Genomic DNA, 56,926 nt, shown 5'->3' with positions numbered 1-56,926 from the left:
TCGAAGGTATGGGCCGGCCCGGCACCGACGATCTCCGTAAAGGTGGATACGCCGATGCCCATCAGCTCGCCGCGCTTCCGCTTCTCTTCCTGCTCCTTGCGGAGATCCCAGTACCCGATGATGTCCATCGCCTTCTTGAGCGTCTCGGCGTAGTTGCCGCTGTCATAGGTCCACCCCAGCGGCGACGGGTATGGGAACTTCTCCGGCGGGATGAAGTTCTTCAGGCGCAGCTCCACCGGGTCCATCCCCAGCTCGTCGGCCAGGACATCCATGGTCCGCTCGATCAGGTACGAAGCCTCGGTCACCCGGAAGGAGCAGCGGTAGGCGACACCGCCGGGCGCCGTGTTGGTGTAGACCGCGTCCACCTCGACGAAGGCAGTCGGGAAGTCGTAGGACCCGGTCACGATGCTGAAGAGACCGGCTGGGAACTTGGACGGGTTGGCCGCGGCGTCGAAGGCGCCGTGGTCGGCGATGGTCTTGACCCGCAGCGCCTTCACCCTGCCGTCGCGGTCGGCGGCGATCTCGCACGTCATGTGGAAGTCGCGGGCGAAGTGGGTGCTCTGGAGGTTCTCCGTCCGCGTCTCCACCCACTTGACCGGCCGGCCCAGCTGCAACGAGGCCACCACCGCGCAGACGTATCCGGAGTACACCGGCACCTTGTTCCCAAAGCCGCCGCCCACGTCCGGCGAGATCACCCGGATCTTGTGCTCGGGCAACCCGGAGACCAGCGCCAGCAGCGTGCGATGGGCATGGGGCGCCTGGGAGGTGACGTAGAAGGTCAGCCGCTCCGTGGCCTTGTTGTAGTCGGCGATGCAGCCGCAAGGCTCCAGCGGCGCGGGGTGCACACGCGGGTAGTAGACCTCCTGCCGCACCACCACCTCCGCCTCGGCGAAGGCGCGTTCCGTGCGGTCGCGGTCGCCGACCTCCCAGTGCCAGATATGGTTGGTCTTCTGCTCCCGGTCCTCCCGCAGGATGGGCGCGTCGGGCTCCAGGGCCTTGAACGGGTCGACCACCACCGGCAGCGGCTCGTATTCCACCACCTGCGCCAGGGCGTGGGCGCCGTCGAAGGCCGCCTCGCGGGTCTCGGCGACCACGGCCGCCACCTCCTGGCCCTGGAAGAGCACCTTGCCCACTGCCAGGACCATCTGCTTGTCGCCGGCCAGCGTGGGCATCCAGGCCAGGCCGGCCTTCTCCAGGTCCTCCCCGGTGATCACGGCGACGACCCCGGGAACGGACAGCGCCGCTTCCTTGGGGACCGCCTTGACCCGCGCGTGGGCGTAGGGGCTGCGCACGATCGCCATGTAGAGCATGCGCGGGAGCACGATGTCGTCCAGATAGCGGCCGGCGCCCTGGATGAAGCGCGGGTCCTCCTTCCGCTTTACGGGCTGGCCAAGAACGCGCTCGGCAACCGCCATCGGTCAGTTCCCCCCTCGCGCCTGCGGCTCCGCGGCGACAGCCACGTCCTCGCCAGCTGCAGCGGCCGGGGTCTCCCCCCGGAGCTCCGCCGCGGCCTGCTGGACGGCCTTGACGATGTTCTGGTACCCGGTGCACCGGCACAGGTTGCCGGAGATGGCGAACCGGATCTCTTCCTCCGTCGGGTTCGGATTGCGCTGCAGCAGGGCGTAGGCGGTCATCAGCATGCCCGGCGTGCAGTAGCCGCACTGGAGCCCGTGCTGATCCCAGAAGCCCTTCTGCAGCGGGTGGAGCTGGCCGTCCTGGGCCAGGCCCTCCACCGTCATGATCTCGCTGCCGTCCACCTGCACGGCGAACACCGTGCACGACTTGACGGGCCGCCCGTCCAGGATCACGGTACACGCGCCGCAACTGGTCGTGTCACAACCGATGTGCGTCCCCGTCAGGCCCAGTTCTTCACGGAGGAAGTATGCCAGCAGGCGGCGCGGCTCCACTTCGCGCTCGTACGTCACCCCGTTGACGGTCGCCTTGATGCGCTTCCGGATCGTCTCCAACGGCGACACCTCCTCACGCGGCCCGGGCCCGCTCGGCGGCCTCCTGCAGGGCCCGCTGGGTCAGCACCCGCACCATGTCACGCTTGTATTCCTCCGGCCCGCGCTGGTCGGAAGTGGGCTCGGCCTGCTCCGCGGCCAGCCGGGCGGCCTCGGCGATGGTGTCCGCCGTCAGGGGCTTGCCCACCAGGTATTCCTCCGCCCTGCTGGCCCGCAGGGAGATGGGCCCCACCGCGCACAGGCCGATGCCGGCACGCGTGCATTCGCCCGCCGCGTTGAGGGTGACCTGCACGCCCACCGCGGCGATGGCGAAGTCCCCCAGCTTGCGCTCCAGCTTCAGGTAGGCGCCACCCGACCGCTCCGGCGGGATGGGCACCCGCACCTCGGTGAGCAGCTCGTCCTCGCCCATCGCCGTCGTGAAGGTGTCCACCAGGAACTCGTCGATGGACAGGGTGCGGGAACCGTCCGGCCCCGTCACCACCACCTGCGCCCCGGCGGCCAGCATGGCCGCACCCCAGTCGCCGGCAGGGTCCGCGTGGACCAGGGAGCCGGCCACGGTCCCGCGGTTTCGCACCAGGGGATCGGCGACGACCCGCGCCGTGGCGACCAGCAGCGGGTAGCGCTTTTCGAGGCCGGGCGCGTTTTCTACGTCGGCGTGCCGGGTCAGGGCGCCGATGCGGAGGAACCCGTCCTCCTCGCGGAGGTACGCCAGGTCCTCGATGCGGTTGATGTCCACCAGCAGGGCGGGCTCCAGCAGCCGGAAGCGCAGCATGGGGATGAGGCTCTGGCCGCCCGCCAGCACCTTGGCCTCGTAACCGTGCTTGCGCAACAGTTGCACCGCCTCGGCCACCGTACGCGGTGCGACGTAGTCGAAAGGCGGTGTAATCATGACACTCCCCCTATCGCGATTCTTCCGGGCATGCGGGGAGCGGCGCCTTGCACGCCCAAACGGGGCACTGGGGACGGGACAAGGTTGGACCCTCCAGAGATGTAGCGACGACCTGGGAACTGCAGTGACTGTGCGGCGATACGGAGAGCAACGTCGGCCGCTCCCCGCCCCGTGTCTTCTCCCCCAGCCACGGTGCCGTGGTTCGGTTTCGTTGTCTTCGCGACTTAACAACAAATTCCTTCCTGGGCCCACGGCCGACGAATTTTCTTAAGGCGTACGCGCCCGCGTAGCTCCCCGTAGACGCCGGCGTCGATCTCCCCGGCCACGGGAGCCGCCACGACAGCGCCCGTGGCCGCCGCCGCATGAGACAATCGTTCCGGCCAGGACCACCCTCGCAGGCTCGCGTCCACGAGGGCGGCCACCACGGCATCGCCGGCGCCCACGGGATTTGCGACGCAACGCCGGGTCTCGCCGTCGATCCATACCCAGCGCGTCTCGTAGCCGGACGCCGTCAGCGCGGCATCGATCCGGCGGCCCGTCGTGCCCCCGACGAATCCTGCAACCGTCGTACGCACCCCCAGCTGGCCGAGGACCCTGGCTACGTTCACCGCCTTGCCGCCGGGGCGCTCGTACACGCGCCGTACGCGGGTCCATCGCTCAGGCCCGCCCCCTCGCTCCGCAGAGCCGGATCTTTCCCGCCGCGGCGGCCTTGAGGGCCTCAAGCCCCGCCCGTGACACGTGCCTGGGGTCCGATGCCGCTGCGCCGGCGAGGGCGGAGCGCACGGTATGACTCCAAGCGTGTTTCAACTCCGTTGCGAAGTTGATCTTGGTAATGCCCCGGGCGATGGCCTCCCGGAGCAAGTCCCCCGGTACTCCCGACCCACCGTGCAGGACCAGCGGTACCGGAACCCGGCACCGGATCGCTTCCAATCGCTCCAGGTCCAATTGGGGTTCACCGCGGTATGCCCCGTGTACCGTCCCGATCGATACCGCAAGGCTGTCCACGCCTGTACGGGCGACGACGGCCTCGGCCCTCATCGGGGCGGGTGAAGGAGTCCCGGGTATCCCCCCCGGCTGTGCCGTCCCCTGTCGAGGCTGGCGGTGCCTACTCGCCGGTGGGGGGGACGTAGCCGAGCTCCCCCTCCACGGCCGCGCCGGCCGCGTGGGCAGCCTCCACGACCTTGCGAGTGAGCTCGACGTTTTGGGCGAAGGGCCGGGAAGAATAGTCGGCCACCACCGAGGTGAAACCGTGCCGCAGTGCACCGATCACCAGAGCCTGTTTCACTGATCCTGACGAGATCAGATGGACTTGCCCCGGTTTCGTGGACACCCCGATACTTGGGGCATAAGCCCCGGAAAGGGTGATCCCCATGCCGGCTACCAAGCCGCCGTACCCTTCCGAGTTTCGGGCCGAAGCCGTCCGCCTCGTCCGGGAGAGCGGGAAGAAGCTCCAGCAGATTGCCGCCGACCTCGGCGTCTCGGAAGCCAGCCTGCGGAAGTGGGTCCGCCAAGCCGAGATCGATGCGGGGCAGCGCCCCGGGTTGACCACGGCCGAACGGGAGGAACTGAACCGGCTGCGGCGGGAGAACCGGATCCTGCGGGAGGAGCGTGAAATCCTAAAAAAAGTCCTCCATGCCGCCTACGGCGGCACCACGAAGGACGAAAATGGCGTCCAGCCAAAGTTGTATGTGCCACCGGTTGCATGAGATCGAGCTTGCTTGGTGCCGGCAAGCCCGCAAAAAAGTCTGATCCTGGCGATCGCGCGGCACCACGAACTGTTGCCCTCCGCACGGGGGAGCACGCGAGGGAGAATCTTGACCGAGGCGATCGCCACGCCGGTGAGTTCCCTGGGACGGGGGGCGGTGGCGGTGGACGTGGTGCACGAGCGGTGCGCGGGGCTGGACGTGCATAAGCAGACGGTGACCGGTTGTGTGATCACCCCGGAGGTCCGTGAGACGCGGACCTTCGGCACGATGACGGCGCCGTTGTTGGAGTTGGTCGCTTGGCTGCAACACCACGGCGTGACGCACGTGGCCATGGAGAGCACGGGGGTGTACTGGAAGCCGGTCTACAACCTGCTCGAGGGCTCCGGGATCGAGGTCCTGGTGGTCAATGCGCAACACATCAAGCAGGTACCGGGTCGCAAGACGGATGTCAAGGATGCCGCGTGGATCGCGGAGTTGCTCCGGCATGGGCTGCTGCGGGGCAGCTTCATCCCGGATCGCAACCAGCGGGAGCTGCGGGAACTGGTGCGCTACCGCCGGAGCTTGATCCAGGAGCAAGCCCGGGAAGCGAACCGGATCCAAAAGGTGCTGGAAGGTGCCAACATCAAACTCGGGGATGTGACCAGCGTGGTCCTGGGTGTCTCCGGCCGGCAGATGTTAAAGGCCATCATTGCCGGAGAGACGGATCCGGAGAAGCTGGCGGATTTGGCCCGGGGTCGTTTGCGGAGCAAGCGGGAGAGCTTGGTCCAAGCGCTGACGGGTTTGATCGGCCCGCACCAACGGCGGTTGCTGGCTGCACAGCTGGCCCACGTCGAGTTCCTGGATGAGCAGATTGCCGCTTTGGATCGCGAGATCGCCGAGCGCATGCGCCCTTATGAAGCCATCCTGGAGCGGATGGACGAGCTGGATGGCCTGGCCCGGCGCACAAGCGAGGAGATCCTGGCGGAGATCGGCGTCGACATGAGCCGCTTCCCGACGCATCGTCACCTGGCCTCGTGGGCCAAGATCTGTCCGGGCAACAACCAGAGTGCCGGAAAGCGCCGGAGTGGGAACACGGGGCAAGGGAACGCCTATCTACGGGCGGCCCTGGTCCGCGCGGCTCAGGCTGCGGCGCGGACACGCGACACCTACTTGGCGGCCCAATTCCGCCGCCTCGCTGCGCGGCGGGGCAAGAACCGTGCCAAAGTGGCCGTCGCCCATAGCATCTTGGTGATCATCTACCACATGATCAAGCACGGCACACGCTATAACGATCTTGGGGCGGCGCATTTCGAACGGCTCAACGAGCAGGCCACCGTCCGGCGGACCGTGGCACGTCTTGAGGCGCTGGGTTACAAGGTCACACTTGAGAAGCCCATGTCCGCCGCCTAAGCCCACGCCGCATTTTCGAGGGAGCCGCGGCCTTTTTTGCCCAGGAGAACCACCGGAGCCGGTAACGGTGTTCCGGTTCGTCGAGCAGGAGAAGGCGCATCACCCTGTGGCGACCTTGTGCCGTGTGCTGGGCGTCTCGACAAGCGGCTACTACGCATGGCGGCGGCGTGGGATCTCGCAGCGGTCCCGCGAAGACGCAGAACTGAGCCGGCGCGTCCACGCCATCCACACCGCGAGCCGGGGCACCTACGGGGCCCCGCGGGTGCACGCCGAACTTCGGCTGGTTCATGGCATCCGTTGCGGACGCAAGCGCATCGCCCGGCTGATGCGGGCCATGGGGCTCACCGGGGTGCACCGGCGCCGGAACCGAGGGGTGACCCGCCGGGATCCGCGACGACCCGTCTATCCGGATCGGCTGCATCGCCAGTTTGTACCCGATGCGCCCAACCGGGTGTGGGTGGCGGACCTCACGGAGCACCGCACGGAGGAAGGCTGGCTGTACCTGGCCACGGTGGTGGATGCCTTTTCCCGCGCCGTAGTGGGCTGGGCCATGGGCGACCGGCCCGTGGCGGAGTTGGGGGTGGACGCCGTCACCATGGCGGTGCGGCGGCGCCGACCGGGGCCCGGCTTGATCCACCACTCCGACCATGGGGCCCAGTACACCTCGCTGGCGTTGACCCGTCGCTTGGAGGCCCTGGGCATCGCCGGATCGATGGGCTCCGTGGGCGATGCACTGGACAACGCCGTGGCGGAGAGTTTCTACGCGACGCTGCAGACGGAACTCCTCGACCGGCAAACCTGGGCCACTCGGGATCAACTGCGCATGGCGATCTTCGAGTACGTCGAAGGGTTCTACAACCGGCGGCGGCGTCACTCGGCACTGGGTTACCTCTCGCCTTACGAGTACGAGGAGCGTTGGATCCAGGAGTGAAAGGCTCAGCCACAGGAAGGGGTCGTCGCGTAAGCCTCAACCTGTCCACGAAACCGGGCCAACTCCATTGCAACTCATTCCCGTAATGCACGTCTTAACTCCCGGACCGGAAACAGCAACGCCACAGCAGTGCCACCTATAGCCCAGATAGCATGGTGTAACGTGGATACTCCTAGCTCGCCGAAAAAGACATCCCTACTCATTTCCACTATGTGGTACATTGGTAGAACTTGAATTATCATCTGCGCGATTCCCGGCAGTTTATCAACAGGGAAAAATACACCCGAGAACAGCAATAACGGAGTCACCACCAGCGTAAAGTAGTAGAACAACTGCTCTACATGCCGGATTTTTGCCACTACAGTCCACGTGATAGACCCGAAAAACATACCATTGATGGCCAGAATGGCTGGCAACATAATCACGGACCACGCCGGCATTAATCCAAACAAGACGGTGACCAACAAAAACATACCTCCATACATAATGCTGCGCACAATTTCCCATATCAATTCGCCCGCTATAATCTCCTCTTCTCTTATTGAAGTATTCATCATTGCTTGATAGACGCCCTGTTCGCGCAGCCGCATATACCCTCCCGACGTTATGTCATACACCACGCTAGTCGCAGCAGTCATGACAAGAAGTCCTGGAGCGATATACTCTAGCAAAGACGTACCATTGAGGTTCACAAACCCTCCAAGACCCCACCCGATGGCACCTAAGTACATTACAGGATCACCAAGAAACAGTATAATGTTAGTGTGAAATTGCTTCCGCCATGCAAGCCAATTTCTTAGTGTAACCGCAAGTGCTTTCCTGCTGACGGTTGGCAATAACAGTCGTCTCATGCCCTTAGTCCCTTCCCTGCGACGATTAAGAAGACATCTTCCAAGTTTGCGGGACGAATCAAATACTGATTTGGATTGCGAAGCTCCGCCGGCAGCATGCCCATCAGTACATCAGGACTGTCTGCGTAGACATAAACGCTCCTCCCGAGCTGTTCGACACGGCGGACATCGGCTTGAACCCTGGCCATATCCAAGTTCGGCTCCACAGTGTCATGAATCTCCATAACCCACTTACCCACGTACTGAGTGACGAGGGAGCTGGGCTCACCCTCCGCGATGATGCTGCCTTCATGTAATATTGCTACCCGATCACAAAGCCGCCATGCCTCCTCCATATAATGGCTTGTCAATATCAACGTGCGCCCACCCGACTTCAATTCTCGTATCTTCTCCCAAACAGTCAGACGTGCCTGTGGGTCCAACCCTGTTGTCGGCTCGTCCAGTACGACCAGCTCAGGGTCATTAATTAAGGACCTCGCTATAATTAGGCGCCTCTTCATACCCCCAGATAACTCATCGATCTTGGCGTCCCCCTTATTGTCTAGGTCAACGAATCGTAGGAGTTCCTGCGCCCGTTGCCGGGCTACATGAGAACTCATGCCAAAGTATCGCGCGTATAGTTCCAGGTTTTCAATCACGCTCAGCTCAGGGTCTAGGTTGTTTTCTTGCGGAACACAGCCTACCCTTTCCTTAATCACAGATGGTGCGTCTGCAATATCTTTCCCCAACACCCAAAGCGTACCTGAAGTCGGCTCGGTCCGCCCGGATATTATGTTGAGTAGAGTTGTCTTACCAGCACCATTCGGACCGAGTATCCCGACACACTCTCCAGAACTAACCCTTAAGTCCACGCCCCGTAATGCATCAATGTTACCGTATCTCTTGGTTAATCCACGCGCCATGATCACGACATTGTCGGACACCCACGGAGTCCTCCCCATTGCAGTGCCTGGTTCTGGTCAATTATCCCGGGGGACCGCCACTACGAAAAACTGCAGTGAATTACGATACCGCCACTCGCCGCATTCAACGGCTATTAGAGGAGACCCACCACGCCTGTTGGTGTGAGTGATCATACCTGAGCCTTCCTCATGCTGATTGCTACTTCGCGAAATCTTTCGAGGTTCCTTCGCACGCCTGCAATAGTCAACTCTTCACTTTCGTACCCAGGTCGCCTTACTCCTTCGTTAGTCATGCGCCAATAATCACTGAGGCCGCTAAAATACCGATGAATGTTGTATGTATCAGGGTTAAGCCACATAGGCGACATCGGATCAATTGTGATAAAGCCCGCATACAATGTTAGGCGGTCGCACCCATATACACTTACGATGTCACGAGTTAATCGCAATGTCTCTTGCCAGGTGGTCTCCGTTTCCCACGGCAGATTCGCGGCAAAGAAGACTTGTAGTTCAAATGTGGCTTTGGACAAAGTCCGCAATAGTTCAAGTAGCTCCTCATTCTTAAAGAATTTGCTGGGGAAATTGCGCTTTCGCACGACTTCGCATCCCGATTCCGGAGAAATGGCAATATCTGACCTCTCTGCGTCGAAAACCGTGTGCAATTGGCTAATGACGAACGTCGCCGTTAACCGCCAGAACTCATGGTACAAGCCCACTTTGAGACCGCGAGCCAGCAGACCACGCAAAAGATCCTCTCGGCCGGGGAACGGCAGTGTAAAAATGTCGTGTGAGAAAGCAACTTGTTCTACGCCCAGTTCATAAAGGCGCTCTATGTCTGACAAGATCCGGCCAACATCCCTAAACAACGGGCGACGAAGTCCGCACAGGTTTTCATGCACAGATTGTCCACCGCCACACATAATGCAGTTATAGAAGCACCCTCGCGCTGTTTCCAACCAGTACCTGGACTTTTGCATTGGGGAGTATCCACTAATCCCAGTTTTGTAGTATGCTTGCCAATTGTGTAGCCAGTCAATGGTTACAAAGTCCAATTCGTTGAATAGTGTGGGTGACGTTGCTGCCAAACGAGGTGAGCGGCATATAGTATTGTCGTTCCAATACACTGCATTTGGTATTCTAGCAAAGTCTCGGTCGCCGTGACACGCTAGTTCTGCAAGCTGGAGCACTGCGTCTTCCGCGTCGCCACGAATAACAACGTCAATTGACGGGCATAGCCGAAGCACGTCCTCCGCAAAAATACTCGCTGTCATGCCACCCACGACGACTATGCTGTCTTCCCAAAGAGTACGTGCGAGGGATGCGGCCTCAAACGCGCCAGCGGTATGCATATACCAATGCAAATCAATGAGCACTAAATCCTGCCTCGGAAGGGAAGCCAAGAAGCGTGCCAGATCAAAACTAGAGGATAAGGACCGTTCCATTGCGGCATTGACTCCGCATACACTCCATCCCCGTTCACGCAGCAGGTTGACTAAAGCGACAGCCCCCATCGGCATAATGGCGTACATAGACGATCGCCCATTCATCCCAGGGTGGATGTATAAAGCCCTCATATCCCAAATGCCCCCGTGTGGGTTAAGGTCCAAAAAGGATCCCTTGCCGGCGTTTGCAAAGTATCGTCACGATCGGAGGTCGTTGGATCCGTCCCTCCCGTACGACGGGGTGAGAGCTATTCTCCGGCAGTGGTAGGGGTCACTCCCGAACGGTCGCGGGGTACTCCGGCATCACTTCCGTCCGGGGTGGTGCCCCGCCAAACAAGCCGCCTCGCTTCTTCTCCCGCAGCCGGTAGCCGCCCGGAGGTTGATAACATGGCTGCCGTGGAGCGCCGGTCGAGGATCGCCGTGCTAATCCCTCAGGCACCCAGCGCGTCGTCCGCTCCGCAAAGCCCTTGCTGCTCGTCAGGATGATGCTGCCCCGTTTCCTGCGACAGCTGCGGCTAGGCCTCCGCCACAAAAAGGCGATGATGGAACGCACAACTGGCCCGCCGCGTGCCGGCACGCCGATGATACGCGGGACGACATAGCTCAGGTCTACGTGCAGCGGATCGCTTCCATCGCGCGTGCAACACGCAGGCGCAGCATGGGGTCCAATGGGTACCACGGCTACTCGTAATGTACAACGGCTCGGCCCGATCATCTAACAAAATCCAGTACAATCGAGGCGGCTCAATCACGATGCCTGGGGCATTCATCGTACTATGGAGAAACCGTAGGACTTACCGTGCCCTAGTACGCGGGGCCGGACCCCGCCAGCGACCATTCCTTACAGCCAGCTAAAACACCCTGACTACCGCGACTGAGCCTCGAGCGTTTCCACGGCATCCCACACCTTCGAACACCGCGGATCACCATTGAGGTAGCCACCGTTTGCCCAGCGTGCGGTAATAAGGCATCCCCCTCTGCAAATGTCAAACATCTCGCAAGTCCGGCATGCAACAGACGCATAATCCTCCCTTCTAGTCTTTCGAAATGGACCGAACGCAGCAGAGTCATGCCACAGAACTAATAGTTTATTGGCCAAGAGATTGCCAACAACATGCTCCGAGTGACCAACTGTAAACGGGCACGGACTTAAGTCACCCGTGGGCGACACTTGGATTGCCGTTTTACCTGCGGAACACATACTGTACAGCCTAAAACGAATGCCTTGCAGCGGTCCCGTATAATAGTCGTTTGGTCGCTCGTGCGGAAAGGCCTCGTATTCAATTCGAATTTTCGCCGTTCTTTCTAGCAATTTGGCCCTTTCAACAATAGTCCGATATTCCGCCGGGGTCATTGCAAGGTCGAAAAACCGTACATGGCTGCACCATGGACCCGCAAAGATGTTTTGAATCGACAGCGACTTTACCCCCAATTCCTCAAGCCATTCAACAAACTGTTCCAAGTAGGCCATATTGGATCGCAAAGCTACAGTTTGAATACCAACCGGCACGCCGTGCTGGATCATCTTTTCGATATTGGCCACACATTGCTGAAACGCTCCGCGCGCATTCACTAAGTCATTGTGAACGGTTGGAACGTGCGCTTCCAACGAGACCCCTACGTAACATTGCATCGCAGCGAGTCGTTCCATTTGTTCGCTGGATAATGAGATGCTGCCATTCGTGATGACGCCAACGATGCATCCGTTTTCATAAGCTTTTTCCAAAATAGAAATGGTCAACTCAATATCTAGAAATGGCTCCATACCCCCGATATTAATCACGTTGACACCCGCGTGTATCAATTCGTCCGTTATAGCGAGCCACTCTTCACACGACAATTTCCTCTTTTCTTGTTGGGCCATCAATCCGAAATCAAGAAAGCAGAATGAGCACCGCTGATTACATCTCCCGTTGATAAATAGGTTTGCAGCTAACGGAGCGTAGAAATAAGGCCTATCGCGATGATGGCGTACATGCGTCACTGCGTCCGTATCACCAGGCAAGGCCGGTGTACGGCGGTATACGTCTTCAAGTACCACTATATTTTCCTCCGCCAGTCTTGTCAGCGCATCCTCAAATTGTTCTCTGCTGATGCGACCTGGATGAGTAACCGCATTTAGTCGATTGTAAAGCAGATCCCTCGTAGCACTTTCCACAAAGATTAAATGGATCAAATCTGCTACCAAGCCTCGAAAAACGGTGTACTTGCGCTCTCGACGGTGAAAGAGGTATGCCTCGTCCTTGAACCGGTTAAAGGTATATTCCTTGTAGTTGAACGCTACGTGCTGCCCGACGCGCATCATGGTTGTCCCTCCCCTCATGGTTTATAGTTCAAGCAGGTGTTAACTCCAGCTGTTACGAAGTGTCGTTACGGCCGGCAGAGCGCCAATTCCGCCTCCGCGTGCAACAGCCTGTGTGAGACGGACTTGTCCGGTAGGGCCTGGAGGTTGGCTTCACTGGAATAACCGGCGCCGGCGGCAAGTTCCCAGGGGTAGCGCCCCGTGTTCGGCTCGACTTGCTCCAGCTGGCGCACCAAATGGGGTGCGTCGCCGCCCTGGTTCGTCAGGTCCGCCGTTACGATCACGCGCGTCTCCGCTTCGACGGTCAGTTGAGCGTTGCACCCCTGGATGAAGGCCTTGTCGGCGCTGCGTATGATTCGCGACTCGCGGTCTGCAAAGTTGATCGGGTCCTTGTCCGCCGGGCGTGGTTCAGTAGCGGCCTGCTTGCGGCGGGAGCGACGCCCCTTCCTGGCTGCCTCCGCTTCCCGCGCCGCTTCCTTGGCTTCGGCCGCGGCCCGGGCCCGCTGCTCCAGCCGGGCCTTGCCCGCCTGAATCGCCTTCAGCCGCTCTTCCACCGTCGCCACCTCGGGCGGCAACCGCCACCCGCTGTCCAGTCCAGGCCGAGTTCCGCACCCTCCGCCCGATCATTGGCCTCGAGCTCTTCCAAGTAGCCTCGGAGCGCTTCGGCCACCTTTTTCTAATTTGCCTGGACCAACAATCGCCACACCCGCGGGCAGCGCACGTCACCTGCCGTCTCTCGTCCAGCAATGACTCGCGAAATAGAGCCGCTGCCACCGCCACAGACTGATACATGCACGCACTCTCGGCATGGAGAGTAAGAAATAGTTGGCCTCTTCCTACGCTGTTGCATTTCTGTAGAGTGCCAAACATCATACAACGTCTTCTCACGCAAATTTCCAACCGGCTCGCTTATACCGTTTAGCAGTACGGGACCCGGAAATACCTGCCCATCAGACATCACTTCTAAACTAGTTAGACCGTCCACAACTGGCCACAAATACTTGTCAAGTCCACTCTCGTTGGGTATAGGCTCGTCATTGTATGCGAACAGATATGTTCCTTTGGGGAAGATATAGAACGAATCGCTATAGTGCCGCCGCAACTCGTTCAATTCCTCGGCAATTGGCCGAACGTCCTCAGGCGGCATAGCGATTGCCACATACTCCTCTAGAGACATATGCGAGCCAGGAAACATGTTATTTACATAGAAACCATTGGCTCCCAACTCGCGTGCCATGCGCACGAGCCCAATTACATCGTCTTTCGTCGTGAACCGAGTCAGGACCATTTGCACTGCTGTTCTGACTCCAGCCCGTGTTAGCCTCTTAAGTGTATGCACTGCCCTATGCCAAGCACCGGTCGCTTGCGTTACAAAATCATGTACCTCTGGCTTAGAAGAATGAATCGAGACGATTACATCGACTCCCGGTCGTGATAAAAGCGAGAGTGTATAATCATCCGGGGCGATGGTACCGTTAGTCGTTATGCTGATTAAGAACCGATTGTAGTAATGTTCTATAGCGTAACGGATCGCCTGTTGGTCAAGAAAGGGTTCCCCGCCCAAGAAGTTTACGCACATTACACCTGCTTCTGCGCAGTCGCTAAGCGCTTTGGCGAGTAAGGTTCGTTCCATCACGTTGGGGCCATATTGCTGCCGCGTATCGGCCGAGAGATAGCAGAATTTGCAATTTAGGTTGCACCTGGTTGTTGTATAGAGATTGACTTCGAACGGTGCAGTCAGATAATCAGGGTTCAACATATCAAATGTAGAAACGACGTCGTGTATTTCCGATGATTCTATTATACGATACGTATCAACCAAGTCCGCTTCGAGAAGCTGCCGGTGAACGAGAGACTGAATTGTTGTTCTACTATCATTGCCGAACCAGGTTACAAGATCGTCGAGTTGTCTCGGCGCTCTAATGCAAAGTTCCACTATTGTGGCAGCAGGTCGATTAAGGTAGAGCACACGATCTTCACCGGTCTTGTCTACGGCCAGCGCTCCAAAGTATTCACGCCGAATCAACCAGCGGTCCCCGAAGGACAAGATCACGCTTTCACCTCCTTAAGCGCGGTGGAGATGATCGTTTCTATGGCGATGAAAGGCCTACCCCTTCACGCCATGGGGCGTACGAAGACCACCGCGCAATGATTAGGATCTAGGTGTTGAGTCGCTGGGCGTGGCGCCCGCAAAGTCCTAGCACCCGCGGACGTAATTTGGTCGCTTCTGGGACGGCCACTCCTGGTGATGGTCCCAGGTTACCGTCGCCAGGGGCGGGACGGAAACAAGTCCAAGGCCGCGGCTAAGACGTGAAGCGAGGAATCCAACGTATTTATTGGCGAAACAGCGATCAATCACGATGTCGGACCCAAACATACAGGTGGACCTGTTAACGGCCGAAGGCAGTATCAACGGGCAATGATTGCCATGGATGCAGCCGTGGTACCGCCTTCTGCTTGGACCCAGTAAACGCAGATATCTTTTGGCGTGAATAATGGCCGTGCGGGCCCCCATCCTCGGTAGATTTGCGCCCCTGTAATGAGCCTGTTGCACGGAACAACTCGGACGTCGCTCGCGCACGATATCTAGGGCATATGCATTGAGACCGACACCACATCTGGTATATAATTTCCGGATTCTGGGTTCGTGAAACAGGCTCTAATGTGTCCATTAATCCTCAGAGAGGTAGGGCGGGGGGGCACTCAAAATGCCCCCCTCACTACCGTCATTTCCAGCTACATCCCGCACCTCGTGGCATCACTGCGTCCTTGGTAACATCCATACGGATCTCCACAACCTCAGGCACCTCGTCTAGGAAGTGGTCCCGGGGTGACTGAGGTGCGGTAGGCTGGCGTTCCTCCTGTGGGCTAGTAGAAACGTTGGCCACCTTCCTCACCTCCCCGCGGGTGACATAGTGTTGCGCCCTTCCGAGCGCGAATTCCCTATTCGCCGACCAATGAAAAAGTCCTTCCGAGGAGTAGCGGCGTGTTGTCGATATAATTCGACATAATTCGCGCCGTCAAGTGCATGGTAAGGCATGCAGGCAAGGTCCTTTAACTTATCGACATGCCTCGACATTGCGTTCATATTTGGAGGCAGGTCGCAGCTCGCATTCGCACTGCACCGGCGAGCGCAACAACGAGCGCGATACGCGCGAAATCCTGCACCCGACGTCCGTCCGCTCACTTCTTTCACCGCCCCCCCTGCAAGACTTCATCCTAGTGAGCGGGGACCGAAAATGCCGGCTGCTTCCGAGGGGGTGTCGTCCCCGTCGAGTACCGGCACACCTAAAGCCAGGAGCAGCCCACCAATCAGCAGCCCGGACACCCACTTGCCCCGCACCATCCCACCTCCCCTGCCCCCGTTCCGTCAGGGTTCAACGCGGTACGTATTCGGCACGCCGATGAAATGCCGCTGATTCACGGTGCACACCGGCAGGCCGGTCTGCTCGGCCAGCGCCCGAAGCCTTGCGTCGCCGTAGGTGTCGGACGCACCTGTGGCCCATAGCTCAAGCGCCTTCAGGACGACGTGTTTGCCTTCCACGTGGACGGTCTCCAGGGCGATGATGGCGCTCAAGTAGTCCGCCACGGCCTTCCGGTCCTGCCGGAACACATGGCGGTAGAGTGCATAGGTTAGCTCGTGGATGGTCACCGGGTGCAGGTACCCTTCCGCCGTCCCTTCCTGCCTGCAGTGCCGCAAGCAGCGCCCGGCATCGGTCGGCATGGGCGTCTCGGAAGAAGGGATGGATGAAGAGGTTTGCATCGAGCCAACCCAGCTGCACCCGCTCAGTGTCCACGGGCAGCTGCCGCCTCCCGCTCGGCTGTGCCGAGGAGCCCCCTCTCCATGACGTCCCGCGACACGTCCTCGGCCACCGCATCCCAGAGGTTTGCTGGTACGGGCCCGTCGACCTGGTACTTGTCGAAGAATGCATCCAGCGAGCGCGACGTCCGGATCACCCGGAACCGCCCCTCGTCCGGGCCCTGCACCTCAAACAACAACACGTCCCCAGGCCGGATCCCCAACGCTTCCCGGACCTCCACCGGGATCGTTACTTGACCTCGCGTCTGCACGCGTCCAAGACCCATCGCCGCTCCTCCTCCCTTCCTGCCTGAACCTATCCCAGCATACACCTCCCGCCTCCGGAGCCTGTTTCACTGATCCTGACGAGATCAGAACTGGGGGAACGTACCGGGTCGATTCGGCCATGTCCCGTGGGCTGACGGTCAGGACGGGGTAGGCCGGCGGCCCGGTCGTTACCCTTCTACGCCAACGCGGCCGCCATCCAACCAAAGGGTGAGGATGCGGACCCCTTCGTTACCTTCCGCCAGAGCTTCAGCAAGTTATGGGTCAAGCAGAGCAGCTTCCACTCGCTGTTACACGCCGCCAGACCGCGACGCAGGAACCGGTCGGCGCCTCGCACGGTCTTGATCTGCCCGAACACCGGCTCCACGGTCTGGCTGCGCTTGGCGTAGATCGCCTGCCCTCGCCGGGTCCGCAGCTTGCGTTCCATCCGCTCCCGCAGGCTCAGCCCCTTGGGGATGCGGCCTCGCGGAGGGGGTGTGTCCTTCCAGGCTTGGCGCTGCTTCCACTCTTTACTCGTCGCCAGGAACAGTTCCGGCCCATCCGCCGGTGCCTGCTTCACGTTCGCCTCGCTCCAGTACCCCGCGTCGGCGACGACGGCCCGGATGGGCTTGTCCACGCCCGCTGCCCGCAGGTTGGCTTGCGCCTGCTGGAGCATCGGGTGGAGTTGGCCCACGTCGTTGGCGTCCTGCGTCACCGCCGCGGCCACGATGAGCTGGTCTTCGGTCACCACCGCCTGGGCGTTGTACCCTTGCACAAAGCCCTGCCGGGTCTTCATGATCCGGCTGTCCGGATCCGTGATGTTGGCCTTCGCCGCCGGATCCACCGAGGGATCCGGCGCCTTCGGCTTGCGCCCCCGCCGCTTCTTGCCGGTCGCCTGCTCCTGGGCTTTCCGCTCCTCGATGCGGGCCTGCTGCCGGGCGGCTTCCCGGGCCGCCTCGTCCTCCAGCCGCCGCTTGCATGCCTTCAGCCGCTCCAGCCGGCTCGCACGGTGGCGCAGCTCCTCCGGCAACTCGTCCCCACGACGCCCGGAGCCGTACCGCTCATCTTCTTCCCGGTCCGTGGCCGCCGCCTCCCGGAGCATCTTCTCCACTTCCTGGCGAATCGCATCGTAGGTTCGGTTGGCCGCCAGCGAGGCGTTGGCCTTGACTTTCGTCCCGTCCAGTGCCACCACGCCGACCTTCACGAGCCCCGCCTCCCGGCACAGCCGCAGCACCTGGGTGAACAGCGCGGCCAGCTCCCGCTCGTGGCGCTGGCGGAAGCGGGCAATGGTCACGTGATCCGGCTTCTGGTTGGCGGTGATCACCCGGAAGGCCACGTCCTCGAGGCACAGTCGCTCGATCCGCCGGCTGGACCGCTCGCCGACGCAGTAGGCGTACAGCAGGAGCGTCACCATCATGGCGGGGTCGTAGCTCTCCCCGCCCCATCCGTCGGCGCGGTACTTGCTCCGAAACGCCCGCAGGTCCATCTGCTCGACGGCGTCGATCAGAAACCAGGCCAGGTGATCCTCAGGCAGCCAGTCGCGAAGGCTCGGTGGGAGCAGGTACAGTTGGTCACGGTTCACCGGGCGAAAGTTGTAGGCCATAGGGACACCTCGGGCGATGGCGAATGCGAACCAATGGCCTCACTTAAACCCACGTGGGTGCAATCCTGTGGAAATACCTGGGTTCGTGAAACAGGCTCTTCACCGAAGGACGTAGGTCGCCAGGAGCCGCTGCACGTAGTAGATGTCCAGGTCGCGGTGGAAGGTCTTGACCAGCGGCTCCCGGCTACCCGCCAGCCAGATCTTGAGCTCGGCCTCCAGATCCAGGTGGCCCGCCGTCTCCACGGCAAACCGGTTGATGCTTCGGTACGGGATGGACAGGTACTCCACCTTCTTGCCGGTGAGCCCCTGCTTGTCGACCAGGATGAGGCGCTTGTTCGTGAAGATGAAGAGATCACGGATCACCTGGTAGGCGGCCTCGATCCGCTCCCCTTCCGCCAGGAGGACGCGGTATTCCTGTTGAACCCGCTCCAGGTCGGCTTCCCCGGCGTGGCCCATCATGCGGCCGATCCAGCTCACGGGCGGCTCCCTCCCCGCGGCGTGCCCCGGGCCGCGCCCCGTCAGCCCCGCCGCCGGCACCGGCTGCGGACTCGGTCCCGCACAGCCGGGTTCGTTTCTTATACACTAAACGTATACGGCAAGGGGCCGGGGCTTGACCGGCAAGATGCCCGCATCACCGGACGGGTCTGCCCTCGCCACCGGCCATGCCCCGCCCCGGGAAGGAGTGCCCATGCGAATCCGGCCCGGTCAGGTCGTTTGCCACCCCGAGCTGCCTCTCCGCGGTCTGGTGCTGGCGGTCCGCACCAACCCCGCCTGCCTGATGCCCGTGGTGGTCGTCCGCTGGGAGAACGGCGTGGTGGAAGAGCTCGATGCCCTGCGCTGGGGTCCCCTGGAGGACGCCCCGGACGAGGAGGACCCGCACGGCGGCTGACCGCCCGGCGCGCCGCCCGCGCCGCCGCCATACCCCGCAGCCAAGGCCCACCGGACCTCGCCCCGGCAGGGCTCGGAATGGCCCGGTCGAGGCACCCTTCGGCAGCATGTCCTCGTGTGACGGCCATCACGGCACCGGCCCCGGGCGATCTCCTAGTCTAAAAGCGACATCCGAACCGGGACGGACCTGGCGCCGCCGGGCCGCCACGGCCGCACCCGGCGCACCAGGCAGGAAAGGGAGGCAATTCCCATGGGCGTGCGCGTCTCCCGCTGGACCCTCCCCTATTTCACCGCCGCCCTGGCCTGCTTCGCCGTCGCCCAGGGGGTCCTGGCCCTTGGCTGGGCCTACCCGGAGGCAGGCCTCGGGGCTCCGTCCACCCTGGCCGTGGTCCACCTCCTGACCATCGGCTGGCTGAGCCTTTTGATCCTGGGCGCCCTGCAGCAGTTCGTGCCCGTCATCACCGAGCGCTCCCTGGCCAGCGACACCGCGGCGGCCTGGGCTTTGGGCCTCATCCTGACCGGCCTGGCGGGCATGGTGCTGGGCTTTATGGCGTTGCCGGGCGGCCCGCTGGCCGGCAGCCCGGCTTCGGACCCGGGCCCGGCCGGCGGGTCACTGGCCGTGGCGGCGCCTGCGCCGGCCCTGCGCGGCGGGCTCCTGGTGGCGGCGTTGCCCGCGGGGGGCACCCTGGTGCTGGCCGGCTTCACCGTCGCCGCCGTCAACCTGGCCATCGGCCTCTGGCGGGCCCGGCCCCTGGTCCTGCCGGCGCGCTTCGTGGCGGTGGGCCTCGCCTTTCTCCTCCTGACGGGCGGGCTGGGGGTCAGCCTGGCTCTGGTCCTGGCCCTTCCGGACGTCGCCGGCCGCCACTTGTCGCCCGCTCTTGCGGCCCAGCTGCTGGCCCGCGGGCTCCCCCTGCACATGGCGGCGGGCCTTGGCGGCTGGTTCACCCTGACGGCCATGGGCGTCGCCTACAAGCTGCTCAGCATGTTCACCCTGGCGCCGGAAGAACGCGGCCCCGTGGGGCGCTGGGTCCTGCGCCTGGCCGGCGCGGGCCTGGCCGTCGCCTGGCTGGGCGGCCTGGCATCGTTGCTGCGGGCCGGAGCCGGCGCCACCGGCCCGGCGGGGGCCGGGACGCCGGATCCGGCGGGCGCCGGCATCCCGGCGCCCGGCGCCCCAGGTCTCCCAGGGACGGATGCGCTGGCAACCGGACTGGCAGGCCTGGCCACCACCGGCTGGGTCGCCGCCGGCGCGGGGGTGCTGCTCTACCTGTGGGACATGCGGCGCCTGTACCGGCAGCGCCGGCGGCAGGCGCTGGAACTCAACGCCCGGTACGCCCCCATCGCCTTCGGGGCGCTGGCTGCGGGTGTGGTGTTGATGGCCGCCGGCGCCGTGCTGGGCCGGCTGGCCGGCCTGGCCCCGGCACTGGTGTACCTGTTGCTCTTCGGCTGGCTCTCCGGCCTGGGGCTCACCCAGCTCTACAAGATCGTTCCGTTCCTCACCTGGCTGGAGAGGTTCGGGCCCCGCCTCGGGCGCGGCCCGGCCGTCCGGGTGCAGGACCTGGTCAACGAGGACCGCGCCCGGCCCTGGTTCTGGCTTTACTTTGCGGCGGTGGCCGCGGCCACCGCGGCGGCCCTGGCCGGCTGGGCCGGTCTCTGGCGGGCCATGACCGGCCTGACCCTGGTGAGCACGCTGGTCATCGCCCTGGAGCTCTGGCGGGCGCGCCGGGCCGACCCCAAGCCGCAGGCCGCGCCGGTGCCACCCCCCTGGCTCGGGCAGCGCGGGCGGGCCGGCGCCGCGGGCCGGGTTCCACCAGGGGGAAGCGGCAGCCTGTCGCCGGTTCGTCCCGGTGAGGGCGCCGTGCAAGGGAGGTGAAGGGTGTGGCGGAGCCCATGGTGACGGAGGACGACATCCGCGAAGCCTTGATGGACGTCATCGACCCCGAACTGGGGTTCAACATCGTCGACCTGGGTCTGATCTACGGCATTACCGTGGAAGACGGCAAGGTCCACATCGTGATGACCATGACCACCCCGGGCTGCCCGGCCACCAACTACCTGCAGGAAGGCACGCGGGAACGGGCGCTGGCGGTCCCCGGGGTCAAGGAGGTTGACGTCCAGGTGGTCTGGTCGCCGCCGTGGACGCCCGACCTGATGAGCGACCGGGCCAAGCGGTTCTTCGGCTTGATCGAAGGCTAGCCGCTGCCGGTGGCGGCCGGTGACCGGGACGGGATCCCGGATTCGGCACCCGGGCACCGTGGCGGCCTGCCGGGTCGCCAGAGCAGGCTGCTCGGCTGCTCGGACAGTGCTCAGACCGCGCCCCGCCGGCCGGCCGAACCCGCCTTCGGCGGCGCCCCCGGCAATTCGAAAACGCGGGCCGGGTCTTCGGGGGCCCGGCCCGCGTGGTGCTCGCGCCGCCTGGGAGCGACCCCGCCAGCCTCCCGCCGCCTATTCCGGCCGCCAGAAGGTGACCCGCCAGGCCCCGTCCGGTTGCCGCTCCGCCCGGTGCTCGAACCCCTTGCGCTTCATCACCCAGTAGAGGGGCACGGGCTCGAACCCGACGATCAGCACGAAGGGCTGGCCTGGCTTGAGGCGTGCCACGTTGGCCATGATGTCCCGGAAGGGCTCCTGACGGCGGGCGAAATAGGGCCGGACGTCCATGACCAGCGGCTCCACGCCCGCGCCAGCCGCCGACGTCCCGGGATCCTGCTCCTTGCCGCCCGCTGCGGGCTGTCCGGCAGGGTCAGCCGGTTCGGCCGAACCCGGCACCTCCTGGGCGGGCGGCTCGCTCCCCGCCGGCAGGGCGGCCGCATCCTGCGGACCCGGTGCCGCGCCGGCCCGCCAGATGCGGATGATCACCGATCCGTCGTCCTGTTCTGCCATGGCGTATTCGAAACCGCGCTCGTCCAGGTGGGGCAGGAGGAACATGGGCTTGCGGTCGTTGTGGGCCTGCAGCACCTGGCCGGGCTCCAGGCGGTCCAGAGCGGACAGGATCCGCACCATGGGTTCGGGCGGCTGCAGCCCGCGGTTGTCCAGCTGAAGCGCCGGTTCGGCCGGAGAGGGCGGCAACCGCAGGCCCTCGCGCGCGATCCCGCCCGGCGCAGCCTGCCCGTTCGGCGAAGCCTCCGTGCCGCCCGCCGCCCCTGGGCGTTCCCCGGCAGGTCCGGCCCGGCCGGCACCCTTGCCCCTGCGGAAGAACATGCTCCCACCTCCTCGTCTCCTTGGAACGTCTCCTCAGGGCGATGGTGCCCGATCGCGGGGTCCGCCGGCTGTGATGCCCGTCACCGGGCGCCGTAAGGAGGTGACGCCGTCCGGTAGTGACCGTGCGGCCGGTCCCCGCCCGGGGTCCTGCCGCCGGGCGGTCCCGCCACCGGGCGTGGCGGCGGGACGCTCCCACGGCGGCGGGCCCCAGCGGTCACGGCCCACACCGCGCTGGCCGGCCCCCGGGACGGCACGCCCCACGGCCCGAGGCCCGTTGCCCCGCCGTGCCCCGTCGCCCCGCCGCGCGGCTGCCGCCGGCGGTGACGGCCGTCACAGCCCGGCCGGTCCGCCTTGGGGCAGGGTAGAAGCGAAGGGAACACGGAGGTGACGGATGATGCCGGTCCCCACGCAGATCGCCGGCCCTGAGCGGCTTGCCCGGGGGCCCGCACCCGCCCCGGCAGGTCGCCCGTCCCCCGCTAGCCAGGATGAGGTGCGATCCCTGACTGTCGCCGCCCAACCCGCTTCCCCGGCGGCCCCGCCCATGCAGCGCCCGGCGGTCCCGGACAGGGAGGCCGGGGACGGGGCGGTCGGGGCCGGCGCGGCCGCAGAGACGGCACCGGCCGACTCCCTGCTGGGACGCTACGTCAACCGCTACCTGCTTCCCCGGGTGGCGCTGACGGTCATCAGCCTGGCCTCGCTGGTCGGTGTTTACCTGACCCTGCGCATGCAGGGCATGCCGCCCTGGCTGGTCGTGCCGCGCTGGGCGGGCCTGGTCGGGCTTGGCATTCTGGCCGGCGGCACCATGTGGTGGTCGCGCTTCGTCGTGCCCCGGGACACCCAGCCCGCCGCCGTGGCCCGGCTGGCGGCCGCCCAGGCCCGCCACTACCGGCCGCTGATGGCGGGAGGACTGGTGGCGGCGCTGGCCGGCGGCGGGTTCTGGGCCGCCTGGGTCGGCCCGGTGGCCGCCGCCCGCGGTTGGGTCGGGCTCTGGCTGCTCGTCGTCGCGCTCTACGGCGGCCTGGTCGCTGCCACGCTGGCGCTGTCACGCCTGCCCGACGACGAGGCCCTGGCGGCACGCCGCCAGGCGCTGGCCGTCCTCTGGTCCGCCACCGCCCTCCTGGTTGCCATGGGCCTTCTGGACGCGGCCCTGACCTTCGGCACCTGGTGGCCGGCCTGGGTCCTGCGCCCCCTTCACCTGGGGGCCTTCGGCCTGTGGCTGGGCGGGGCGGTGTGGAACATCTTCGTCGCCGTGCCCGCCGCCCGGGACGAGCTGGCCTTTGCCACGGTGGCCGCCTCGGCCACCCAGCTGGAACGCTTCCGCAAGCGGGTCCGGGTCTTCCTGCCCCTGCTGCTGGCGACCGGCCTTGCCCAGGCGGCCGCCTATGCCGGGTGGAACCCCTTGGCCTGGCCCGGGAACTGGGTGGGTCGCCTGGCCCTGGTCAAGCTGGGGCTGGTGGCGGCCCTCTTCGTCATCTTCATCACCTGCCCCCTGTGGCGCGCCTGCTCGCCGATCAAGGGGATGTGCGATCTGGAGGAACTGGCCGGTCCAACGGCTGGAACGAGCCGGGGCCGTGCCTTGCGCCGGCGGGGTGAAGCGGGCCGTCCAGCCGCCGCCTCCCTGCCCGGGGCGGCCGCGGCCGCCCCGGTACGGCGTCTCGACCGGCGCGGCGCCGGTTGTGCCGGGTTCGTCCACGTGGAAGAAGCCCTGGCCGGCATGGCGCCGGGCGAGGTGCTGGAGCTCTTGAGTTCCGATCCCATCTCCTGGTGGGAACTGCCGGCCTGGCTGGAAGTCCACGGGCACCGGCTGCTCTTCCGCGAGCGAAGGCGCATCTGGCCCTGGCGGTATTTCCGGTTCCTCATCCAGCGGGGGGCGGGAACGTCGCCGGGTCGTCACGCAGCCAGGTAGCCAGGTCGCGGCGTCGCGAGGTCGCGAGGCCGCCAAGCGGCAACGTGGCAACCTGGCGCGGTGGCCACCGTAGCAGCGTGGCCCTGGTCACAGGAGGCTATGGAAACCCGGCGCGAGCCGGGCACGCGGAAACCGGGGCGCGAGGACGGCCCCACAGGACGCCGGGCCTTGTGGTGGAACGGGACGGGGGGAGACGACCGTGCTGTGGCAACCCCGCCAGGCCGAACACGGCCCAGAGGCGCCGGGAAGCGAGGCGGCCCGAGAGGACATCGCCGGCGGCCACAAGGACGCCGGCCGCAGCCGCCGGGAACCAGGGGACGGAGCCGGGCGGCCCATCCAGCCATCCCTACAAGGCAGACGCCCGGCGGCCGGCGTGGGCCGGTCGATCGCCACCCCCCGCTCCGGCAGCCCCGGGGCGCCAGCGGGGCCGGCTGCTCCAGCGGTTGAAGCGGGTAGCGGGCGGGCGCCAACCGGCCCGGCCCTGCCCTCCCGGGAGGCTCCGGTGGTCCCGCCCCTGGTTCGCCTGTTCGTCCAGGCCTTGCGCGAGCTGGACGCCGCCGGGGAACCGGAGCGGGCCTGCATGATGGCAGCCCAGGCCTGGTCCCTGCTGCGCCACGACTTCCCCCGGGAAGCGCAGCGCCTCAACGGCCTGCTCCACGCCCTGACCGGTGCGACCCACCCCCGTCACGCCGGCCATTGAGATGGGAGGAACCTGCATGGCCCGACAACGAGCGTGGCAGCAGCTGGCCCGCCACCTGCGCCGGGCCGGCCAGCGCCCGACGATCCAGCGGGTGGCGGTCTACGAAGCCCTGCTGCGCGCGGCCAGGGCGGGGGTCCATCCGACTGCGGACGAGGTGTACGAAACCCTCCGGCCGTCCCTGCCGACCCTGAGCCCCGCCACCACGCGCCGGGTGTTGGCCGTGCTGGTCGAGGCGGGGCTTGCCCGGCGGGTGGCCATGCCGGGCGAGCCCGACCGCTACGACGGGGATCCGGCACCCCACGCGCACCTGGCCTGTGTGCGCTGCCACCGGTTGCAGGACGTGGCGCTGCCCGAGCTGGACGAGATCGTCCGCCAGGTGCGGGAACAGACGGGCTTTTTGATTACCGGCCAGGAACTGGTCCTCGAAGGCCTGTGCCGCCACTGCCGTCAAGGGTGGCCCGTCCCCCGGGCTGCCGCCGGTTCCCCAGAAGCTCGCGGCGGTTGATCCCCGGCGCACCCGGTGGAGGGCCCTGCGCCGAACCGGTCGGTGCCGGCGGAAGGCCTGTGCCGCCGGCTCCCGTCCGCGGCCCCCGCCGCCGCTCCCCGGACCCCGCCCGGTCCGCCGGCCCGGTGGTGACGGGTGGCCGGGAAGATGGGGTCTTCTGCGCCGGCAGGCGTCGTCCGGTGCCTGCGTACTCCTTTTTCCGTTGCTTTTCTCCCCCTCGTCCTGCATCATGGGGCCATGGAATGTCAACCCACGTGCCCCCGGTGACCGGCGGCGGGAGTACCACGGGCAGCCGTGGCGCACAGTAACGTAGAACGCCGGGGCGGAAGGGACAGGAGGGGGACCGTGGCCCGCGACGTCTTCCCGGAAATCCACGAGCCGGCGCCCGTACGCTGGCTCCTGGCCAATCCACGGGCTGGGTGGGTATGGTTGTTGCCGCGCCTCTGGCTCGGGTGGCAGTGGCTCCAGGCCGCCCTTGGCAAGGTGGGGGACCCGGCGTGGACCGGCCCGCAGGCCGGCGCGGCCCTGCAAGGCTTCATCCAGGGCGCATTGCAGCGCGCGGAGGGGCCACATCCCGAAGTGACGGGCTGGTACGCCCGTTTCCTGCGCGACGTGGTGCTCCCCAACGCCGCCACGTGGGCCAAGCTGGTCGCTTACGGGGAGCTGCTGGTGGGCATCGCCCTGCTGGCCGGCATGCTCACCGGGATCGCGGCCTTCTTCGGAAGCTTCATGAACTTCAGCTTCATGCTGGCGGGCACGTCCAGCGCCAATCCGGTGATGTTCGCCGTCGCCACCGCGCTGGTGCTCGCCTGGCGGGTGGCGGGTTGGATCGGGCTGGATCGCTGGCTCCTGCCCCTGCTGGGCACGCCGTGGGAGCCTGGGCGCGCCTTCCGGCGGTAGGAGCCACCATCACCCTGGTGGCGAAAGCGGGTGGTCAGGGACCGGCAGGGCCCCTCCCGGCCAGGTGACCCGGTCACCAACCGGGACGGGGCCCCAATCGCCCCAAAGGGCAGGGCCGGGCTTAGCGATCACCGCCAGCGCCGCCTGTCGCGGCCGCGCCGGCACCCTGCCTGGGAGAACCGCGTCTCCGGCACCCCCCACCTCTTCAGCGGCTTCCCCTGTGACCCCCATCACCGACCGCGCCCGGCTCGCGCGGTACGCTGGAACCGGCACAGCCAACGGCCTGACAACAGGAGGAAGCCGGCCCATGAACAAGCGCGACGTGTTGCAGCAGCTGGTCCGGGTGCGACTGGCCGACGGCAGCAATCCGCTGGCCGACGGCCGCATCCAGGACGTGCTGGTGGAGATGCACGGCGAGCGAGCCCACGTGGCGATCCTGATCGATGAGAACTGGGACGGCGGCTCGCCGCCGGCCGACGCCCAGGAGCGCCTGCGGCAGGCGGTGCTGGCGATGCCGGGGGTCGCGTCGGTGCGCATCGTCCCGCGGCCGCGCCCCCGCGCCCGGGGGGTGACGGTGCCCGGCGCCGCGCCCGCCCCGGGGGGTGGCGACGCCCCGGCCCGGAAACTGCCCGAGGGCCTCCAGGGCGCTCGCGTCGTGGCCGTGGCCAGCGGCAAGGGCGGCGTGGGCAAATCCAGCGTCACCGTCAACCTGGCGGTGGCCCTGGCGCGGCGCGGCCTGAAGGTGGCCGTCCTCGATTGCGACATCTACGGGTTCAGCGTCCCCGCCCTGATCGGCCTGGAAAGGGCGCCGGCCCTGGACGACGACCGCAAGGTCATTCCCGGTCACGGCCACGGCGTCGACGTCATGTCGATGGACTTCTTCGTCCAGAACAACCGCCCGGTGGTGTGGCGCGGGCCCATGCTGGGCAAGGCTCTCCGCCAGTTCCTGTTCGACACCGTGTGGAACCACCCGGACGTGGTGGTGCTGGACCTCCCCCCGGGCACGGGCGACATGGCGCTGGACGTGCAGCAGCAGTTCCCGCCCATGGACGTGCTGATCGTGACCACCCCGGACCCCTTCGCCGCCCGGGTGGCCGAGCGGGCGGGGTCCATGGCCCAGAAGATGGGTCACCGGGTGATGGGCGTGGTGGAGAACATGGCCTACCGCCAGTGCAGCGGCTGCGGGCAGCGGGAATACCTCTTGGGACGCGGCGGCGGGGATGCCGTGGCGGCGGCCCTTGGTACGGAGGTCCTGGCCCGGATCCCCATGGAACCCCCGCCGCCCGGACTGCGCCGGGACGGCCTCTTTCCCCCGGAATCCGGCGCCGGCGCCGCCTTTGCCGAGCTGGCCACCCGGGTCGCCGAGCGCCTGGGGGTGGGCGTCCCGCAGCCGGCCGGGGCCGACGGGGTCCGCTGACGGCCGCCGCCCGCACGGGGCGGCCGGTGTTCCTCCCGGGCCGCCCTCGCGCTGGGCGGCGCCGGTCATCCCCCCGGCGCCGGTCCTCCCCCGTGGGCCGGCCGCCTGACCGCAGGCGGCCGGCTCGCGGGCCCCGGCCGGAGGTGCGTGCCATGGGCTGCGCTCAGCCCGGGGCGCGCACCACGGGCCGGTTCGACTCAAGCATCAAGCGCCGGGCACCCACCGGCACCCGGCGCAGCCCTCAGCCGTGACACCGCCCGCCCCTGCTCTCCCCACGGTGGCCGTCACTGCTCAAAGAACTTGCGGTTCTTCTCGATGTAGCTCTTCCACTGCTCGGGGACCTCGTCCTCGTCGTAGATGGCTTCCACGGGGCAAACGGCCGCGCACGCGCTGCAGCCGATGCACTCTTCAGGGTTGATGTACAACTGGTCGTCGCCCTCGTAGATGCAGTCGACGGGACAGACTTCCTGGCAGGACTTGTCCTTCACCCCGATGCAGGGCTCGCAGATCACGTAGATCACGGGTCTCACCTCCACCTTGACGGTAGAACCGGCCGGCGCCGGTCGCCGTGACGCCGGTCACGCCCCGCCGGCACCTGCCGCGGGCAGGTCACACCTTGCCGATGCGCACGCGCCAGGCTTCGGGACCTTGCTCAAGGTATTCCCACTCGAACGCACCCGGATGCTCCGCAGCGAACTGGTAGTACAGCGGCTTGGGATCGTGATCGTTGACCAGGATGAAGGCCTGGCCCGGCCGCATGGCCTCGTAGGTGGCAAAGATCAGCTGGTGGCGTTGGAAGGGTGGAAGGGCGCGAACGTCGAGCTCCGGCGTACCGTCCTCCTCGCCAGCCGCGCCTCCGGTGGGACCCGCCTCCCCGCCGGCCTCCGGGGCTGCACCCGCCAGCCGCTCGTGCATGCCTTCCAGCAGGGCCTCCAGGTCCGCTGCCGGTTCTTCCATCAAGACGGGAAGCAGGGCGTCGTTCTCCTCCGCGGCGTGGCTGATGAAGAGAGCCGTCAGCGCGGACGCCAGGGCGACGGCCTCCAGGGCGTCCCCGGCCCCCTCCAGCCGCCGCAGGGTCTCCTGGATCGTCCCGTGCTCGGCCGTCAGCCCCTTCACCAGGGCGCGCCCCGCCTCTCGCCGGGACGCGGCGGCGTAGAGGGTTTCCTCCTCGGCTGCAGCGTGGGGCAGGATCTCCTGGCGGACGTACTGCAGCACGTTCTCCAGGGCCGGACGGTACGGCTCACCCCGGCGGACGGCCGCCACCAGGGCGTCCAGCCGCCCGTCCAGCTCCCGGGCCATGGCGTCGTGGTGGGCGCGGATCCGCGCCGCCACCGTTTCGTTGCGCGTGGTCACGTCGACCCCCTCCTTCGCAGTGCGACCCTGCGCCTGCGGGTCGATGCCAGCGTATCGCCGGTGCGCCGGCCGAGGCTGTGATAGCAGTCACAGCCCCACCGGACCGGCATGGTACCGTTACATCGGTGACGGCCGCCGCCGGCGGAGACAGCCTGGGCAAGGAGGAGGCCGCCGATGACCGGGTACGAGCTGATCGTCTACATCCACATCCTTGCCGCCATGGTCTGGGTGGGCGGCATCCTGTTCCTCAGCCTCGTGGTGGTGCCGGCCTCACGGCGTTATCCCGAAGACGTCCGGGCGCGCCTTTTCACCGACGTGGGGCGCCGGTTCCGGAACGTGGGCTGGACCGCCCTGGGGATCCTCGTGGTGACGGGCGCAATCCAGATGGCCGCCCGCGGCGCCACGCTGGCCAGCGTCCTGGACGGCACCTTCTTCGACAGCCGCTGGGGGCGGGTGATGGGGGCGAAGCTGCTGGCCGTGTTCGTCATGATGCTGCTGACGGCCCTCCACGACTTCGTGGCCGGACCGGCCGCCGAGCGAGCCGCCCGGAGCGGAGCGGATGCCACCACCCTGCGGCGCCGTTCGGGGCACCTGGCGCGCCTGACGGCGCTGCTGGCGCTCGTCGTGGTGTTCCTGGCGGTGCAGCTGGTTCGCTGACGGCGAGCACCAATCCTCAGGCGGCGTTCACACCCGCCTCAGCGCAGACTCAGGATCCTCCCCCAGCATCGGAAGTGAGCACCGCAGCGCGCTCCGGGATCACCAAGGAGCGGAGCGCACCAGCGGCGGGGATGCCGGCGAGGGCAGAGCGGTGCGCAACTTCCGAAAGGGGAGGGTCTCCGATGGCACGTCCAACGAGTGGTCCCCAGGGCCGCGCGGCACAGAACAGGCGGCGTACTCGCGGATGGCTGGCGCTGCTTCTGGGTCTCAGCATGGTGGCGGTGACGGCCTGCGGCAGCAGCACCGCCGGCGACAGCAACAAGGGGCAGGTGGGTTCGTCCGGTCCGGGTACGGAGCAGGCCCAGCAGGTCGAACCGGCCCGTGCCGACGCCAAGGTGGTGGCCGCCGATCCGACGGCCGTCCCGGAACCGGTGGGCAAGCGGCCGCCCAAGACGGTACGCATCGACCTGGAGGCGGTGGAACTGGACGGCCAGCTGGCCGACGGCACCACGTACACCTACTGGACCTTCAACGGCCAGGTGCCCGGGCCCATGCTGCGGGTGCGGGTCGGCGACACGGTGGAGCTGCACCTGAAGAACTCGCCCCAAAGCGGCCAGATCCACTCCATCGACCTGCACGCCGTGAACGGGCCGGGCGGCGGCGCGGTGGCGACCCAGGTCAAGCCCGGTGAGGAAAAGGTCTTCACCTGGAAGGCGCTCAACCCGGGCCTGTACATCTACCACTGCGCGTCGCCCCACATCCCGACCCACATCGCCAACGGGATGTACGGCCTGATCCTGGTGGAGCCGGAAGGCGGCCTGCCGCCCGTCGACAAGGAGTTCTATATCGTCCAGGGCGAGATCTACACCGACCTGAAGCACGGCGAGAAGGGCCATGCCGGATACGACTATGAGGCCCTGCTGGACGAGGAGCCCAACTACGTGGTCTTCAACGGCGCCAGCGCCTACTGGACGGGCGAGCGGGCGCTGAAGGCCAAGGTGGGCGACCGGATCCGGATCTTCGTCGGCAACGGCGGCCCGAACCTGATCTCCAGCTTCCACGTGATCGGAGAGGTCTTCGACGCCGTCCACGACCAGGGGGCCACGGAAGCGGTGCACAACGTGCAGACCACGCTGATCCCCGCGGGCGGCGCGGCCTGGGTCGAGTTCACCGTCGACGTCCCGGGCACCTACACCCTGGTGGACCACTCCATCAGCCGGTCCATCGACAAGGGCGCCCTGGCCCAGATCGTGGTGGAGGGCGATCCGAACCCCGAGGTCTTCGACGCGCCCGAGATGACGGCGGAGGGGCACTGATCCCGGTCCCGCCGCCGGCCCTGACCGGGCGGGCGAACCAGCCGCGGCGATCCGGCGGCCCCGCCGCCGGATCGCCCTTTCGCTGGGGCCGGTGCCGCGCCCCATCCGCGCCGGGCAGCCCGATGGACGGGGGCACGATGGACGGCGGCAGCCCGTCGGACCGAGCCGGCCGGCGGAACCCGCGGAGCCCGCGGAGATCCTTCGCCAAACGGAGGTGCTGGTCGTGAACCACCTGCCGAAACCCCCGGATGTCGCCCGCGCCCGCCCACCCATCGACTTCGACCGCGCTCCCGTCATCCTCATCTGGGAGACCACCCAGGCGTGCGATCTGGTCTGCCGTCACTGCCGCGCGTCGGCCCAGCCTCACCGCCACCCTCTCGAACTGGCCACGGACGAGGCGCGCCGGCTGATCGACGAGGCGGCGGAGATGGGGACGCGCCTTTTCGTCTTCACCGGGGGCGACCCGCTCAAGCGCCCGGACCTGAACGTCCTGATCCGCCACGCGGCGCACCGGGGCCTGCATCCCTCGGTGACCCCCAGCGCCACGCCCCTTTTGACCGCCGAGCGCATCCGGGCCATGGCCGAAGCCGGCGCCGAAGCCATCGCTCTCAGCCTGGACGGGGACGAGGCCGCCCTTCATGATGCCTTCCGCGGCTGGTCGGGATCCTTTGCCCGCACCCTGGAGGCGGCGCGGGCGGTGCGGGAGGCCGGGCTCCGCCTGCAGATCAACACCACGGTGACCCGGCTCAACTGGCGGCGACTGGACCGGATCGCCCGCCTGGTGGCCGAGCTGGGCGCCGGCCGGTGGAGCGTGTTCTTCCTGGTGCCCACGGGCCGGGGCGCGACCTTGGAGCCCCTCGACGCCGCCGAGCACGAGGCGGTGTACCGCTGGCTGGCGGACCTGGAAGGCAAGGTCCCCTTCGCCATCAAGACCACGGAGGCGCCGGCATACCGCCGCGTGCTGGTCGAACGCGGCCGGCCGCCGCGCCCGGCCATCGGCGACGGCAAGGGGTTCTGCTTCGTTTCCCACACGGGTGCCGTCTTCCCCAGCGGCTTCTTGCCCCTGGCGGCGGGCAACATACGGACCAGCTCCCTGGCGCGCATCTACCGGGACAGCCCGCTCTTCCGCTCCCTCCGCGACCCCGCCCAGCTGAAGGGGAAGTGCGGCCGCTGTCCCTTCCGCCAGCTGTGCGGCGGGTCCCGGGCCCGCGCTTACGCCTTGACGGGCGATCCGCTGGCGGAAGAGCCCACCTGTGCCTACGATCCCGGCACCGGGACCGCGGCGGTGGCGGAGCTGGTGTTCGCCGGGGAAGGCGCCTGAGGCCGGGCGGCCCCGCCGCCTCCCAGCGGCCGGGGTTGCCCGGCTGGGCCCGGCGGCCCGCTTCCGGCTGCGTTCCCCGGCGCCCGCGCGGTTCGGGCACATGCGTCCTCGCAACCGCCGCCGGTCTTTCCCGGCGGCGGCCCGTATTTAGCGGCGGCTTGCATTTGGCGCCGGTTCGCATTTGCGGCCGGGCCACCCATTCCTCAGGTGCTCCTCAGGTTTGCCTTAGGTACCCCTCAGGATCGCCTGCCACCATGGCCTTGCGGACGCTGATCCAGCCGACGTCGCAGGAGGTGCGGCAGTGATGGGAACGGGCGCAATGGACCGCCAGGGTGGTGCAGGCGGCACGGGCGGGCACCGGGGCAAGGCGACGGCCCGCCGGCGCTGGTGGATGCTGGCGGGTGTGGTGGTGCTGGGCCTTGTGCTCTGGGCCGTCTACCCCATGGCCGGCGCCTCGGGCTCGGGCAACGACGGGACCCCGGCAGGGGCCGGTTCGTCCGCCGGGGACACCACCGGCGCTGCCGGGACGGGCCACGATGGCCAGCCAGGCGGCGAAGCGGCTGCGGATTACACCATCTACCCCGCGGGCACGGGCTCGGAGGGCCAGAAGGCGCTGCCCGAGGGGCAGCAGCTGGCCCGGTACCGCGTGGAGAATGGCGTCAAGGTCTTCGAACTGACGGCGCTGCCCGTCAAGTGGTCCGTGGGCGACAAGGAATATGAGGCCTGGACCTTCAACGGCACGGTGCCCGGCCCCCAGATCCGGGTCAAGGAGGGCGACCGGGTCCGCATCATCGTGAAGAACCAGCTGCCCGAGCCCACCGTGGTCCACTGGCACGGGCTGGCCGTACCCAACAAGATGGACGGCGTGCCCATGGTGACCCAGGATCCCATCCCGCCCGGAGGCCAGTTCGTCTACGAGTTCGTGGCCCAGCCGGCGGGAACCCACATGTACCACACCCATCACAACACGATGAAGCAAAAGGGCATGGGGCTCTACGGCACCTTCATCGTCGAGCCCAAGGACCCCGAACCGTGGAAGTATGACGCCGACTACAGCCTGATGATCTCCGACGGCCAGCTGGGCTACGTGATCAACGGCAAGTCCTTCCCCCACACGGCGCGCGCCCATCAAGATGAAGGTGGGCGAGACGGCCCGCGTCCGGTTGATCAACATCGGCGACCAGGTCCACCCCATGCACCTGCACGGTGCGGACTTCACCATCATCGCCAAGGACGGCCAGCCCCTGCCCCAACCCATGAAGGCCAACACCCTGGACATGATGCCGGGCGACACCTATGACGTCCTGGTCCACTTCGACCGTCCGGGCACGTGGGTCTGGCACTGCCACATCATCTCCCACGTGGAAGACGCCCAGGGCAACATGATGGGCCTGATCCAGGTGCTCCAGGTGGAGGAGTAGGGATCGCCGTTCCGGAAGTCCCGGCGGGTGCAAACGGCCGGAGCCAACGACCGGAAGGGTCCAGGCAGGGCACGGGTGATCTGCGGGGGAGTGGCGGCCTGGCGGCCGTTGCTCCCCCGTTCTGGCCATACTGCCCCGCTGCGGCCCGATGGGCCGGCCGGCGGCGGGATCGCCGCCGGCGTGGGGCAGGGCCTGCCGCGCGTAACGGCCGCTACCGACCCTCGCCCCCTCGGGATCGCACGCGCCAGCGGCCGCTGGGGTCCCGGGTCACCAGTCCCTGGCGCTTGAACTCGCTGATCACCCGGCTGACGCTCTCCCGGGCGGCCCCCACCAGGGCCGCGATCTCCTGGTGCGTGAGCTGGTCGCCCATGTGCTTGACCAGGACCTCAAGGACCCGGGTGCGCAGGTCGCGCCAGACCAGGCTGCGGATGCGATCCTGCAGGTAGCGGATGCGTTCTTCCTGGGCCATCAGCAAGGCCATGGCCAGATCCCCGTGCCGGCGCACCAGGTCGAGGATGGCCTCCCGGGTTACCGTCCCCACCACGCCGTCCTGGATCACCTCGGCGGTGGCGGGGTAACCGCCGCCGGTGAAAAGCCCCACGGCGGGGAAGAGATCACCCGGTCCCAGAAGATGCATGATGTACTCGCGGCCCTCGTCGTCGACGGCCACGATCTTGACGCGCCCCTGGCGCAGGAGGAACACGGCCTTGACCGGCTCGCCCTCGCGAAACAGCACGTCGCCGGCGTGGCACGGTCGCCAGCGCACCTGCTCGGCCACCCGGGCCACCAGCTCGGCGGGCACCTGGTCGAAGGGGTGGATGCGGCGCAGAGCGGCCACCACCGCCTCCCGGGTGTCGAAGGCCCCCCGCCGGGAGGGCGGTACGGGCTGGTCCATGGGGTCCATGACGATCCTCCCCGGGTCTTCCCCAGCATAGGTTTTCTCCCGCACAGCCCATTCCTGCCGGCGGGGCCGGGGCCGCGTTGCCGCGCCGGCGCCTCCGCTGTCCCGTGCGGCGCCCTGGCGGGGGCCGTGCCATCCAGGTGCCGCGCCCTCGCGGGGCCGCCGCGTGGCGATGCCGCGTCAGGGCTGGGTTGCGCCGCCCCGATGCCGTTGCCGGCGCCCCCCTGTGACCCAGCGCACTGCGGGGCGGGCAGGCTGTGGGGTATGATCAGGGCGAAGCAGCATATGGAAACCGGCACGCGGGGCCGGTGGCACGCGGCGTGGAAGGCGCAGGATGAATGGACAAGGTACCGAGAGAGGTGGCCAGCATGACCCGTGAACCCCAGGCTCCCCAGGGCGGGACCGCAGGGCACACCCTTGAGCCGGCGCGGCCCCTTGCCCATCCCGTGGACGAACCCGCACCCCGCCCCCGCCCATCCGAACCTGGTCCCCGCCCCGCCGGGGGAGAAACGGCAGGGGGAGCCGCCGGAACAGGCTCCCTTACCTCAGTCGTCGCGGGCGGCGGCCCGCCCCGGCAGGCGGCGGCGCCGGAGGAGCCGCGGGCGGCCCCGACAGCGGCGGCTCCGGGAGAGCGGGCGGCGGGCCCCAGGGGTGCGGCCCCCCGGAGCCGGCGCCCCAGCGCGCCGGCCTCCCGGCACCGGGCGAACCGGCACTGGCCCTGGCTTCCCTTTTTCGACCTGGCGGTGGTGGCCGCCCTGGTTCCGGGCTTCCTGCTGGGGGGCGTGCTGGCGGCTGCTGCCTGGCAGGGATGGAGCTGGGCTTCCGCCTACCCGGCCCTGGCCCAGGCCCACGGCCACGCCCAGCTGCTGGGTTGGGGCGGTGCGCTGATCCTGGGGGTGGCGCTGCAGTTCCTGCCCCGGCTGCGAGGCAGCACGTTGAGCGACCCGCGGCGCGTGCCCCTGGGGTTCATGCTCCTGGCCGCCGGTCTGGCCTTGAGGGTGGGCGGCCAGGTCCTGGCCGCCCTGGCGGCGGCACCCGCCGCGCGGGCAGCGGGCCTCTGCATCCTGGCCGCCGGTGCCGCCCTTGAGGCGGTGGCGGCGGGGTTGCTGGCCGGGCTGCTGGCCCGTTCGTTGCGCCAGGGCCCGCCCCTGGGCCAGAAGAAGGCCTTTGCCCAGGTGGCCCCCCTGTTCGTCCTGGCCGGCGCCAGCCTGCTGGCCGGCCTCCTGTTGTGGACCCTAGGCGCCTTCAGCGCAGCCACCGCGGCGCTGCGGGCGGCCGCGGGCTTCAACGCGGCCTCTGGTTCGGGAGCGGCGGCTCCCGCCAGCCTCCCCGCCGCCGTGTCGGCCACCCTACCGGGGCCGGTGGATGCGGCCGCCCTGCGGCTCCTCCTGTTCGGCTTCATCGGCGCCATCTCAGTGGCCATGTCCGCCCGGGTGTTCAGCCTGTTCTTCCGGATTCGCCCGGCACGACCCGGGTGGCTGGCAGCGGCGGCCGGCGCCTTCGGGGTGGCGCTGCTGCTGGATGCGGCAGCGGGAACGGGCGCCCTCCTCACCGGCCGGCCCGCCTCGCCCGGGGTGTCGGCAGCCGCCGACCTGGCCTGGGGTGCAGCCCTGGTCCTCGGCACCATCGGGGTGCGCGTCTTCGAGCCCCGGCTGGTGTTCCCCGGCGATAAAGGGGGCTATCGCTGGTGGCGCGATCCCGCCGGAGTGGCCGCCGTGCTGGCCTACGTCTGGGCCCTGGTGGCGGCACTCCTGCTGGGGCTCCGGGGCCTGGGAACGCTGGGCGTGCAGGTGGCCGCCAGCATCCCGCCCGCCGACGCGGCGCTCCATGCCGTGGGCGCCGGCTTCATGACCCTGCTCATCATGGGTGTTGCCCCCACCATGCTGCCGGGTTTCGGCGGGGGACGCCTGCGGAGCCGCGGGGGGGTCGCCCTGGCCGTGGCCCTGGCGGCGCTGGCCGCCCTGTTCCGGGTTCTGCCCGGCCTTGGCCAGACCCTGACGGGACGGGCCGTCCCCTGGGGCACGCCGGTCATGGCCGCGGCCGGCGCGGCCGGCCTGGGCGCGGTGATCGCGCTGGTCCTGGTGCTGCGGGCCAGCTGGCAGGCTCCGGGGGCCGCCCGCGACGGGCACCACGACATGGGCAAGGGACGCCGGAAACCGCACCCGTCTTAGGGATGGTTGCCCGGCCCGCGCCCCCTCTCGCCCGTTCAACGCAGCGGGCGGCCGTGCGGATCTCGGGACCGAGCCCGCGCCCCGTACGGTAGCCGGCGCCACGGGGCAGTCACGGGGTCGGCGGCACGGCGTTGGAGCCCCTGCTCTACGGTGCCGCCGGCCGCTCCCCCGTCGGGCCGTCCCACCCCGCCGCCGCATCCAGCAGCGGCCCCCAGCGCAGGCCGGTGTAGAGGGTCAGGCCCGCCATAACGAGCACGACCCCCTCCGCCGCCACGGCGTAGCCCATCTGGGCCAGGGCCACGGCCGCCGCATTGGCCGCGAAGTGGATCACCACCGCCGCCAGCCACAACACGGCACGCCGCTGGACCCATGCCGCCGCCACCAGGATGCTGAGACCCACGTGCAGGGTCAGGGCGGCGGCCCGTTCGACCAGGGCGAGGACGGGAGCCAGCACCCCGCCCTCCAGGGCGGCCTGCCGCAACTGGTCCAGTGCCGGCCCTGCCTCGGCGGGCAGGGCTGGCCATCCCGGCCCCGGGGCGGTCCCACCCCCGGGGCCGGGACCGCTCCCGCCCGCCCCCAGCAGCGGCAGGGCCAGCAAGGCGATCCCCGTGCCGAGCAAGGAGAGCCCCACCAGCACCGCCGACTCGAAGCCGCCGTGCCCGACCCCCATGGCGGCGGCATCGGCCAGCCGGGGGCGCCGGACGGCCGCCCGGTACGCCACATAGCGCCCCGTCTCCTCCCACAGGGCCGCCGTCAACGACGCCAGAAGCCCCGCGGCCGCCACGCCCCAGCGGGCGGTGGCCCAGGCGCTGAAGGCCGGCTGCCACGGCAGCCGCAGAAGGCCCTGAAAGACGAGGAAGGTGGCCGCCCCCACCAGTGCCACCCGGGCCCGCCACCCCCACCGGCGATACCCCGCGGCGAAAACGAGGGCGGGCAGCACGATGGCTCCCGCCCCGGCCATCATGTAGGTCACGGCGATGGACCGCAACGGATCCCCCACTCCGTCTCCCCCCAAGGACCCCACCCGCGCCCGGCGCTTTGCCGGTTCAACCCAGATTGATCCAGACGCTCTTCACCTCGGTGTAGTGCTCGAGGGCATAGCGCCCCATCTCGCGCCCGATCCCGCTCTGCTTGAACCCGCCCCAGGGGCTGGTGGCATCCAGCAGGTTGTAGCCGTTGATCCACACCGTCCCCGCCTTGAGGCGGTGGGCCACCTTGATGGCCTTGGCCACGTCCCGCGTCCAGATCCCCGCCGCCAGCCCGTAGGGGGTGTCGTTGGCCCGCCGCACCACCTCGTCCAGGATCTCGAAGGGCAGCACCGTCAGGACCGGCCCGAAGATCTCCTCCCGGGCGATGGTCATGTCGTCCCGGCCCAGGAACACCGTGGGTTTGACGAAATAGCCCGTTCCCGCCTCGGGGTTGGGCTCCCCGCCCACCAGCAGCTCGGCCCCTTCGGCGCGACCCTTTTCGATGTAGCCCAGCACCCGCTCCATGTGGGTTTGGCTGATCAGGGGTCCCATCTGGGTCATGGGGTGGATCCCCGGCCCCTGGCGCAGCCGGCCCGCCCGCTCGGCAATGGAGTCCACCACCCGGTCGAACTGCTCCTTGTGGACGAACAGGCGGGAGCCGGCGCAGCAGACCTCACCCTGGTTGAAGAAGATCCCCATCATCGCCCCGGCCACGGCGCTGTCCAGGTCCGCGTCGGGAAAGACGATGTTGGGCGACTTGCCGCCCAGCTCCAGGGTCACCCGCTTGAAGTCCCGGGCCGCCGCCGTCATGATCTTGCGGCCGACCCCCGGGGAACCGGTGAAGGAGATCTTGTCGACGCCGGGGTGCTCGACCAGGGCCCGTCCCGCCGGTTCGCCATATCCTGGCAGCACGTTCACCGTCCCCGGGGGGAAGCCGGCCTGGCGCACCAGCTCCGCCAGCCGCAGAGCCGTCAGCGGCGTCAGCTCGCTGGGCTTGAGCACCACCGTGTTCCCCGTGGCCAGGGCCGGTGCCAGCTTCCAGGAGGCGATCATCAGGGGGAAGTTCCAGGGCACGATGGCCCCCACCACACCCACCGGTTCCCGCCGCGTGTAGGCCAGGTACTCCCCGGGGAAGGACACGGGCAGCGTCTCCCCCGTCCACTTGGTGGCCCAGCCGGCGAAGTAGCGGAAGTGTTCGACGGCCAGGGGGATGTCCGCCATGCTGGTCTCCGTCACCGGCTTGCCGGTGTTGAGGGACTCCAGTTGGGCCAGCTCCTGGGCGTTCTCCTCCAGGAGGTCGGCCAGCTTCCAGAGCAGCCGCCCGCGCTCCGCCGGGGGCAGCTTCGCCCAGGTGCCCTCCAGGGCCCGCCGGGCCGCCTGGACGGCCAGGTCCACGTCCTCCTCCCCCGCCTCGGCCACCTCGGCCAGCGGCTCGCCCGTAGAGGGGTCGGTCACCACCAGGTAGCGGCCCGACCGGGGCTCCTGCCACCGGCCGCCGATGAAAAGCTGCTTGGGCGAGCTCAGCCACTGCCGCAGGGCTGGGGCCACGAAGGGAAGCTCCAGGGTCTGCGACCGGGACGAACCCGGCCCCTCCCGCGAACTCATGCGCCGGACCCTCCTCCGCCGGCCGCCAGGCCGCCCGGGCCCGCCCCGGCAGCCGGTTCTTCCGCGGCGCCGGTGGCCTCTTCCACGTGGTCGGCGGCCAGCCGGTAGACCTCGGCCAGGGACTTGCCCCGGGCCTGCTCGATACGCTGGGCCCGGAGGCTGAACTGCTTGATGGCGTAGTCGATGAACTCCTTCTGGTCCACCTCGAAGGGGTGCTGGTCACCGTAGGCCGCGTAGATCTCGTGGGTCACGCCCAGGGCGTAGGGGAGCAGGTCATTCAGCCGCCGGTCGATGACCTGCCAGATGGCGTCGTCGGCCGCCACCAGGCGCTGCAGCAGGAAGACCCCGTAGGCCAGGTGCCGGGATTCGTCCCGCTGGAAGTTGCGGATGCCCTGGATGAAGCCCGGCATGACCCCCTGCCGCTGGAGGGTGCGGTAGAAGGCGTAGTAGCCTGTCTCGGCCAGCACCCCCTCGACGATCAGGTTGTAGGTCACCGAGGCCTCCGCCTGGGCGGCCGGCGAGGGGTCTTCCAGCAGCCGGTTCATCGCCCGGGGCAGTTCCTCGTAGAAGATCTTGCGGTAGCTGGGGGTGTGGTAATGGTGCAGGTCGGCCCCCGAGACCCCGGCCACCTCGTCGAGGAAGCGGCGCATGAACTCGGTATGCTTCGCCTCCTCCCAGAGGAAGGTGGTGAGGAACATCTCCTCCTCCAGGCGGCCCTCCCGGGCGATCACCATGATGAGGGGCAGGAGGTCCAGGGTGACGGACTCTTCACCAGCTGCGAACAGCGACACCAGCCGTAGCAGAGCGTCCTTCTGGGCGTCGTTGAGCAGGTTCCAGTCCTCCCGGTCCTGGCTGAGGTCGATGGCCCGCGGATCCCACGTGCCGAACTTCTTGGCCTTGTGGTAGAGCCGCATCGGCGGCAGGTCGTGGTTCAGCCCGCGGCTGCTGGTGGTGGTGAAGGCGTCGTGCCGCGCTGCCGCCACCGCCGGGCGCCCCCGGCCCGGCTCCGGCGCGGCCCCTGCACCGGGCGTCACTGCACCGGCCATGTGCATCCCCGCCCTTTCTGGCGATCTGGCCCCGCGATCCTCCCGGGATCGCCGGCGATGGCTCCACCCCCCAGGGACCCATCCTGCCGGCCAGCCCGCCGCCGTCACTCGCCGGGGATCAGCACCACCTTCGTCGCCTCCCGGCTGTCGAAGAGGCGGTAGCCTTCGACGGCCTCCGTCAGAGGCAAGCGGTGGCTGATGATCACTTCAGGGTCGATCCGGCCCCCTGCCACCAGGGCCAGGGTGGCGTCGATGTCCCGGTGGATGTTGGCCAGGCCGATGCGGAAGCTGATGTCCCGGGTCAGGCTGGTGGCCAGGGGGAAGGGGAAGCTCTCGGCCGTGGTGACCCCCACCGCCGAGATGCGCCCACCGCCCCGCACCAGCTCGAAGGCCAGGGCGACGGTCTTCGGCCCGCCCACCGCCTCGATCACCACGTCGGCCCCCAGGCCTCCCGTCAGCTTGTTGACCTGGGCCACGGGGTTCGTCTCGCTGGCGACGATGGGCACCGCCCCCAGCCGCTCGGCCAGTTCCACCCGGTCGCGCAGCAGGTCGATGGCCAGGACCCGCGCCGCTCCCTGGGCAAGGGCGCTCTGGATCGCCATCAGGCCCACGGGCCCGCAGCCGATCACCGCCACCGTCTCTCCCGGCTGCAGCTGCGCGTTGCGGACCGCGCCGTAGGCGGTGGTGAGGATGTCCCCGCAGAAGAGGGCCTTCTCGTCGCTGAGCTCCCGGGGAATGGCCCGCAGGTTGACGTCGGCGTAAGGCACCCGGATGAACTCGGCCTGGGATCCGGGCAGGTTGCCGAAGGCCACCCCGTAACCGAACACCCCGTATTCCCGGCACTGGTTGTAGGCGCCTTTCCGGCACATGGGGCAGTGACCGCAGGCGGTGTGGAAGGTGCCCACCACGCGGTCGCCCTTGCGGAAGGCCTGGACGCCGGGTCCCACCTCCTCCACCACGCCGGTGAACTCGTGGCCGCAGACGGACCCCGGCACCATGCCGGGGATGTGACCGTGGTAGATGTGCAGATCCGAGCCGCAGATGGCGCAGCGGGTGACGCGGACGATGGCGTCACCGGACTGCTGGATCTTGGGCTCGGGGACGTCTTCGATGGCCACCTGGCCCACGCCGCAGTAGGTGACGGCCTTCATGTCAGGCCACCCCTCCCTCGCTCCGGCCGCACCGCCGGGGTCGTCACGGGACCGTCTCGGAGCCACCATGGGGTCGCCATGGGGCCGCCGAGGGGCCGTCATGCCACCCCTTCGGGGAACTCCGTCTCCACCCGCTGGGCGGAGGTCACCAGCTCTTTGGCGGCGATGACGTAGCCCGACAGCACCCCCATGTCGCCCTTGAGGATCTTGAGCTTGCCCCGCATCATGGCCGCCAGCGGGTCCAGCTGGCCTTCCATCACCTGCTTCCAGGTGTAGGCGTCGGCACTGATGACGTAGGGTACGTTCTCCAGGTCATCCTTGCCGCCGATGCGGGCATCCCGGCACTCGCCCTGGTAGAGGTCCAGGATGATGGCCCGTTCCTCCTCGATGCCCAGGGACGGGTCCGCCTCCAGGACGAAGGCCAGGGGCCACTCCCAGGTCCGGGCCGCCTCGCGATAGTTGGGGTTCGCGTTGATCTGCTCCTTGTAAGCCTTGGCCCACTCCTCAGAGAACGCCTGGTACGCCACCGGTCATCCCCTCCCGAAAACGCGCGGTTCGGAATTGAAGTGCACAGATCAGCCAGCGGATCACGGGAATGGAACCTGCCGCACCGGTGCCGGCATGCCACCGGCCTGCCGGCTCTCTTTCCTCGCTCTCCCGCCGGCCGGCCGGATCCCCCTACGGCCGTCCCCTGGCGGCCGTGGGGCCCCCGTCACGGGCACCGGCCGCCCCTGCCTTGCGACCGGACGAACCCGGCCGCGGCGGGCAGCCGGCCGTGGCCGCCACCTGGGCGACGAGCGCTCCGGCCACTTCCGGCCGTAACACCCCCTTTGCGATGTACAGCAGGAAAGCGTCGGCGATGGCCTCCGGGCTCTGGGGACCGTCCGGCCGGTACCACACCGTGACCCAGTTCATGGCCCCGAAGCCGAAGAGGCGGAGAAGCCGCAGGTCGACGTCCGCCTGGAAAAGCCCTGCCGCAGCGCCTTCCTCCAATGTACGAGCCCACAGCGCCTCGTAGGCATCCCGGGCGGCCACCACCTGTCCGGCCGCCTCCGGGCTCAGGTAGCGGCTCTCCTGCAGGATCACGGCGACGAAGTCCTGGTGCTCCAGGCATGCCAGCAGGTGGGTCCGCAGCCCGGCCCAGACCCGCTCGGCCACCCCGGGACGGGCCGCCGCCATCGCCGCCTCCACCCGGCGGTGGACCACCTGGATCCCGTGCAACATCACCTCGAGCAGCAGCTGGTCCTTGTTGCTGAAGTGGTAATAGAGGGCGGCCGGGGTGACCCCCAGCGCCGCCGCCAGATCCCGCATTGTGGTCGCGGGGTAGCCCTGACGGGCAAACAGGCTGGCCGCCTGCTGGAGGATGGTCTCCTGCTGTGGTGCGAGGATCTTTCCCTGCGCCAACGCCGTCCCCCCAACCGCCGGTTCACCTCACCGGCCGGTCCACCGCACCGGGCGGCGGCCGGATTGCTCGCCGGATGACGGGCCGAATTACTGAACGTTTATTAAAGCTAAGGGCACATTGAGTTTTTTCGTCGTACCCCCGCCAGTTCCTTCCGGATCCCGGGCCGGAATCCTGCCCTGAACTGCCCTGGCCGGCTCCGCAACCGGGGCCCGCCGGTAGGCAACGGAGGCTTCAGCGGGCAGCGTGCCGTCGCCGGTGGGGGCGGGGGCCCGTGCTGGCGGCCGGCCCCGCCGGTTCCTTCTCCGGGGACGTACCGGCGTACCCAGGGCGCCCCGCCGGCCGCCAGCGACCCGGTGACAGCGCTCCGCCCAGGGTGGACAATAGCGACGGCAGATCTCGACGGGCCGGTGCGGCGTCCTGCGCCGATCCCAGGGGGAAGGGCGGGTCCCAGCCGGAGCCCGGTCCCTCCAGGCTGAAGTCCCTGCCTGGCGGCCAACAGGGCGAATGCCGGGCGGCCCCTAGGGCGAGCAACCGGCCCAGCCAAAAGCCCGGCCCTCATTCGGGGGGTGGATGTGCTGGAAATCCAGGCCACGGCTCGGGGCGGCGGCATGACGTCCCCGGCATTCTCCCGGATCGGGATCATCGTGCTGGCGGCCGGTCAGGCGACCCGCATGGGCCGGCTCAAGCAGCTCCTGCCCCTAGGCGATCGATCCCTCGCCCAGCGGGTGATCGACGCGGCACTGGCCGCCACGGCAGGTCCGGTGGTAGCCGTCCTGCACCCCGCCGTGGCCGCGGCCGGCATCCCCCGGCCCCCCCACCCCTGCCTGCACCCGGTGGTGAATCCCTGGCCCGAGCAGGGCCAGGCCCGGTCGCTGCGGCTCGGCTTGCGCTGCCTCCTTCAGGTCGAACCCGCCCTGGCGGCCGCCATGATCGTCCTGGCCGATCAGCCCTTCATCACCCCCAGGGCGCTGGCCGGCCTGGCCGGGGCTTTCGACCGGGCGGTGAAGCAGGCGGCCGCCGGTTCGACCTCGCCGGCGACCTTCTGGCCGAGCAGGGCTCCCGTTGCCGCCCGCCCCGTCTGGCAGGGCCGGCCGGGGCACCCCGTGGTCCTCGGCCGGCCCCTGTTCGCCGAGGTCTTGACGCTGGCGGGCGACGAAGGGGCCCGGCCGCTGCTTCAGCGGTACCGGGACCGCGTGCTCGGCTGGCCGGCACCGGGACCGGAGGTCACCCTCGACGTGGACACCTGGGAAGACTACCTGGCCGCCTGCCGGCTGCTTGAGAAGGAGGAACAGCCGTGATGTCGCCACCCCGCCGGTCTGCACCGTCCCAGCCCCCCGCCTGGCGGGCGCTGCCCTTGGTCCCGGCTCGGGACGAGAGCCTTTGGACCGCCCTCATCCTGCTCCTCTTCGGCCTGGCGGCCTGGGGCACCCGCGTCCCCTGGCTCTTTGCCTTCGGACCGGCCCTGGTCTTCCTGGGCTACCTGGCCCGGGCCCGGCTGGCCTATCTGGCCGGACCCGACCGGCTGATCGTCCAAACCCTGGTCGGACGCCGCGTGATCCCGTACGCCGCCATCCAGCGGGCTGAGTATCTGGAACTGGCCGGGGGCATCCGCCTGCTGGCCACCTATGCGCCGGGGTACGCGGTGGGCTGGTTCTACCTCAGCGGCCTGGGCCGCCAGCTGCTGCTGGGGAGCACCGACCGGGGTCCCGCCGTCCGCCTGCACCTGCACCGGGGCGCGGTGATCGTGACACCGCAGGACCCCGTGGAGGCGCTGGCGCTTGTGGAGGAACACGGGGTACCCCTGGACGCTCCCCGCTGGGTCCTCAAAGAGGTGCGCCGCCGCCGTAAGGGTGGGCGCGGTTAGCAACAACGTTAAAGACCCAGACGCCACCAGCAGGATCAATTTCCAGCACACCGAATCCTGGCCCTAGCCGAATCGGGACGATGTGCTCCTGTTTCACAGAAAGGGCGGCGGCCGATGCCCAGGAGCCGGCGGCACCCCCCGCAAAGCATCGGGGTCGGCATCCTGATCCTGTTGCTGCTGACGGGTTGCACCCCAGGACGCGGCAGCCAGCCGCACGAGGGAGACCGTCCACCGGCAGGTGAAGGCAGTCAGGGGCAACTGCAGCAGCTGGAGCAGGTGCCGCTGGCGCCCGTGGATGTCGACTTCGTAGATCCGGACACGGGTTATGTCCTCGGCGAGGATGGCCGGCTGGCCCGGACGGAAGACGGCGGGATGTCCTGGCACGTGATCCACGAATTCGACGAGCCGATCGCCGGCATCGATTTCGCCTCGGCCAGCGTGGGCTGGGCAACGGCCCGAGACGGCATCTGGTCGACGACCGATTCGGGAGCGTCGTGGACCAAGGTCCAGACGCCGTTCTCGCCGGGATTCGTCGACCTCGTTGACGAGGGAGTCGCCTGGGCCACAGACGACCGGTTCCGGTTGTACCACACGACCGACGGAGGCAACCGTTGGGAGCCGAAGACAAACCCGTGCACTTCGGTCGAGAATCCGGCAGCTTGGGCGGCCTCCTTCATCAGTTCCCATGACGGCTGGTTCATTTGTGGGAGCGATGAAGGAATGGGTGGCGAAACCAAGGTACTGCTGCGAACGGCGGACGCTGCCCGTACGTGGGAACGAATCGCGGCGGTCCAGCGCGATGGCGAGGAGGTGCCGGGCGGCCTTCCCACGGGTGGCTACGTGGGCGACCTGTTCTTCCTTGACCCGAAGACGGGCTGGTTTGGAACCACCCGGTATGGCGAAGTATGGCATACGCAGGACGGCGGGAGGTCCTGGCAAAAGGTGAGCCAGGGGCCGTCCGGCGTGCGGGCCTTTATCGAGCTGGACTTTGTCACGGCGGAACTGGGCTGGAGCCTTCTCTTCGTGCAGGGCGACGACGGTTGGCGCCTGGCCCGGACGCAAGACGGCGGCGTCACCTGGGAGACGGTCAACGTCACCGTCGAAGCGCCGCCGGCACCGGGTTCATCTTGACCCGCCATCTGCCGCCTGGTTCCCGCCTCCTCCTTCCCAGGCCCCCCAGCGGGCGGAGCCCCCACCGGCGGTGGAACCGGCTCCGCCCGCTCCGTCCCCGCGCCCCCCTACCGCCGGGCCTGCAGGGGCCGGGCCCGTTGCGGAACATCCACGACGTTTCCCGCCAGGGTGCCGTCGCCCCGTGGCGCAAACCGGGACCCCTCCCGCGAATATCCTTTGCCGAAACGAGCCTGCCGGCGAGCAACCGGCACGGGGGCGGTCCCCAGCCGGCGGGCTCTGGGGGATGCCCGTTCCTCCCATCGTACCCTGTTTCCTTAACGACCGTTCGGTGGAACCGGCCCAGGGCCTGCAGGCTGCTCGCGGGTCGGCCGGGCGACCGGCGGGCGGTGCCGGCACGGCGCGGCGCGGCGATGGCCAACCCAGCCTGCCGCCGTCACGGCGGGCCCGCCCGCCGCCCAGAAAGCGAGGGGGGTTCCCATGGCCATGGCCACCCTGCCCCCGCGGCAGGCGGCCACCCCAACCGGCCGGCGGGTCGACCTGTCGGCCGCCTGGTGGTCGTCGCCCCGGTGGGCGGAAGAGAAGAAGCGCATCAAAGCGGAGCTGGCCGCCCTGGAGGCCGGCATCACGCCCCGCAAGCGGCTGCGGGCCGTGGTCCGCACCCTGGCCCGCCACGGCCTGCTTCACCTGCTCCAAGATCGCAAGGCGGTGAAGGAGCTGGCCGGCACCGGGCCGGGCAGCCCTCAGGACCAACGGCTACGGCAGATTGGCCGCCGGGTGCGGCTGGCCTTCCAGGAGCTGGGCCCCACCTTCATCAAGCTGGGGCAGGTGCTGGTGACCCGCCAGGAACTGTTGCCAGAGCCCATCACCATGGAGCTGGCCCAGCTGCTGGACCAGGTCCCGCCCATGCCCTTCCCCTACATGGCCGTCGTGCTGGACGACGAGTTGCCCGACGGCCTGCAGACCTTGGCCTGGATCGACCCCGACCCCATCGGCTCGGCCTCGCTGGCCCAGGTCTACCGCGCCCAGCTGCGGGACGGCCGGCCCTGCGCCGTCAAGGTGGTTCGTCCCCTGGTCGACAAGCTGTTCCAGACGGACATCGCCAACATCGCCAAGCTGGCCCGGCGGCTGCAGAAGCTACTGCCGCCGCCCATGGCGGCCTCCTCCGACCTGCCCGGGGTGATCCGCGACTACTACAGCAGCGTGGCCAGCGAACTGGACATGCGCATCGAGGCCCGCAACACCAAGGAGGGCCGCGCGATCGTCGAGGAATTCGGCACGCTGGCCGTACCCGAGGTCTACCTGGCCACCCGGCGCGTGCTGGTCACCGAGTACATCGACGGCTGGAACATCAAGGACTTCCCCGTCGACTTCTTCACCTTCGAAGAGCGGTTCGAGCGCATGATCGACTTGGCCCACCTCTACATCAAGGAGTTCCTCGACGGGCGCTACCACGCCGACCCCCACGGGTCGAACCTGATGGTCTGCCGCCACACCAGGAAGGTGTACGTCATCGACTGGGGCATGGTGGGGCGGATGGACGCCCTGCACACCGAGGCCATCTTCCGCCACCTGCTGCACATCCGGCTCAACCAGGCCGAAGATGCCGCCGAGGTGATGCTGGACGTCTTCGAGCCCACGCCCTATACCGACACGGGCCGCCTGAAGGACCAGCTTCGCTCCCTCTACATCCAGTACGTCGACACCGAACAGGCCGGGTCCCACAACTGGGGCCACCTGCTGGTGGAAGAGATTCGCATCGCCATGGAGAATCATTGCCGCATCCCCGCCGGTCTCTCCCTCTGGGCCAAGGGGTGGTCGGCGGCGGAAGGCACGGCCCGCTGGCTCTGCCCGGAGATCACCTACCATACGGTGGTCGAATCGGCCGACGTGCAGATCCTGCGCCGGCTGCTGGCGCGCCGGTTCAACTACCGGGCCAACGCCGCCTGGATTGCCGAGGCTTCGGAGCTTGTGGCCACGCTGCCGCGGCGGCTGAACAAGATCCTGGAGCGGGCGGCCTGGAACGACTTCAAGCTGCCGGTGGAAGGGAGGCTCAGCGAACAGGCGACCCGGAACCTGAACCGGATGGTCAACCGGGCCACCCTGGGCCTGGTCTCGGGCAGCTTCTTCCTGGGTTCCGCCCTGCTGGCGGCCCTGGGCAGCGGCGCCCTGGACCGGATTCCAGGGCTGGCGGCGGTGACCACCACCGCGCTGTGGGGATCCCTGGGGGCTGGCGTGTACACCGTCTGGCGGGTGTTGCGGTCGAACAAGGCCTGAAAAGTCAAGTGGGAGGGGTGAAGGACCATGTCCATGCAGCATGCTGCCTCCGGCCCGGGCGGGGCCGGGACCGCCCTGGCCCGGGACCCGGGGGGTCCCGGCACCGGAGGCGCAGGGAGGGGACCCCAGGGGGTTCCCGCCCGCCCCGGCGGCGGCTTCCGCGCCTGGAAGGCCCAGCGGCCCTTCTGGGGAGCCACCTTGAGCCTGATCGCCGGGTTCCTCATCCTGTGGATGCCGCTCAACCTGTTTCCCTTCGCGTTCCTGCCCGACACCCTGATCTTCTTGGGATATCTCTTCTCCGGACTGGTCATCGCCACGGCCATCGCGGGCTTTCTGCTCCCGGCGGCGTCGACGTACCTGGGAATCCTGGTCATCCTGTTCTCCATCGTGTCGATCTTCGGCGCCTTGGGCGGCCTGTTCGTGGGAGCCATCCTTGGGATCCTCGGCGGGTCGCTGATGGTGGCCTGGCAGCCGGTGATCGTGACCCCCGCGATGATGAACGGGCAGGCCCATGGCGCCGCGGGTGCGACCCCTGGCGAGGACGCGGCGGGCCCGGGTTCCGCCGGTAAAACCCGGGGCCGCGGCCGCAGCGGCACCGGGCAGCACCAGGTCCCGGCCGGCGCCACCGTCCATGCCACCGAGCTGGTACCTGAAGAAGAGATCCGCCAGCGGCCCTGGCTCCGGTACTACCCTGCCGGGGTACGCCCCCACCTGAACTACCCGGAGATCCCCCTTCAGCGGCTGCTGGAGCGGGCTGCGGAGATGCGGCCCCGGCAGGCGGCCGTCCACTTCTTCGGCCGCACCATGACCTACGGCGAGCTGAACCAGCTGGCCAACCGCTTTGCCCGGGTGCTGGCCAACCTGGGCATCCGGCCCGGCGACCGGGTGGCCCTGATGATGCCCAACTGCCCCCAGTTCGTCATCGCCTACTACGGCGCCCTCAAGGCCGGGGCCGTGGTCGTCAACTGCAACCCGCTCTACAGCCCACGGGAGCTAGAATTTCAGCTCAACGACAGCGGCGCCCGCGTCATCGTCGCCCTGGACCTGATGTATCCCACGGTGCGGCAGGTGGTCCACGCCACGCCCCTCGAGCGGGTGCTGGTGACGCGCATCAACGAGTTCATGTCGCCCCTGCTGCGGCGGCTCTACCCCCTCAAGGCCAAGAAGGACGGCACTTGGGTGGAGATCGGGCGGCATGAAAACGTGCTCTGGTTCGGCCGGCTTCTCCGGGAGGCGCCCCCCGTGCCGCCGCCGGTGGAGGTTCAACCCGACGACCTGGCCCTCTTGCAGTACACCGGCGGCACCACCGGTACGGCCAAGGGCGCCATGCTGACCCACCGCAACCTGGTGGCCAACGTGCTGCAGACGGCGGAGTGGACCCTGCGGGGCCGCTGGGATGAGGCGCACCAGCAGGTGATCCTGGGCGTCATGCCCTTCTTCCACTCCTACGGCATGACCACGGTGATGAACCTGGCCATCGCCCTGCAGTGCACCATGGTGCCCCTGCCGCGCTTCGAGGCGGAGATGGTGATCAAGGCCATCGCCAAGTACCGGCCCACCATGGTGCCGGGAGTGCCCACGATGTATGTGGCCTTGATGAACCACCCCAAGTTCCACAAGATCGACGTCTCGTCCATCGAGGCCTGTGTCAGCGGGGCGGCTCCCTTGCCCCTGGAGGTGCAGGAGCGCTTCGAGGCCAGCACCGGCGGCCAGCTGGTAGAGGGGTACGGCCTGACGGAGGCATCGCCCGTCACCCATGCCAATCCCCCCAACGAGTACAAGCGCAACGGGACCATCGGGCTCCCTGTGCCCGACACCGACGCCCGCATCGTGGACATCGAGACCGGGACCCGGGTGCTGGGGCCGGGCGAGGTGGGCGAGCTCGTCATCCGCGGCCCCCAGGTGATGAAGGGCTACTGGAACCGGCCCGAGGAAACGGCCCGGACCCTGCGGGACGGCTGGCTCTACACGGGTGACATCGCCACCATGGACGAGGACGGCTTCTTCCGGATCGTGGACCGGAAGAAGGAGATGATCATCAGCGGCGGCTACAACGTCTACCCCCGCGAGGTGGAAGAGGTCCTCTACGAGCACCCCAAGGTTCTGGAAGCCGCCGTCATCGGCGCCCCCGACCCCTACCGCGGCGAGATGGTCAAGGCCTTCGTGGTGCTCAAGCCCGGCCAGACCGCCACGGAGCAGGAGATCATCGAGTTCTGCCGCCAGCGCCTGGCCAAGTACAAGGTGCCGCGGGCCGTGGAGTTCCGCAGCGAACTGCCCAAGACGCTGATCGGCAAGGTGCTGCGCCGGGCCCTGTTGGAAGAGGAGCGCCAGAAGCAGGCCGTAGGGAGCCCGGCGGCGCCCGCCCAGGCCGCCGGTGCTGCAGGCACCCCCGCCACCGGAGGCGACGATGAGGAAGCAGGCCCCGATCGTGCCGGCGGAGGCCACGGTGAGGCCGGTGGCGCCGGCGGGGGTACCGGGGAATCCGATACCCCGGCCGGCGCGGCGGCGGGCGAACAGGCCGGTGGGCCGGCCCACCTCCCGCCCGAACCGCCCGCCCGCATGGTCACGCCGCAGGAGCTGCTGGAGACGGGACCCCAGGGCGAGGCCGCCGAGGGCGAAGGCGACTGGCGCAAGTGGTTCCGGTAACGGCCCAGATGGTACCAGGCGGGAGGTGACCCTATGCCGGCCAGCAACGGGCGCCGCATGACGATGGAAGAGCGGATCCAGGCCTTCTTCCGGCAGAGCGGCGGCCCCAACAACCCCCAGATTCCCAAGCTGGTGGAGAAGCACCTGCTCTACGGCAAGGACCACGGCATCCCCGGTTACCGGGAGACCTTCGCCGACGCCTTCATCGACGCCGTGGTGGGCGACCCCTCGCTACTCTTGATCTACGAGCGGCTGCAGCGCTGGCGGGCCCAGCGCCAGCGGGAGCGCCAGCAGGCCGGCGGGACCGGCGGAAGTACCGACCCGGAGCTGCTGCGGCGTTTGGAGCGGCTGGAGCGGGAGGTGACCCGGCTGCGGGAGGCCGTCGAGCGGCTCGGGCAGAGCGTCTAGGTGAAAGCGTCGAGGTGAAACGGAATCAAGGCGAGGCACCATTTGCAGCCGGGCCCGGGGGTCCCAGGCCCCCGGGCCCGCCCCTTGGTGACCCGCGGTCTCTGCCAGTGTCCCCTCGAGGATAGGAGAACCTGCCAGGACGAGCAGACGGGCCCCCGCGGGCCGGCCCACCTGTGGGAGGCGGTGCAGGGCGTGCCCAAGCGCCTGGTCCTGACCAACGGCGTGCACGGCACCCAGATGGACCCGCCCGAGATCTGGAAGGACCGGCTGGCATGGATGGACCACTGGCTGCGCGGGGTCGACGGCGGATTCGGCACCCTGAGCCAGAAGCGAACCTCGGTGGTCACCCTGCTGGAGATGCACCGCCAGGGCGGCGTGCTGGCCTCCAACGGCCGGAAGGTCTCCCGCACCTTCCCTCTGGAGGATACCCGCTGGACCAGCTGGTACCTGCACGGGGACGGGAGCCTCTCCACCACCCCGCCGCGCCGGAAGAACCGGCCCGCTACCTCTCCGGCCCCGGCCGCCAGTCCTGGAGCTACCAGCTGGGGCCGTCGGCGGGCCCGCCCCTGACCACCGCCCACCTGCCCGATGAGGTGGAATACCGCAGCAAGCCCTTTGACCGGCCCATGCTCATCACCGGACCCATCACGGCCACCCTCTACCTGTCGACCACGGCCGTTACCTGAAACATCGTCATCTGTTTCAGGCAGTCGACCCTCACGGATCGACGGTGCCGGTCTTACCCAGCGATGAGCCGGCGCCGGCTTCCCGTTTCCTCCGGGACCGCCTGCCGGAGGGCAGGTCTTCCGTCCCGTCCACGGGCGTTTAACGTCTCCGGGCCACTCCCGGCGACGGCGGCCACCAGGGTCGCGAGATTTCGGGCCGCGTTTTCGTCCCGGTCGAGCACGAGCCCGCATTCCTCACAGCGGAAAACACGCTGCGAAAGCGGCAGCGACGGCTTGATCGCACCGCACCGGGAACAACGTTTGCTGCTGGGATAGAAGGGCGGTGATTCGACTAGGACCGCCCCGTGCCAGGCACACTTATACCTGAGCTGACGGCGGATCTCCGCCAGGGCCGCATCGGCCAGCGCCCGGGCCAGCCGCCGGTTCTTCAGCATGCCCGCCACGTTCAGCTGTTCGACGACCACCACGCCATAGGTGCTCGCTAGGTGGTGCGTCAGCTTGTGAAGCGCGTCCTGGCGGATGTTCCGGACCCGCCCATGGAGCCGGGCCAGCCGGCGGCGGGCCTTTCGCCACCCCCGGCTGCCCTTCTGCCGGCGGGCCAGGGCGCGGTTCCACCGGGCCAGTTGTTTCAGGTTCTTCTCCAGCGCTCGGGGATTGGGGCAGACCTCGCCGGTGGAGAGCACCGCCAGGTGCTTGACGCCCGCATCGACGCCGACGACCCTCCAGGGGAACCGGGGGCGTCCCGGCGGTCGCTCCACCTCGCAGGTGAAGCTGACGAACCACCGGCCGCCTTCCCGCGACACCGTGGCCGAGAGGATGCGGGCCGTTCCCGCTTCGATGCGCCGGAGCAGGGCCGTGGTCGGCTCGTGGATCTTGACCCGCCCGATCCGGGGCAGGACGACGTGGCTCTTGTCGTCCACCCGGATCGCGCCGGTGGTGAACCGCACCGACTCCCGCCCCCGGCCCTTCTTCCGAAACCGGGGGAACCCCACCCGGCGGCCCTTGCGTTCACCCTTGCGGCTTTTTGACCAGTTCTGAAGGGCCCGGACCAGCCCGTCCAGGCCGGAGGAGTAGGCCTCCTTCGAGTTCTCCCGCCACCAGGGGGCGACGACGTGCTTTTGCCGGTTCCACTCCCGTCTCAGGGCGGAAAGGGTCCATGGCACTTCCACGTCGTCGCCCCGAGCGCAGGCGTCCAGGCGCTCCTTCACCAGGGCCAGGCCCCAGTTGAAGGCGAAGCGGCGGGCGCCCACGTGGGAGGCCAGCGCCCGTTCCTGGCGGGGTGTGGGGTCGAGGGCGAAGCGGTACGCCTGCAAAACACGCATGGGGAAGCCCCCCAAAATCATCCAAGGACAGCGTATCAGAACATTTGTTCTGAGGCAACGAGCCGGCCGAGGAGGGGAGGGGATGCGAAGATTTGATGACGTTGGGCGAGAAACGGTAAGAAACGCACTAGCTGTTCTCAGCCCCCAGCACCCCTCCCGCCTGATGCTGCCTGTGGTGCCCCTGACGGGCGTCAAGCTGGGCCCCGAACTGCCCTGCGGCGCCCAGGTGGGGGTGCGGTGCATCCCGGCGGGAAGCCGGGAGCTCCTGCCCGGCGGCGGCGATCCGGGCTCCGGTGGCGGGGATCCGGCCCCGGGCGGTGGCGGCGGCGCCCAGCCGGCCCCCTCGGCCCGCCTTACCGGCCGGGGGCACCTGGAGATCCGCATCGGTTCGGGGACGGCGCAGCGGTAAAGGGCCAACCCGCAGGCAGCAACAGCGCCCTGCAGAAGCAGGTATCCAAACCCTGCCACGGCGAACCCGGGCGGCAACCCGCCCAGGGCACGCCGAAACCGGGGCTACCCGCCCGGGCGGAACGTTGGATCCGGGCGGCCAACCCGCCCCGCCCGCGGCCAATCCCGAAGGCGACCCCGCCTCGAGCAAGCGGTGGTCACCGGTAAGGCGAAGGGGGCCACGCCGACAGGCGTGCCCCCTTTTCCGTTCAGGCTTGTCATCTCGTTTGGTTCCCGCCGGGCTTCTCGCCCCGCCGCGGGCTCGGCCCTCGGCCGCCCCACGATCGCCATGGGCGGTGGTGGATGCGGCGAGCCTCCTCGTTCAGCGAGGCGGCACCGGCGGGGCAGGCTCCCTGCTCCCGGGACCGGGCCACGCTTCCACCTCCGCCCGGGACGGCATGGAAGGCTGGGCGCCGGGCCGCGTGACGGAAATCCCCGCCGCCCGGGTGGCGAACCGCAGGGCTTCTTCGACGGGCCGTCCTTCCGCCAGGGCCACCGCCAGAGCACCGGCGAAAGTGTCCCCCGCCGCCGTGGTGTCGACCGCCGCGACGGGTAGCGCCGGTATGGCCCGGGCCGCTCCCGCCGGCGGGACGTAGAGACAGCCCCGCTCGCCCAGGGTGACCACCACGTGGATCCGGCCCCCGCCCAGGCGGCGGGCCGCAGCTTCCAGCGCCCCGGTCCCGCCGGGGCCCGCCGCCGGTCCCGCTGCCCCCATCGCGGGCCCCGCCGCCGGGCCCGGCGCCGGCCGCCCGGCCCCGGGAACGGAAGAACCGCCCACCGGCCCTGGGACCGGAGGCTCCGCCGGGGAATCTGCGCCGGGCGGGCCGCCCTTCCCGCCAACCAGCGCCCACAGCTCATGCTCGTTGGGCACCAGCCAGTCCACCGCCTCCAGCAGGCCGGGGGGTAGGGGATCGGGGGGAACGGGAGCGGGCGTCAGGATCACCGTCACCCCCGCCGCCCGGGCCACCCGGGCGGCCTGTTCGACCAGAGGCAGGGGCGACTCCAGCTGCAGGAGCAGCACCCGGGCGGAGGCGATGCAGCGGCGGGCCACGGCGTCCAGCTCCGTGAAGCGGGCGTTGGCCCCTGGAACCACCACGATCCGGTTGGCCCCGCCGGCTTCCACGGTGATGGCTGCCACACCGCTGGGTCCCGGTACCCTCCGCACCCCTGCGATGTCGATGCCCTCGGCCCGGAGGGCGGCCACCAGCTGCTCGCCGAAGGCATCGTCCCCGACACAGCCCAGCATGGCCACCGGCGCCCCGAGGCGGGCGGCCGCGACGGCCTGGTTCGCCCCCTTGCCGCCGCAGGCGGTGAAGAACCGCTCGCCGGACACGGTCTCGCCCTGCTCGGGGGCGCGGCGGCAAACCACCACCAGGTCCATGTTGAGGCTGCCCGCCACCACCACGGCCGCGCGGGAAGCGGGCAGGCGCCCCGCCGGCCGGGACTCGACGCCAGGCGCACCAGCGGCCGGTGCACAGGACGACGGAGCCCACCCGCCTTGCCATGCCCTGGCGCCACTCGGTGGTTCCACGGAGCCGCCTTGCGGCTCGACGGGCCCGCCTTCCGGTTCCATCATGGCCTCCCTCCTCCGGCAGAGGGCTCGCGGGCGTGATCCCAGGCCGCCTGCCTGTCGGCCGCCGTCCAGCCTGGCGGCACGGCACCCGGCCGCTGGGCCACCCAGGCCGCCACGAATCGCCCCAGCCGGGCGGCCGCCTCAGGATCAAGGCCCGCCCGGAGGCCGGCCAGCATGCCCGCATTCCAGGCATCGCCGCAGCCCGTCGTATCGACAACCCGCGGCACGGGCAGCGCCTCGACCCGCCAGCGCCGGCCCCAGGCCACCCCCCAGGCGCCCCGCGGGCCGGCCTTGATCCCCACCACCGGAAGGAGCCCTCCAAGCCGCTCCGCCGCCTCATCCCCGGGAATACCGCCCGCCAGCAGCGCCGCCTCCTCCTCATTGGCGAAGAGGATGGAGACGCCCTGCCACTGTTGCAGCACCCCCTCGGCTCCCTGGCGGGCAAGGAGCGCCGCCGACGAGGCGTCGACGGCCACGGGCACCCCTGCCTCCAGCGCCCGCGCCATCACCGCCCGGGCGGCATCCCGGGCATCTTCCCAGAAGAAGGAGTAGCCGGTGAGGTAGCAGAGGCCGGCCCCCTCCACCAGGCCGGGCGGCAGGTCGCCCGCCTCCAGGCGGTGGTTGGCCCCCGGGCCGATCACCATGGACTTCTCCCCGTCCGGTCCCACCAGCGCCAGGATGACACCCGTGGGCGCCTGGTCGTCCGGGACGGCCCGGACCTCCACGCCCTCGGCCTCCAGGGCGACAACCAGGGCGTGGCCCAGCGGATCCCGGCCCACCCTGCCGCAAAACACCACGGGTACCCCCAACCGGGCCAGCCAGGCGGCGGTGTTGGCCACCGAGCCGCCCTGGCGGGGGTGCAGGGCGCCCCAGGTGTCACTGCCGCGGTGCAGCCGCTCCGGAACCTGGACCACCAGGTCCAGCACCAGGTCACCGGCCACCACCACGGGCCCCTCCCGCCGGATCGGAAGAACGGGGCGCCCCGCCGGCGGCAACGGGCGTCCTGACGGCCGGCCGCCCGCCATGCCGGCGGGCGGCACCCCCGTGATGTCCGGCCCTGGACGCCTTCTGTCCATGGTGCTCACCGCAGTACCGGGCGCCCTCCCCGCCCCCGGGCGGCCGGTTCTTCCGGTCCGGAGGCGGCCGGGGAAGGCGACAGCCCGCACAGGCTGCGGGCGATGGCCGCGCCCAGCCGGGCATTGTTCAACACCAGGGCCCGGTTGGCGGCCACCGTCCGCCCCCCGCTCAGGGCGTGGAGCCGGGCCAGCAGGAAGGGCGTGACCGCCTTGCCCTTCACCCCCTCGGCCGCCAGGTCGGCCTCGGCCTGGGCCAGCCACCGGTTGAACTCCGCCTCGTCCACGGCGTCGGCGGAGGGAATGGGATTGGCCACCACCACGGCACCCGGGAGCCCAAGAGCCCGCCGGGCCCGTAGCACCGCCGCCGCATCGTCCGGGGAGTCGATACGGGCGTCGACGGGCAACCCCGTCGAGCGCAGGTAGAAGCCCGGAAACTCGCTGGTCCCGTAGCCCAGCACCGTGACGCCGTGGGTTTCCAGGTACTCCAGGGTCGCCGCCACGTCCAGCACCGTCTTGGCCCCCGCCGACACCACCACCAGGGACAGCCGGGCCAGGGCCGGCAGGTCGGCCGAGATGTCCAGGGTCTGTCCCCAGCCGCGGTGGACCCCGCCCAGGCCGCCCGTGACGAACA

53 protein-coding genes and 2 pseudogenes (2 of these 55 cut by a window edge) are annotated in these 56,926 nt (G+C 68.5%); 25 read left to right on the top strand and 30 right to left on the bottom strand.

What is annotated here, in order from left to right:
- The 6 genes from THESUDRAFT_RS04860 to THESUDRAFT_RS14945 all read right to left on the bottom strand — a co-directional run.
- Positions 1–1,415: the 5' portion of an aerobic carbon-monoxide dehydrogenase large subunit gene (locus tag THESUDRAFT_RS04860; protein WP_006903629.1), read on the bottom strand. It extends 931 nt beyond the left edge of the window; only the first 1,415 of its 2,346 coding nucleotides appear in the window; it begins with the start codon at positions 1,413–1,415; its stop codon lies off the left edge, out of view.
- Between the two features lie 3 nt (positions 1,416–1,418).
- Positions 1,419–1,967, bottom strand: coding sequence for a (2Fe-2S)-binding protein (locus THESUDRAFT_RS04855; protein WP_006903628.1), 549 nt, complete (start codon positions 1,965–1,967; stop codon positions 1,419–1,421).
- A 13-nt stretch (positions 1,968–1,980) separates the two neighbouring features.
- Positions 1,981–2,853 carry an FAD binding domain-containing protein gene (locus THESUDRAFT_RS04850; RefSeq protein WP_006903627.1) on the bottom strand — a complete coding sequence of 291 codons (873 nt, stop codon included), beginning with the start codon at positions 2,851–2,853 and terminating at the stop codon, positions 1,981–1,983.
- A gap of 224 nt (positions 2,854–3,077) precedes the next feature.
- The gene (locus tag THESUDRAFT_RS04845) at positions 3,078–3,488 is read right to left on the bottom strand and encodes a PfkB family carbohydrate kinase (protein WP_006903626.1); all 411 of its coding nucleotides are present in this window, start codon (positions 3,486–3,488) and stop codon (positions 3,078–3,080) included.
- A 22-nt stretch (positions 3,489–3,510) separates the two neighbouring features.
- Entirely contained in the window at positions 3,511–3,891 is a 381-nt protein-coding gene (locus THESUDRAFT_RS15265) for a class II fructose-bisphosphate aldolase (protein ID WP_083855348.1), read from the bottom strand.
- 67 nt (positions 3,892–3,958) lie between these two features.
- Positions 3,959–4,123 (bottom strand): class II fructose-bisphosphate aldolase, encoded by a 165-nt coding sequence (locus THESUDRAFT_RS14945; protein WP_207635419.1) that lies wholly within the window; start codon positions 4,121–4,123, stop codon positions 3,959–3,961.
- 100 nt (positions 4,124–4,223) lie between these two features.
- On the opposite strand from THESUDRAFT_RS14945, the gene THESUDRAFT_RS04835 reads away from it, so the two are divergent.
- The 3 genes from THESUDRAFT_RS04835 to THESUDRAFT_RS04825 all read left to right on the top strand — a co-directional run bounded on the left by THESUDRAFT_RS04835 (position 4,224) and on the right by THESUDRAFT_RS04825 (position 6,879).
- Positions 4,224–4,559 (top strand): transposase, encoded by a 336-nt coding sequence (locus THESUDRAFT_RS04835; RefSeq protein ID WP_006903625.1) that lies wholly within the window; start codon positions 4,224–4,226, stop codon positions 4,557–4,559.
- Between the two features lie 162 nt (positions 4,560–4,721).
- Positions 4,722–5,948 carry an IS110 family RNA-guided transposase gene (locus THESUDRAFT_RS04830; RefSeq protein ID WP_040826952.1) on the top strand — a complete coding sequence of 409 codons (1,227 nt, stop codon included), beginning with the start codon at positions 4,722–4,724 and terminating at the stop codon, positions 5,946–5,948.
- Positions 5,949–6,015: 67 nt separating this feature from the next.
- Complete coding sequence (locus THESUDRAFT_RS04825; RefSeq protein WP_006903623.1) at positions 6,016–6,879, top strand: IS3 family transposase; 864 nt, start codon at positions 6,016–6,018, stop codon at positions 6,877–6,879.
- A gap of 74 nt (positions 6,880–6,953) precedes the next feature.
- On the opposite strand, the gene THESUDRAFT_RS12800 is transcribed toward THESUDRAFT_RS04825, so the two are convergent.
- The 10 genes and pseudogenes from THESUDRAFT_RS12800 to THESUDRAFT_RS04795 all read right to left on the bottom strand — a co-directional run bounded on the left by THESUDRAFT_RS12800 (position 6,954) and on the right by THESUDRAFT_RS04795 (position 18,519).
- Positions 6,954–7,730, bottom strand: coding sequence for an ABC transporter permease (locus THESUDRAFT_RS12800; RefSeq protein ID WP_006903621.1), 777 nt, complete (start codon positions 7,728–7,730; stop codon positions 6,954–6,956).
- Positions 7,727–8,653, bottom strand: a complete 927-nt coding sequence (locus THESUDRAFT_RS12795) for an ABC transporter ATP-binding protein (RefSeq protein ID WP_006903620.1) — start codon at positions 8,651–8,653, stop codon at positions 7,727–7,729. The genes THESUDRAFT_RS12800 and THESUDRAFT_RS12795 overlap by 4 nt, the downstream gene beginning before the upstream one ends.
- A 149-nt stretch (positions 8,654–8,802) precedes the next feature.
- Positions 8,803–10,206, bottom strand: coding sequence for a B12-binding domain-containing radical SAM protein (locus THESUDRAFT_RS12790; protein WP_006903619.1), 1,404 nt, complete (start codon positions 10,204–10,206; stop codon positions 8,803–8,805).
- A gap of 733 nt (positions 10,207–10,939) precedes the next feature.
- Positions 10,940–12,379, bottom strand: a complete 1,440-nt coding sequence (locus tag THESUDRAFT_RS12785) for a radical SAM/SPASM domain-containing protein (RefSeq protein ID WP_006903618.1) — start codon at positions 12,377–12,379, stop codon at positions 10,940–10,942.
- 116 nt (positions 12,380–12,495) lie between these two features.
- Positions 12,496–13,034 (bottom strand): annotated as a pseudogene (locus THESUDRAFT_RS04815) (IS5/IS1182 family transposase); the annotation flags it as partial.
- Positions 13,035–13,052: 18 nt separating this feature from the next.
- Positions 13,053–14,429, bottom strand: coding sequence for a radical SAM/SPASM domain-containing protein (locus tag THESUDRAFT_RS13295; protein ID WP_006903616.1), 1,377 nt, complete (start codon positions 14,427–14,429; stop codon positions 13,053–13,055).
- Between the two features lie 1,317 nt (positions 14,430–15,746).
- Entirely contained in the window at positions 15,747–16,028 is a 282-nt protein-coding gene (locus THESUDRAFT_RS04810; protein WP_040826283.1) for a PIN domain-containing protein, read from the bottom strand.
- A 134-nt stretch (positions 16,029–16,162) separates the two neighbouring features.
- The gene (locus THESUDRAFT_RS12160; RefSeq protein WP_006903613.1) at positions 16,163–16,462 is read right to left on the bottom strand and encodes an AbrB/MazE/SpoVT family DNA-binding domain-containing protein; all 300 of its coding nucleotides are present in this window, start codon (positions 16,460–16,462) and stop codon (positions 16,163–16,165) included.
- Positions 16,463–16,638: 176 nt separating this feature from the next.
- Entirely contained in the window at positions 16,639–18,042 is a 1,404-nt protein-coding gene (locus tag THESUDRAFT_RS04800; RefSeq protein ID WP_006903612.1) for an IS1182 family transposase, read from the bottom strand.
- A 99-nt stretch (positions 18,043–18,141) separates the two neighbouring features.
- Positions 18,142–18,519 carry a PH domain-containing protein gene (locus tag THESUDRAFT_RS04795; RefSeq protein ID WP_006903610.1) on the bottom strand — a complete coding sequence of 126 codons (378 nt, stop codon included), beginning with the start codon at positions 18,517–18,519 and terminating at the stop codon, positions 18,142–18,144.
- Positions 18,520–18,730: 211 nt separating this feature from the next.
- Here THESUDRAFT_RS04795 and THESUDRAFT_RS04790 point away from each other — a divergent pair, with 211 nt between their 5' ends.
- From THESUDRAFT_RS04790 to THESUDRAFT_RS04780, 3 genes are all read left to right on the top strand, one after another.
- Positions 18,731–18,931 carry a hypothetical protein gene (locus THESUDRAFT_RS04790; protein ID WP_006903609.1) on the top strand — a complete coding sequence of 67 codons (201 nt, stop codon included), beginning with the start codon at positions 18,731–18,733 and terminating at the stop codon, positions 18,929–18,931.
- A gap of 249 nt (positions 18,932–19,180) precedes the next feature.
- Positions 19,181–20,800, top strand: a complete 1,620-nt coding sequence (locus THESUDRAFT_RS04785) for a hypothetical protein (RefSeq protein WP_006903608.1) — start codon at positions 19,181–19,183, stop codon at positions 20,798–20,800.
- A gap of 5 nt (positions 20,801–20,805) precedes the next feature.
- A complete protein-coding gene (locus THESUDRAFT_RS04780; RefSeq protein ID WP_006903607.1) occupies positions 20,806–21,123 on the top strand; it encodes a metal-sulfur cluster assembly factor in 318 nt (105 codons plus the stop codon).
- A gap of 249 nt (positions 21,124–21,372) precedes the next feature.
- Here THESUDRAFT_RS04780 and THESUDRAFT_RS12155 read toward each other — a convergent pair whose 3' ends face one another.
- On the bottom strand, positions 21,373–22,125 hold the full coding sequence (locus tag THESUDRAFT_RS12155) for a DUF2249 domain-containing protein (RefSeq protein ID WP_006903606.1): 753 nt from the start codon (positions 22,123–22,125) through the stop codon (positions 21,373–21,375).
- Between the two features lie 490 nt (positions 22,126–22,615).
- On the opposite strand from THESUDRAFT_RS12155, the gene THESUDRAFT_RS04770 reads away from it, so the two are divergent.
- The 5 genes from THESUDRAFT_RS04770 to THESUDRAFT_RS04750 all read left to right on the top strand — a co-directional run bounded on the left by THESUDRAFT_RS04770 (position 22,616) and on the right by THESUDRAFT_RS04750 (position 27,553).
- The gene (locus tag THESUDRAFT_RS04770; RefSeq protein WP_156821720.1) at positions 22,616–24,031 is read left to right on the top strand and encodes a sulfurtransferase TusA family protein; all 1,416 of its coding nucleotides are present in this window, start codon (positions 22,616–22,618) and stop codon (positions 24,029–24,031) included.
- A gap of 502 nt (positions 24,032–24,533) precedes the next feature.
- Complete coding sequence (locus tag THESUDRAFT_RS04765; protein ID WP_006903604.1) at positions 24,534–24,731, top strand: hypothetical protein; 198 nt, start codon at positions 24,534–24,536, stop codon at positions 24,729–24,731.
- Positions 24,732–24,747: 16 nt separating this feature from the next.
- Complete coding sequence (locus tag THESUDRAFT_RS04760) at positions 24,748–25,236, top strand: Fur family transcriptional regulator (RefSeq protein WP_006903603.1); 489 nt, start codon at positions 24,748–24,750, stop codon at positions 25,234–25,236.
- Positions 25,237–25,581: 345 nt separating this feature from the next.
- Positions 25,582–26,136 carry a TQO small subunit DoxD gene (locus THESUDRAFT_RS04755; RefSeq protein ID WP_006903602.1) on the top strand — a complete coding sequence of 185 codons (555 nt, stop codon included), beginning with the start codon at positions 25,582–25,584 and terminating at the stop codon, positions 26,134–26,136.
- A gap of 307 nt (positions 26,137–26,443) precedes the next feature.
- Entirely contained in the window at positions 26,444–27,553 is a 1,110-nt protein-coding gene (locus THESUDRAFT_RS04750; protein WP_006903601.1) for an Mrp/NBP35 family ATP-binding protein, read from the top strand.
- A gap of 284 nt (positions 27,554–27,837) precedes the next feature.
- On the opposite strand, the gene THESUDRAFT_RS04745 is transcribed toward THESUDRAFT_RS04750, so the two are convergent.
- Both THESUDRAFT_RS04745 and THESUDRAFT_RS14940 read right to left on the bottom strand, forming a co-directional pair.
- Positions 27,838–28,074 carry a ferredoxin gene (locus tag THESUDRAFT_RS04745; RefSeq protein ID WP_006903600.1) on the bottom strand — a complete coding sequence of 79 codons (237 nt, stop codon included), beginning with the start codon at positions 28,072–28,074 and terminating at the stop codon, positions 27,838–27,840.
- An 88-nt stretch (positions 28,075–28,162) separates the two neighbouring features.
- Positions 28,163–28,906, bottom strand: a complete 744-nt coding sequence (locus THESUDRAFT_RS14940; protein WP_006903599.1) for a DUF2249 domain-containing protein — start codon at positions 28,904–28,906, stop codon at positions 28,163–28,165.
- A 174-nt stretch (positions 28,907–29,080) separates the two neighbouring features.
- Between THESUDRAFT_RS14940 and THESUDRAFT_RS04735 the strand changes: the two genes are divergently transcribed.
- The 5 genes and pseudogenes from THESUDRAFT_RS04735 to THESUDRAFT_RS14260 all read left to right on the top strand — a co-directional run bounded on the left by THESUDRAFT_RS04735 (position 29,081) and on the right by THESUDRAFT_RS14260 (position 33,621).
- Positions 29,081–29,563, top strand: a complete 483-nt coding sequence (locus THESUDRAFT_RS04735; RefSeq protein WP_006903598.1) for a DUF4149 domain-containing protein — start codon at positions 29,081–29,083, stop codon at positions 29,561–29,563.
- 182 nt (positions 29,564–29,745) lie between these two features.
- Positions 29,746–30,879: a copper-containing nitrite reductase gene (gene nirK, locus THESUDRAFT_RS04730; RefSeq protein ID WP_006903597.1), complete on the top strand. Its 1,134-nt coding sequence runs from the start codon at positions 29,746–29,748 to the stop codon at positions 30,877–30,879.
- A 223-nt stretch (positions 30,880–31,102) separates the two neighbouring features.
- Positions 31,103–32,200, top strand: coding sequence for a radical SAM protein (locus tag THESUDRAFT_RS04725; protein ID WP_006903596.1), 1,098 nt, complete (start codon positions 31,103–31,105; stop codon positions 32,198–32,200).
- Between the two features lie 304 nt (positions 32,201–32,504).
- A pseudogene (locus THESUDRAFT_RS14265) lies at positions 32,505–33,164 on the top strand (multicopper oxidase domain-containing protein); the annotation flags it as partial.
- 169 nt (positions 33,165–33,333) lie between these two features.
- On the top strand, positions 33,334–33,621 hold the full coding sequence (locus tag THESUDRAFT_RS14260) for a multicopper oxidase domain-containing protein (protein ID WP_156821719.1): 288 nt from the start codon (positions 33,334–33,336) through the stop codon (positions 33,619–33,621).
- A 211-nt stretch (positions 33,622–33,832) separates the two neighbouring features.
- Here the strand turns inward: THESUDRAFT_RS14260 and THESUDRAFT_RS04715 are convergent, their stop codons facing one another.
- Positions 33,833–34,525 (bottom strand): Crp/Fnr family transcriptional regulator, encoded by a 693-nt coding sequence (locus THESUDRAFT_RS04715; protein ID WP_006903594.1) that lies wholly within the window; start codon positions 34,523–34,525, stop codon positions 33,833–33,835.
- Between the two features lie 743 nt (positions 34,526–35,268).
- Here THESUDRAFT_RS04715 and THESUDRAFT_RS04710 point away from each other — a divergent pair.
- Positions 35,269–36,693, top strand: a complete 1,425-nt coding sequence (locus tag THESUDRAFT_RS04710) for a hypothetical protein (RefSeq protein ID WP_156821718.1) — start codon at positions 35,269–35,271, stop codon at positions 36,691–36,693.
- 145 nt (positions 36,694–36,838) lie between these two features.
- Here the strand turns inward: THESUDRAFT_RS04710 and THESUDRAFT_RS04705 are convergent, their stop codons facing one another.
- The 6 genes from THESUDRAFT_RS04705 to THESUDRAFT_RS04680 form a co-directional block, all read right to left on the bottom strand.
- Positions 36,839–37,693 (bottom strand): YhfC family glutamic-type intramembrane protease, encoded by an 855-nt coding sequence (locus THESUDRAFT_RS04705; RefSeq protein WP_006903592.1) that lies wholly within the window; start codon positions 37,691–37,693, stop codon positions 36,839–36,841.
- Between the two features lie 46 nt (positions 37,694–37,739).
- Positions 37,740–39,266, bottom strand: coding sequence for an aldehyde dehydrogenase family protein (locus THESUDRAFT_RS04700; RefSeq protein ID WP_006903591.1), 1,527 nt, complete (start codon positions 39,264–39,266; stop codon positions 37,740–37,742).
- Complete coding sequence (locus THESUDRAFT_RS04695; protein WP_006903590.1) at positions 39,263–40,312, bottom strand: R2-like ligand-binding oxidase; 1,050 nt, start codon at positions 40,310–40,312, stop codon at positions 39,263–39,265. Before THESUDRAFT_RS04695 ends, THESUDRAFT_RS04700 begins: the two co-directional genes overlap by 4 nt.
- Before the next feature lie 104 nt (positions 40,313–40,416).
- Positions 40,417–41,463 (bottom strand): alcohol dehydrogenase family protein, encoded by a 1,047-nt coding sequence (locus THESUDRAFT_RS04690; RefSeq protein ID WP_006903589.1) that lies wholly within the window; start codon positions 41,461–41,463, stop codon positions 40,417–40,419.
- Between the two features lie 98 nt (positions 41,464–41,561).
- Positions 41,562–41,990 (bottom strand): SCP2 sterol-binding domain-containing protein, encoded by a 429-nt coding sequence (locus THESUDRAFT_RS04685; protein ID WP_006903588.1) that lies wholly within the window; start codon positions 41,988–41,990, stop codon positions 41,562–41,564.
- A 151-nt stretch (positions 41,991–42,141) separates the two neighbouring features.
- Positions 42,142–42,867, bottom strand: a complete 726-nt coding sequence (locus tag THESUDRAFT_RS04680; protein ID WP_006903587.1) for a TetR/AcrR family transcriptional regulator — start codon at positions 42,865–42,867, stop codon at positions 42,142–42,144.
- A 567-nt stretch (positions 42,868–43,434) separates the two neighbouring features.
- Between THESUDRAFT_RS04680 and THESUDRAFT_RS04675 the strand changes: the two genes are divergently transcribed.
- The 7 genes from THESUDRAFT_RS04675 (at position 43,435) to THESUDRAFT_RS04645 (ending at position 51,761) form a co-directional block, all read left to right on the top strand.
- A complete protein-coding gene (locus THESUDRAFT_RS04675) occupies positions 43,435–44,166 on the top strand; it encodes a nucleotidyltransferase family protein (protein WP_242823243.1) in 732 nt (243 codons plus the stop codon).
- Entirely contained in the window at positions 44,166–44,732 is a 567-nt protein-coding gene (locus THESUDRAFT_RS04670; RefSeq protein ID WP_006903585.1) for a PH domain-containing protein, read from the top strand. The genes THESUDRAFT_RS04675 and THESUDRAFT_RS04670 overlap by 1 nt, the downstream gene beginning before the upstream one ends.
- Positions 44,733–44,846: 114 nt before the next feature.
- Positions 44,847–45,863: a WD40/YVTN/BNR-like repeat-containing protein gene (locus THESUDRAFT_RS04665; RefSeq protein WP_006903584.1), complete on the top strand. Its 1,017-nt coding sequence runs from the start codon at positions 44,847–44,849 to the stop codon at positions 45,861–45,863.
- A 477-nt stretch (positions 45,864–46,340) separates the two neighbouring features.
- Positions 46,341–48,137, top strand: coding sequence for an ABC1 kinase family protein (locus tag THESUDRAFT_RS04660; protein ID WP_006903583.1), 1,797 nt, complete (start codon positions 46,341–46,343; stop codon positions 48,135–48,137).
- 27 nt (positions 48,138–48,164) lie between these two features.
- Complete coding sequence (locus tag THESUDRAFT_RS15175) at positions 48,165–50,783, top strand: long-chain-fatty-acid--CoA ligase (RefSeq protein ID WP_006903582.1); 2,619 nt, start codon at positions 48,165–48,167, stop codon at positions 50,781–50,783.
- A 33-nt stretch (positions 50,784–50,816) separates the two neighbouring features.
- Positions 50,817–51,191: a hypothetical protein gene (locus THESUDRAFT_RS04650; RefSeq protein WP_006903581.1), complete on the top strand. Its 375-nt coding sequence runs from the start codon at positions 50,817–50,819 to the stop codon at positions 51,189–51,191.
- A 192-nt stretch (positions 51,192–51,383) separates the two neighbouring features.
- On the top strand, positions 51,384–51,761 hold the full coding sequence (locus THESUDRAFT_RS04645) for a hypothetical protein (protein WP_156821717.1): 378 nt from the start codon (positions 51,384–51,386) through the stop codon (positions 51,759–51,761).
- A gap of 169 nt (positions 51,762–51,930) precedes the next feature.
- Here the strand turns inward: THESUDRAFT_RS04645 and tnpB are convergent, their stop codons facing one another.
- Positions 51,931–53,199, bottom strand: a complete 1,269-nt coding sequence (tnpB, locus tag THESUDRAFT_RS04640) for an IS607 family element RNA-guided endonuclease TnpB (RefSeq protein ID WP_006903579.1) — start codon at positions 53,197–53,199, stop codon at positions 51,931–51,933.
- 82 nt (positions 53,200–53,281) lie between these two features.
- On the opposite strand from tnpB, the gene THESUDRAFT_RS04635 reads away from it, so the two are divergent.
- Positions 53,282–53,608: a hypothetical protein gene (locus tag THESUDRAFT_RS04635; protein ID WP_006903577.1), complete on the top strand. Its 327-nt coding sequence runs from the start codon at positions 53,282–53,284 to the stop codon at positions 53,606–53,608.
- A gap of 360 nt (positions 53,609–53,968) precedes the next feature.
- Here THESUDRAFT_RS04635 and THESUDRAFT_RS14935 read toward each other — a convergent pair whose 3' ends face one another.
- The 3 genes from THESUDRAFT_RS14935 to THESUDRAFT_RS04620 all read right to left on the bottom strand — a co-directional run.
- Positions 53,969–55,222 carry a ribokinase gene (locus THESUDRAFT_RS14935; RefSeq protein WP_207635418.1) on the bottom strand — a complete coding sequence of 418 codons (1,254 nt, stop codon included), beginning with the start codon at positions 55,220–55,222 and terminating at the stop codon, positions 53,969–53,971.
- Complete coding sequence (locus tag THESUDRAFT_RS04625; RefSeq protein WP_169328703.1) at positions 55,219–56,163, bottom strand: carbohydrate kinase family protein; 945 nt, start codon at positions 56,161–56,163, stop codon at positions 55,219–55,221. The genes THESUDRAFT_RS14935 and THESUDRAFT_RS04625 overlap by 4 nt, the downstream gene beginning before the upstream one ends.
- Positions 56,164–56,300: 137 nt before the next feature.
- A protein-coding gene (locus THESUDRAFT_RS04620) for a pseudouridine-5'-phosphate glycosidase (RefSeq protein ID WP_006903573.1) crosses the window boundary here: on the bottom strand, positions 56,301–56,926 show its 3' portion. The gene runs 523 nt beyond the window's last position; the window shows 626 of its 1,149 coding nt (coding positions 524–1,149); its start codon lies off the right edge, out of view; the stop codon is at positions 56,301–56,303.

The organism is Thermaerobacter subterraneus DSM 13965, assembly GCF_000183545.2.
GTDB lineage: Bacteria > Bacillota > Sulfobacillia > Thermaerobacterales > Thermaerobacteraceae > Thermaerobacter > Thermaerobacter subterraneus.
Note: the sequence above shows the minus strand (reverse complement) of the source record. Positions and strands in the feature narration are given on the sequence as shown.

Bases quoted from the DNA above. Each gene is read 5' to 3' on its own strand.
- THESUDRAFT_RS12790 (WP_006903619.1), bottom strand. From the start codon at position 10,206: ATGAGGGCTTTATACATCCACCCTGGGATGAATGGGCGATCGTCTATG.
- nirK (WP_006903597.1), top strand. From the start codon at position 29,746: ATGGCACGTCCAACGAGTGGTCCCCAGGGCCGCGCGGCACAGAACAGG.
- THESUDRAFT_RS12800 (WP_006903621.1), bottom strand. From the start codon at position 7,730: ATGAGACGACTGTTATTGCCAACCGTCAGCAGGAAAGCACTTGCGGTT.
- THESUDRAFT_RS04670 (WP_006903585.1), top strand. From the start codon at position 44,166: ATGTCGCCACCCCGCCGGTCTGCACCGTCCCAGCCCCCCGCCTGGCGG.
- THESUDRAFT_RS04695 (WP_006903590.1), bottom strand. From the start codon at position 40,312: ATGGCCGGTGCAGTGACGCCCGGTGCAGGGGCCGCGCCGGAGCCGGGC.
- THESUDRAFT_RS15175 (WP_006903582.1), top strand. From the start codon at position 48,165: ATGTCCATGCAGCATGCTGCCTCCGGCCCGGGCGGGGCCGGGACCGCC.
- THESUDRAFT_RS04790 (WP_006903609.1), top strand. From the start codon at position 18,731: ATGCGAATCCGGCCCGGTCAGGTCGTTTGCCACCCCGAGCTGCCTCTC.
- THESUDRAFT_RS04715 (WP_006903594.1), bottom strand. From the start codon at position 34,525: ATGGACCCCATGGACCAGCCCGTACCGCCCTCCCGGCGGGGGGCCTTC.
- THESUDRAFT_RS12785 (WP_006903618.1), bottom strand. From the start codon at position 12,379: ATGATGCGCGTCGGGCAGCACGTAGCGTTCAACTACAAGGAATATACC.
- THESUDRAFT_RS04785 (WP_006903608.1), top strand. From the start codon at position 19,181: ATGGGCGTGCGCGTCTCCCGCTGGACCCTCCCCTATTTCACCGCCGCC.
- THESUDRAFT_RS14260 (WP_156821719.1), top strand. From the start codon at position 33,334: ATGAAGGTGGGCGAGACGGCCCGCGTCCGGTTGATCAACATCGGCGAC.
- THESUDRAFT_RS04735 (WP_006903598.1), top strand. From the start codon at position 29,081: ATGACCGGGTACGAGCTGATCGTCTACATCCACATCCTTGCCGCCATG.
- THESUDRAFT_RS04760 (WP_006903603.1), top strand. From the start codon at position 24,748: ATGGCCCGACAACGAGCGTGGCAGCAGCTGGCCCGCCACCTGCGCCGG.
- THESUDRAFT_RS04750 (WP_006903601.1), top strand. From the start codon at position 26,444: ATGAACAAGCGCGACGTGTTGCAGCAGCTGGTCCGGGTGCGACTGGCC.
- THESUDRAFT_RS04650 (WP_006903581.1), top strand. From the start codon at position 50,817: ATGCCGGCCAGCAACGGGCGCCGCATGACGATGGAAGAGCGGATCCAG.
- THESUDRAFT_RS04635 (WP_006903577.1), top strand. From the start codon at position 53,282: ATGCGAAGATTTGATGACGTTGGGCGAGAAACGGTAAGAAACGCACTA.
- tnpB (WP_006903579.1), bottom strand. From the start codon at position 53,199: ATGCGTGTTTTGCAGGCGTACCGCTTCGCCCTCGACCCCACACCCCGC.
- THESUDRAFT_RS04660 (WP_006903583.1), top strand. From the start codon at position 46,341: ATGGCCATGGCCACCCTGCCCCCGCGGCAGGCGGCCACCCCAACCGGC.
- THESUDRAFT_RS12155 (WP_006903606.1), bottom strand. From the start codon at position 22,125: ATGTTCTTCCGCAGGGGCAAGGGTGCCGGCCGGGCCGGACCTGCCGGG.
- THESUDRAFT_RS15265 (WP_083855348.1), bottom strand. From the start codon at position 3,891: ATGAGGGCCGAGGCCGTCGTCGCCCGTACAGGCGTGGACAGCCTTGCG.
- THESUDRAFT_RS04850 (WP_006903627.1), bottom strand. From the start codon at position 2,853: ATGATTACACCGCCTTTCGACTACGTCGCACCGCGTACGGTGGCCGAG.
- THESUDRAFT_RS04700 (WP_006903591.1), bottom strand. From the start codon at position 39,266: ATGAGTTCGCGGGAGGGGCCGGGTTCGTCCCGGTCGCAGACCCTGGAG.
- THESUDRAFT_RS04800 (WP_006903612.1), bottom strand. From the start codon at position 18,042: ATGGCCTACAACTTTCGCCCGGTGAACCGTGACCAACTGTACCTGCTC.
- THESUDRAFT_RS04690 (WP_006903589.1), bottom strand. From the start codon at position 41,463: ATGAAGGCCGTCACCTACTGCGGCGTGGGCCAGGTGGCCATCGAAGAC.
- THESUDRAFT_RS14935 (WP_207635418.1), bottom strand. From the start codon at position 55,222: ATGATGGAACCGGAAGGCGGGCCCGTCGAGCCGCAAGGCGGCTCCGTG.
- THESUDRAFT_RS04835 (WP_006903625.1), top strand. From the start codon at position 4,224: ATGCCGGCTACCAAGCCGCCGTACCCTTCCGAGTTTCGGGCCGAAGCC.
- THESUDRAFT_RS04665 (WP_006903584.1), top strand. From the start codon at position 44,847: ATGCCCAGGAGCCGGCGGCACCCCCCGCAAAGCATCGGGGTCGGCATC.
- THESUDRAFT_RS12160 (WP_006903613.1), bottom strand. From the start codon at position 16,462: ATGGGTCTTGGACGCGTGCAGACGCGAGGTCAAGTAACGATCCCGGTG.